We start from the raw sequence: 57,460 nt of genomic DNA, 5'->3' as shown, positions 1-57,460 counted from the left end.
TAGCACTCCGGGCTGTTCTGCGGCCCAGTCCTGCATGAGTTTAAAGAATCGGGCTACGTCATCAATCATGGTAAAGACTCGCTCTCGTTCGCCTTTGGGGGCGTAGTGGGTGCGGGCTAGGGCAAATACGGGGATGGACAGGGGGGAGGCTTCGATCTGGACCACTGTACCGGAGTGGAGGAGGCGAAATTTGATGTGCTCGGTCAGAGCGTCGCTGAGAACCATGCGGCGGGTGGGGGGGAAGTCGTCCTGGGATTTGCTGTGGAGCAGCTTGATCAGGTCGAGGAATTCCAGCAGATCTAACAGGCGGGTGGGGGGGTAGTGGAGGGGCACCTCTGCTTCTACTCGCTGGTGTTCGCTCGGGGTCAGTTCGGGGCGCTGAAGCCTCAGGGTGCCCGGTTCCCAGGGGTAGAGGCTCTGCCACAGGTAGGGGAGGCCGCTGAGGTAGTAGGGTTCTTGATCGCTGAGGGTGGTGAGGGCTCGTCTGTCTACCAGCACTGCTTCTACTTCTTTGATGATGGCCCGCACCCGTTTGGGCTCGACATGGTGCAGGAAGCTGGTTTTGCGAACGTTTTTGCCCTGTTCTAAATAGGACGTGTAGACGGCGAGCTTGGCGGCGGTGGTGGCCGCCTCTAGAAAGGCACCGTAGCGATGGCCCCCTAGCTTCATGGCGCTCACTGCTAAGTAGATTAGGACACGATCGGCTGAACTCACTTCAAGGTGGGCCAGAATATCGTCAAATCCGCCCGTGTTTGGCGCATTATTTGTGGGGGGCTCAGCGGGGGGTGTCACGCTGTTAAAATCGCGTTGCACTTGGCCTTGGTCATGAAACGACAGCTTAGGCACCTGAAACATCACCGCGACCGTGATCTAACGGATTCAGATCGCGGATCAAGATGCTTGGCATTGTAATGCGAATTTATAATCTGATACACAAGAGATCAGCCGTACTGGATCAGTTCTCTAGTAATGTGCCCTTAATGTGCCCTGCGTCAGCCACCAATTTGGGACATGGTACGGCGATAGGTGCCGGTGGTGCCAGAGTCGCGCATTTTGAAATTGATCTCGGGCTTGGCCCAGACAAGGGCGGCGACGCGATCGCGGATTTCCGCTAGGGGCATACCTCCCCGGAGCAGTTCCCGCAAATTGATCTGTCCCGTTTCATTCAATAGACAGGGCCGCAACCAGCCATCCGCTGAGAGTCGCATTCGGTTACAGCGATCGCAAAAGCACTCCGACATTTGACTGATGAACCCCAAGGTTCCCTGAGCCCCTGGAATTTGAAATATATCGGCGGGGCCATTGCCTAGGACATTGCCGGACACTAGCCCCCAGCGATCTCGAATCTGCGATCGCAACACCTCCGACGGCACCCACCCCGTCGCTGCAAAAAGATCCCCATTGCCGATGGGCATGAACTCAATAAAACGTACATGCCATTGCCGATCCAGCGTCAGGGCTGCTAGATCCAACACCTCATGGTCATTCACCCCTGGAATCACCACCACATTCAGCTTGAGGGGATCGAAGCCCACCCGATGGGCGGCTTGAATGCCTGCCCACACCTGGTTCCAGCGGGTCGCCCCTGGTCGCCCGATGATGGTGGCAAAGGTATCAGCATCTAGAGAATCTAAACTAATGTTTAGCCGTCGCAGCCCTGCCTCCCAAAGGGGTTGGGCTAGCTTTGCCAGCAGAAAGCCATTGCTGGTGAGGGAAATATCTTCTGTTTCCGGCAGGGCGACAATGTCAGCAACAATGTCCACAAGATCTGCCCGCAGCAAGGGCTCTCCCCCGGTCAGGCGAAACCGGGTAAATCCTACGGGTACAAACACCTCCCGCAACAGCCTGTTTAGCTCCTGCCGGGTGAGCCAGTTCTGTCGCAGTACATAGGCCAGATCCGCCCCCTCTGGCATACAGTACTGGCACCGAAAGTTGCAGCGATCAATAACGCTGATCCGCAAATAGTCAATGGGGTTCATGGGCCTGGGGGAAGGATACCTCCATACTTTAACAACTTGCATGTTGTCAAAAGTGTAGCCCTAATCTTTCTATCGATTAACACGACTACACTTTTCCGAGGCAGCGGAAACCGCGCCCCTAACCCCATGCCCCAATATCGGTCACCCGGCAACAAGGGCAACCATCCTATGCCCTCTGGGCAGGCTCCGCCCTAGCGTTAGCCTTAGCGTAGCCATGCCGGAGGCTATTGCCCGAAGGGCTATACGGCTTCGTTGCTCCTGCGGAGCCGCTGCGCGAACAGGACAGGCAAGGGATTGCCCCTACGGGATTAACCTCAATCCTGGATTTCCCGGCACTGGGTAGGGCGGGTTTTGAGGGTCCCATCCTGGATTTCCCGGCCAACACGAGCTAAACCCGCCCCTACGGGATACACCTGTCACGTCCTGAAGTGGGCGCGGAAACCGCGTTCCTACCCCCCTATCCCCCTACTCCCCTACTCCCCCAACACCGGATGGGACTTTGTTTTTGTGCAAATCTCTTACCGGGGACGCTGGATGATCTGTTCCCAGACCCGGCGTTTATTGGCGGTATCAATACCAATGAGGCGCACATAATCCTGGGGATGGGTGGTTAAACATTGGGCTAGGGCTAGGACCACCTCGTTGGGATTCGAGGTTTGGACTGAGGGGCAGCTTTGCCAAGCGGTGGTGCGAAACCGCCGTTGATCCACATGCTCGATGCCGATGCGGTGGCCCTGGTGAAGCAGGGTTTGGATCTGGGTGATAATCTCGGGGCTGAGGGGAGTCGAGGTCGGGTTGGGCTGGCCATTTCCGTTGTCCAGGGTCGCGCCCTGAGGGGAGGAACTGGGGTAGGCCGGGGGGGCTCCGTAGGCCCGATAGAAGGACTTGGGGGTGGGGCCGGATGGCTCTAGGTCTGGAGCTGGCTCTGGAGGCGAAGGGGGAGACGGTTCTGGGGTGTGTTGATCTCCTGGGAACGATGTGGCCCCAGGCCCCCTTGGGGCTGGTCTGGGGCCATCATTCTTTTCCCGCAGGGCTCGATTGTACTGATCGCCGAGACGCATCTCCTGGAGCCATTGCTGTTCTATAACCATCTGCTGTCCCACCTCAATCAGGTGGGACAGGGTAAAGGTAGGGCGGGTAAAGGTGGGGGACGTTTCGCTGTTGACCACCCGCTGAGAAACCTTGTCTAGTCCTACGGACTGGATGAAATCTCGCACCTGTTCATCGTAGATGCGGGCGCGGAGGGCTCCGAAGAAATCCACCGCCTGTTGCGAGAAGGTATCCACCAGTTGCTCAATGGCAGCGGTCCCCAATTGATCCGGCTCAAAAATACCCGCCACAATGCCAATGCGATCGCTGCGGTCGGGCATCCAGTAAAACTTCTCCATCCGCCCATCCCGAACAAGGGGTTCGTACAGCGTCGAGAAATCGTTGCCAGTGGCGATGATGGGGACTCGTCGGATGGGTTGATCGTCGTAGCTGCCGGGGAGTTGAACATTGGTGGGATTGTCCGCAATGTTCATTAGGGTGTTATTCACCAACTGGGTATTGACGGTGTACTGGGTGAGGGCATCGAAGCGACCGGCCCCGGCATCTAGGTCGTTGATCATCAGCACCGCCATCACTCCCCGGACCCGCACCAGTTCTGCTGCTTCCCGGTAGCGCAGACGAATGAGGCGGGCTGGATCCCCCGCATCGGGGCTTTCCAATTCTCCCCCGGAGATAGCGACGACTTCGACACCCATGCGCTCGTAAACCAGCTCGCACTGGAAGGTTTTGCCCTCCCCCTTGCGCCCATGAACCCCCAAAATTACTGGCACTCGCACATCGGGCAGAGACAGGTAGTTTTTGGTGATGTGGATGGCGAGTTTGTCGAGGAAGCGGGGGGAAATGTAATAGGCCATGGGTTAAGAGAAGCAGACACGTGATCGGGTGATCGGGAATGGAGGGTTAAGAATGGGTAGGGAATAACAGGCGGGGCCTTCCTTAGCCATTATCTGGCAGTTTGGGGGCGCTATTGGCTATCCCCTGGCAACCCCTGGTGAATTGCTTCCTGCCGACCTTCTCCTTACTGTCGTTGAACCATGGTGAAATTTCTAACCACTGCCCTGAGTCTGGCTGGTCTAGCCACGTTAATTGCTGCCAACCCCGCCGTTGCCGTCCCCACGACGATAACGGTGGAGCAACTTTGTGCCCAGGAGGTACAAACTGCGATCACTACCATCGAAACCGGACGCAGCGCTATCGTTACCTACTGGACCACCTACGAGTTTAATGAAAGTAGCTTTACAGACTATCCCCCCGAAGCTCCCGTTGGCCTCTGGTTACGCATCGATGGCCCCGCCGCCGATAGCGTTATGGTCTCTCCCCAATTCTTGAAGGCCCTCAGTGCTGAGTTGATCCAAACCTGCAATGGCCTCAGTAGTGTCACCTTTAACCGAGATCACACCGGCTGGACGGAGGTGTTTGGTCTGGTCAATGGTGAGGTGCGACAGTTCGACTGTGTGGGGGATGACTACAACTGGGTGGATCCGCTTCCCTGGGGACAGATGATCTGTGGGTTGTAAAGGGATGAGGGGTCAAGGACTGAGGGCTGTTTCGATGCCATCGGAGTTGGAAACATGGCGGGGAATTAGGACACGAAAGGTGCTGCCATCGCCATTGTGAGTCTCGACGGTGATGCTGCCCCCCATGAGGCCGACGAGGGAATCTACGATGGCCAGTCCCAGCCCTGTACCGGTATGGCGGCGGGTGTGGGTTTGGTCAAGTTGCCGAAAGGCTTCAAAAATCGAATCTAGCGCCTCTGGGGCAATGCCGATGCCGGTATCGGTGACCGCAATTTCGACTAGGTCCCGCTGATCTGGGGGCATGGAGGTTTCTGGTGCTGTGGTCGCTCCGGCATGGATACTGACGCGGACACCACCGGTATCGGTGAACTTGATGGCGTTCGAAATCAGGTTGGTGAGGACTTGCCGGAGGCGGATCGGATCGTTGGTGAGATGGGGATTCTCGAGGTTGAGGGTGAGGGTGAGGACTAGGGATTTTTGTTCTGCCAGCGATCGCATTTCTGCTACTGTGGTCGCTGCCAAGGTTGCCAGATCCATGGGTTGGGGGGATAGCTCTAGCCGCTCTGCATCCAGTTTGGAAAAGTCCAGAATTTCATTCAGCAGGGCCAGTAGATTCTTGCCATTGCTATAGATGCGGCTCACCATGTCTGTTTGTTTTTCGGTCCAGGCTTGCTGGCGGCGGCGCAGCAGTAGTTGGGAAAAACCGATGATGGCGTTGAGGGGGGTCCGTAATTCGTGGGATAGGGTGGCTAGAAACTCTGACTTGAGGCGAGAGGCCCGCATGAGTTCCACGTTTTGTTGCTGGATGCGGCGGCGGTGTTGCTCTAGGGCCTGGTTTTTCTGACGTAGTAGGGTATTGGTGGATTGAAGCTGCTGCTGGGCTGCCTGGACTGCTTGTTCTGCTTGATAGATGCGCAGGGCATTGCGGATACATTGGGCTAGGAGTTCGGGGCTGAGGCGAGACTTGACCAGATAGTCGGAGGCTCCTGCCTTCATGAATTCCACGGCAGTTTCTTCGTCTCCCTGGCCTGTCAGCACAATCAGGGGAATGTTAATGCCTTGGTGGCGCAGGTGATGGATCAGCTCTAGGCCATCCATATCTGGCAGTTGGTAGTCTACAAATGCACAGTGAAAGGGTTCGATCTGGAGCTGTGCGATCGCACCACGTCCGTGATCGACTTCTGTGATCGCATCTACCGCTAGTACGGACTTTTTTAAGGCACGAATTACCGCCATGCGGTCCACCGCGTCATCATCCACGATCAGTACGCGCAGGGCCGGGATACTGTTTACCAGCGGCAAGGATATACCTTCAGACACTCGTTTCCAACATCCTTGTGCTAGGGGCTGCGGACAATTAAAGCTAGACTCCTGGCGGCAAGACGGTTACAGCCCCTAGCTCGATTCAATGAAGTGGGCGTGGTTATGCGCGCCCGTTAAGGGTTTCGCCGTTGATTGTCCGCACGCCCTAGGGCAACTCACAGAGGGTCCAGTAGTTAGACAAAGCCACCATGGTGTCGGCGAAGCTGGCAAACTGGACAGGCTTGAGAATATAGCCTGCCACATTGTAACGATAGGCGGCGAGGCGATCGCGATCGGCATTGGAGGTGGTCAATACCACCACTGGGGTTGTACTGAGGTGGGGATCTTGCCGCAGGGCTTCTAGGAATTCAATGCCATTCATACGAGGCATATTGAGATCCAGCAGGATCATGCGGCGATCGCGGGGTAATCCCTCGTCGTTCGGATCTCCTCGGAGCATGGCCAATCCCTCTAGACCATTTTTGGCTACGTAGAGGGGGGTGCTAATGTTATTGCGCCGGAAGGCCCGCTTCACATTCATCACATCTACGTCGTCATCTTCTACTAGTAAAATATTCAAATCCTGTAGAGCCATTGACTTATGCTACTTACGACTACGGGGTGATCACACAGAACAACAGCCCCTTCTACACCCACGCAGACTATGCCTCTGGATCATTTCAGGGAGGAAGGGGTCTGTAACTTCTAATACTAGAAAAAAAGGTTCCCTTTGGCCTCATCCTTCAGTCGGAGTTTGGGTCTGTCAACGGGATGACCTTGGGCCAAGTGAAGTGAAAAGTGGTGCCTGAGCCGACGGTGGACTCCACCGTTACACGTCCTCCCTCGGCTTCTACGACTTTTTTGACAATGGCCAGACCAATGCCGGTGCTCTCAATTTGATCGCGGGCTTGGAGGGTTTGAAACACAGCGAAGATTTTCTCGTGGTAGGAGGATTCAATGCCGGGGCCATTATCGGCCACAGAAAAGCGGTAGGCATCGCCTTGGTCGGCCCATGCGATCGCAATGTGGCCATCGGGCCGATTGACGTACTTAATGGCGTTGCTGATCAGATTGGCAAACACCTGTTGCAGGGGCAGCACCTTGGTCACTAGGACGGGCATGTCGGGGGGCACCACCAGAGTAAAGGTCTTCGGCGGGGCCAGGGAGTCGATCACCTCCGCCACCAAGGTGCCGCTGCTAATGCGGGCCAGGGTCACCTGCCGACGCCCCGCCCGTGAATATTCCAGCAGGCCATTGATCAGGGCCTCCATGCGGTGAACCCGCCCCCGCAATAGGCGCAACTGGTCTTGGTTTTCCTCTGGTAATGTTCCGGTCAGATCCTCTTCTAGCCAAGAAGAGAGATTTGCGATCGCACGGAGAGGAGCCTTGAGATCGTGGGAGGCGACATAGACAAACTGGTCTAGCTCATGGTTGCGCTTCTCTAGTAAGGCCGTGGTATGAAGCAGCACTGCATTGAGGTGGGTGAGTTCTTGGGTACGGGCGGCGACCCGCTGCTCTAGGTCGGCGTTGAGCTGCTGTACCCGTGCCTCTGCTTGATAGCGGCGGGTGATATTGAGACTGGTGCCAATCAGACGGTGAACCCGGTCTTGAGCATCTATCAGGGGAGTGAGGGTGGTCAGCCACCATTCTTCATGGCCTTGAAAGGGCAGATTTTCTTCATAGCCAAAGGGAGCACGGGCAGCAACACAGGCCCGGTAGCGGGCTATCACGGTGGCGGCGAGAGGAGGAGGCAAGATTTCGGTGGGGGTCTTGCCGCGAATCTGCTTGGCCTTTAGCCCTGTAAGGGCCTCGTGGGCCGGATTGATGCTGACGTAGCGAAACGTCTCCCCGTCTGCTCCCTCCTCCACATCCACTACAAAGATGGAGGCTTTGAGGCCGTTGTAAATGCTTCGCAGTAGAGCTTCCCGCTCTCTCAGAGTGTTTGTTGCCCGCCGCAGAGCGGTGATGTCCCGTAGCGTCACCACCGCCCCCAGAATTTCGCCCTCAGCATTCCGAATCGGATCCCCATTTACCAGTACCGTGCAGCGGGGACCGTGGTGGGGCTGGAGATCCAGTTCAAAATCCAGCACCGATTCCCCTTGATGGGCGCGCCAGAGGGGATCTTCTTGGAGCGCGAGGGGGTGACGGTCTTCCGAGAGGGAGCCTGATCCATAGAGGGTGCAGTATTGATCCCAGCGGCACTGCACGGGGGGAACAGGGGGTAAATTGAGTAGACGACGGGCGGCGGCGTTGTACTCCATAAGGTAGCCCTCGGCGTCGCAGGCAACGATGGCCTCCGACAGATTGTTCAGTAAGGCCCGGATGAAGTCTTCTTGGGGGGCGTCTGGTGGCGGACTGGAGCTGGAGTAGGGGACGGCCATGGAGTAAGACGACAGGCAAGGGGGGCAACGGGGGCATTCCCCATTATGGCGAGGTCATTGCCCTGACTCCTCTATCGCTAGGAGGAGCTCGACCTAGGCGGTGAGGTCTGTCCTAGGCCAGATGATCGGCGGAGAAAAACCTGCCATGGTAGGGGGCAATACTTTGTATTTTTTGAGTTTTACCTCACCTAGCGCTATGAGCGAAATCCGCGTCGTTATCATTGAAGACCACGATTTAACCCGTATCGGCCTGAGGGTCGCCCTGAACCAGCAGGAGGGGATTGCAGTGGTGGGGATAGCTGCTGGGGGTCGGGAGGGGCTGGCCCTTTTGCGACGGTTACGCCCCGATGTGGCGATTGTGGATATTGGTCTGCCGGATATGGACGGGATTGAGCTAACGCGCCAGTTTAAGGCGGGGCCAGCGGCGGAAGAGGCCAAGGGTGAAGCCGAGGAGAATCTTGCCCCTACCCGGATCTTGATGCTGACGATGCATGATACCGAGGATGCGGTGATGGCGGCTTTTGCGGCGGGGGCGGATTCTTACAGTGTTAAGGATGTGGAGGTGTCGCCGTTAGTGGAGGCGATTCGCCTTACCCACAGTGGTCAGGTCTGGATTGATCCCGCGATCGCACGTTTGGTTTTGCAGCAGGCCCAGAAGGCGATGCCTTTAGCCGTAGGGGCGGGCAAGGGCGACAATTATGCCCAGGTGCTAGAGATGACGCCCCTCACCGATCGAGAACTAGAGGTGCTGGAATTGATTGTGGGGGGCCATAGCAATGCCGCGATCGCGGAGGAACTTTACATCACGGTCGGCACAGTTAAAACCCACGTCTGCAATATTCTCAACAAGCTCAGCGCCAGCGATCGCACCCAGGCAGCGGTACGGGCTCTACGCACAGGCTTGGTGAAATAGGCCAGATTTGGGATCTGGGGACTTTGCCTCTGGGACTAGAGCATTGCAGGTAAATTTCTGCCTCAATATCACCCTAGGGAAGGATGCACCCACCATTTATTTCCCAGATACTAGTCACATAGTGGGGAGTGCAGTCATCGCCTCCTAAAGTCCCCCTGATGTATCAGCGATACACAACATTAATCTATGGGTACTCGAAAAACCTCCGACACCATTCAAGCCTACCTAAAGTCTATTGGTCGCGTTCCCCTGCTCACCCATGAGCAGGAGATCAACTATGGCAAGCAGGTTAAACAAATGATGGTGGTGCTGGCCCTACGAGAAGATCTGATGGAACCCTTGGGGGCAGAACCCTCTTGGGCGGCGTGGGCCGAGGAGACGGGTTTGGATGTGGAGACGTTGCAGGCCCAGGTCGCCGCTGGGGAAGCTGCTAAGAGCAAGATGATCGAGGCTAATCTACGGCTGGTAGTCTCCATTGCCAAGAAATATACCGATCGCAATCTGGACCTGCTGGATCTCGTGCAGGAGGGGTCTATTGGTCTCAACCGGGCGGTGGAAAAATTTGACCCGGCGAAGGGCTATCGCTTCAGTACCTATGCCTATTGGTGGATTCGGCAGGCCATGACTCGTGCGATCGCGGAAAAAAGTCGCACCGTGCGCTTGCCCATCCATGTAACGGAGACAATTAACAAGGTCAAGCGGGCTCAACGCCAGCTCTCTCAGCAGTTGGGGCGCATGGCGTCGGTGGAAGAGGTGTCTACTTTTCTAGATCTGACCTCTCAACAGGTGCGGGACTCGCTGCGTCATGCCCGCCGCCCGCTGTCTCTGGAGACGCGGGTGGGGGAAAACAATGATACGGAGCTGGCGGATCTGCTAGAGGCAGACACCGCTTCCCCGGAAGACTTTGCCACCCACCATTCTCTCCGCAGCGATTTGGAAGGGCTCCTAGCAGGGCTGACGGCCCAGCAACGGGAGGTGCTGATCTTGCGGTTTGGCCTTCAGGATGGCAATGCTCTGTCTTTGGCTAAGGTGGGTAAACTGCTCAATATTAGTCGGGAGCGAGTGCGCCAGTTGCAGCAGCAAGCGGTGAATAAGCTCCGTCAGCACCGCAATGAGCTGAAGGAATATATTGCAGTGGTTTAGCGGCGGCGGCTGGGATTTTGTAGACCTTAAGGACAAGCATACCCACCCCATTACCCCGCCATCATCCCCAGCCACCCGCCATAAAATAGGGACACTCGTCTTTCTATCCCCCCCTTACCATGTCCGCCCCCCTCTATTGCCATATGCTGATTGGCCCCCCCGGTAGTGGCAAATCTGCTCTGGCCCAACAGATGCAAGGACTGATCCCTCAAAGCTGCATCATCTCCACCGACCAAATCCGCCAAGATCTCTACGGCGACCCCACCCACCAAGGCCCCTGGACCGATATAGAAGCCAAGGTCAAAACCCAGATTTGCCATACTCTGGCCCACGGCCACAGCATTATCTATGACGCGACCAACGCCAAACGGGTTTGGCGCATGGGGCTGCTCCAGAGTCTTGCTCCCAGCACCCCAGCCTGGATCGGCTGGCACCTCACCACCCCCCTGGCCACCTGCCACCAGTGGAACCAGCAGCGATCTCGCACCGTTCCTCCTGCCGTGATTGATAGCCTGTACGCTGCCCTAAAACGGTTTCCTCCCCACCCGGAGGAAGGCTTCGTCGCCGTCTATGCCATTGATCCCCACCTCGTTGATCTCCACCTAGAGCCCAGCGTCATCTCAGCTAAATTGGCGGAACTAAGTCGCAGCCTCACCAATCGAGCCAACCGCACCTATACCAAGTCCAGCTCGAAATCTGGGGTTTCCCCACGGGAAAACTCCACTTCTGGACTTGGACAAGGTTTAGTGCTCAGTTAATTCTCAGTTAATGATTGATTGATGGGTAACCGAAACCTTGGAGTTTAGTTGGGGTTGAATTTTGAGAGTCTTCGACCCGTCAAAATTTTCCTGACGGAACACTAGCACGGAGAGAGTCAATACCTTGGGAGAGGTCGCAACCGTCTTGGGCTAACGGAGTCTGGGGATTGGGAACCCTGGGTACAGATAAGCCGTCAAGCCTGCCTAGGCTATAGGCAACTTTAGGTGTGAGTGGGTGGTTTGATGGGGCTTTGACTTAGCACTTGTGACTTGAGCCCTAAGGGCAACACAGGTTCCTACGGTAACGGTTGCAGTTACCAGCGCTATTGACACGGATAATGCGGGCAAGAGCTATGAGTCCCAGATCTACGAGTTCAACTACGAGTCCCAGATCTACGAGTACAGGATCTATGAATAACACTAGAAAAAACCGTTGGCAAAATCCTATGGCGGGCTCGGTCCCCCTCTCCCTAGCCTGGGTAGCTGGGGTTACCCTAGCGATGGGGCCGGGGCTGGTGGGCCAAGCGGCGGAGGGAGACGCGCCTGCGCCCGACACCACGCCTCGTTTTACCTGCCAACTCGATAATGGCCGCTATACGGTGATGTATTCTCCGGCCAGCGAACCGGGGCAGCGCTATGCCTGGGCGGTCCCTGAGGATATGGGGGCCGCTTGGCCAGCGGAACGCCGTTGCACGACGATTGCATCTCGTCTAGAGTCCTACCGCCCCGATGGGTTGGTAGAACTGCAAACAGGGTTGGAAAATGGCTATAACACCGTTTGCGTCACCACGGAAGCTGTGGCGAGCTGCCGCATTGTCTTTACGGTGCCCCAAGGACAAGACCCGGTAGCCACCCGCGATCGCGTTTTCAACAATCTGGCCCTAGCCGATCAGGGACAACGCACCGACGGCGTCACTACCCTCACGGGCAATGGCAGCACAGTCCTAGATCAACTGGGTCAAGTCTTAGGTAACACGGGTACCCTGGGACAACAGCGTTCCAGCGGGATTAACCTCAAGCCCTTCCTGGATGGAGCCGATGGCGGCACTGGAGTCCGTCTCGGTGGCAGCGCCACTCCCGGACGCCCCTTGAACCCTGACAATTTCCGGTAGACCCCGATTTCTGCCGGATTTCCGGGAGTCCCCTAGTCCTTTAATAGCCTGCTGAATAGCCGTCTTGTCCTAACGGACAAGACGGCTATTCAATTAAAAATGGACTGGGAGTTGGGCTGGGGATAGGGGGGCGAGTCCGTTTTAACGGACTTCTGCCCATCCGCCAGGGCAATTGATTCCTTGGCGGATGGGCAGCGAAGCTTAAGTCGAACTCAGGTTAATGACACTTCGGCGAACAAGGGGCTTCAGCCCCTTGCCCTAACCTGGATGGCCACTGCCCTACAATACGGGAGGCTGTATTGGAGGCGCTATGACCACTACCCTCAAGCCCGCCTGGGCCGGAGATGACTGGCTATCTCGGCTAGTGAATGTCTTGATTGGCACTAAGCCCCTCTATGCCCTGATGAAACGGCAGGCACGGCAGGTATTGATCAAGACCGCCGAGAAAAATGGCATCCCCTGGCGACAGACCCGAACCCATTGGGAAGATTCGGGAGTGTGCGATCGCATTTCGGGGGTGACCAACCCCAAAGTCACCTACCCCGATTACTACAAAATGCCTTTCCACGCCTATGGGGAGGGCAACTTGTGCTGGCAGGCCGCCTTTGAAGCCGAACCCGCCACCTACGCCATGGCCCTGCGGATCTGGCCCCAGGAGCCCCTGACCTGGCAAGCCGCCCAGGATCGGCTCCGCCACAGCTTTCACCAAGCCCTGGTCGATCACGGCCCCACCCAAGTTCAGGACGTGCTGGATATAGGCTGCTCCGTAGGCATTTCCACCCTGAGTCTGCATCGATTCTACTGTCAGCGCCAACTCCAGCATCCCCGCACCATTGGGCTAGATCTCTCCCCCTACATGCTGACGGTGGCCCAGGCACGGGACACAGCCAGGGAAATTGATCAATGGATCCATGCCCAGGCCGAGGCCACCGGGCTGCCCGACGCCAGCTTCGATCTCATCACCCTGCAATTTGTCACCCACGAACTGCCTCGCACTGCCACCCGCGCTATTTTTCAGGAATGCTTGCGGCTCCTGCGTCCAAGTGGCACCCTAGCCATTACGGACAATAATCCCCGGTCAACGGTGATCCAAAACCTGCCCCCGGTACTCTTTACCCTGATGAAAAGCACTGAACCCTGGAGCGACGACTACTACACCTTTGACATCGAAGCCGCCCTCGAAGAAATTGGCTTCCAGCCCCCAGTGACCCTAGCCACTGACCCCCGCCATCGGACTATTTTGGCCCGTTGTGATGACGCAATTTTCGGAACACGAGGATAACAGCAGTACAGTTTTGGGAAAGCTTAACCGTAATAACACGGGGTCTTGCAGAACCTTCGTGAAACGACCTCCCAGGCTATGGGATGCTGAAGCTTAAGAAAGCAACAGTCAAGGGTGAGGCTAGGGATCCGTACAGGGAGAATTTGCAATGGACGGTGAGGCAAAATTAGCGGTTCCTACGGAGAATACCTGGGCACAGCAGGCCGCGATTTTGCTCATTGATGATGATCCCGCTGGCATCCGAGCACTTTCAGCCCTACTGAGCCAACAGGGCTATCGGGTACGGCGATCGCTGCGGAGTCCCCAGGGCTTGCAATCGGCCCTAGCTGACCCGCCGGATTTGGTGTTAGTTGATGTGATGATGCCCGAAATGAATGGCTTTGAGTTGTGTCAGCAGCTCAAAGCATCCCCCCAAACCCAGGGAATTCCCGTCGTTTTTATCACCGCCTTGGGGGATGTGAATGATAAGGCCCGTGCCTTTGCCGTTGGGGGGGCGGACTACATCGTCAAACCCTTTCAGGCGGAGGAGGTGCTGATGCGGGTGCGGAATCAGATCACTCTCTTTCTACAACAGCAGCAACTCCTGGCCCAGAATCAACGCTTACAAGAGGCGGAAGCTAAATTTCGTCATATTTTCGAGAATGCCAGTGAGGGGATTTTTCAAACAAGCCTAGACGGTCAGTATTTAACGGTGAATCCAGCCTTGGCCCGCCTCTATGGCTACGAGTCTCCCCAGGACTTGATGGCAAATCTGACGGATGTGAGATCGCTCTACCTGAGTTCCAGCCGCCGCGAAGAACTACGAGCCTATCTAGATCAGTACGGTCAAATTCAAGCGGCTGAGTCGGAGATCCGCCGCCGGGATGGTTCTATCCTCTGGATCAGTGAAAATATTCGCCTCGTCCGTAATGAAGCGGGCCAACCACTCTTTTATGAAGGCACAGTGCAGGACATTACCGCCCGCCATCGGGCTGAAACAGAGGTGCGGAGCCAACGGTTACGAGCCGAGCGGCTGCTTCACAGCATTCTGCCCCACAAAATTGCCCGCACCCTGCAACAAAAGCCCCGCACCATTGCCGAAAAATTTGACTCGGTGACGGTGCTGTTTGCCGACTTGGTGGACTTTACGGAAATGTCTAGCCAGATGACTCCTGAGGCTTTGGTGAGTATGCTCAACAAAGTATTTTCTCTCTTTGACCAGTTGGTGGAGCGCCATGGGTTAGAGAAGATCAAAACTGTGGGGGATGAGTATATGGCGGCGGCGGGGCTGCCGGAACCCATGGTGGACCATGCCCTGCATGTGGCCCGTCTTGCCCTTGACATGCAGCGAGAAATTACGGGTTTTTGTGGTCCCGATGGCCGTCCCCTAGAACTCCGTATCGGCATGAGCAGTGGGCCGGTGATTGCTGGGGTGATTGGGCAGCACAAATTTGCCTACGATTTGTGGGGAGATACGGTGAATGTGGCGAGCCGCATGGAGTCTACGGGCTTACCGGGGCAAATTCAGGTGAGTGAAATCACCTATGAACTTTTGCAGGACTCCTTCGAGCTAGAGCCTCGGGGTGCGATCGCAGTTAAGGGCAAAGGTACCCTCACCACCTACTGGTTGGTCGGTGAACAGCGACTTGGAGAAGTGGGCAGTTGGTGTGCCTAGGTCTCAGTTGGCTAGCCAGACCTGATGTATGGCGGCTCTCACTCGGGTTAAGTCCGAGTAAGGGGCTTAAGCCCCTTGTTCGCCGAAGTGTCATTAAAAGGCTGTCTTACTCAGCCCAGCGTATTTGGTTGCGCCCCTCTGCCTTGGCGCGGTAGAGGGCTTGATCGGCACGGCAAATGTAGTCACTGATAGTCTCGGGGAAGGGTGCCGTACTACTGACCCCACCGATACTGACCGTCAGGTAAGGACTGATGGGGGAGGCAGTGTGAAGGATCTGGCGCTGGGCAAGCAACTGTTGAATGCGATCGCTGATGCGTTGAGCTCCAATGCGCTTGGTATGGGGCAGCACTAGGGCAAATTCTTCGCCACCGTAGCGAAAAACGCGATCGTGGGGACGCTTTACGGCCTCCCGCAAGACTTGGGCGACAAGACGCAAACACCGATCTCCCTCAGGATGGCCATAGGTGTCGTTATAGAGTTTGAAATGATCAATATCAATGAGTAGTAGAGATAGGACATCCCCACCCTTTTGGTCTTCCAGGGTCCAGGCTTGGTGGAGGTACTCGTCTAAGTAGCGACGGTTGCCCACCTGGGTTAAGGGATCAATACGGGACTGCTGCCGCAGCTCGGTGTTCGCCCTTTGGAGTTGCGCTAGAAGATGCTGCTGACGGGCGGCAATCCCCATCTGGCGGGCGATTTGGCCCAGTAAGATCAGTTCCGTGGGCTGCCATGGACGGGGCTGCTGGCAATGATGGAGCACTAGCAGTCCCAGACAATCCTCTTGATGGCAGATGGGCAGAGTCACATAGGCTTGTACCCCCAGTGCCACTAGGGGCAAGTAGGCAGGGTCATGGCTGGGGAGTTGACTGAGGTGGGTGATGACCCGACAGGCTGGAGCTAGAGCAATGGCGGGATAGGGCCTGGTGGTAAAGGGAGGGTCTACACCTGCGCTAGCCCTGCCCTGCCCCAGGGCCTCCGCCCGCAAACGGTAGGGACCGGAGACGTCTAGGCTGTAGATTAGCACTCGATCCACCTGAAGCTCTGCCTGAATCGCCGTGGCGACCTGCTTAAACAAATGATCCAAGTCCGGGGCCGCGTGGATTTGTTCTGTAATCTGGGCCAAGAACTGTCCTTGGCGCACCTGCCGCTGGAGTTGGGCTTCCACCTGATGGCGGCGGATAATTTCCCCTTGGAGCTGACGGTTGTGCTCCTCCAGCAACCGCTGCTGTCGTCGCAGGGTAATTTGGTGCTGCACTCGGGCCAAGACCTCTGCTCCTTCAAAGGGCTTGGTAATATAGTCAGCCCCGCCCTGGGCAAAGGCGCGGGTTTTGCTCTCAGTCTGGTTCAGGGCGCTGAGGAAAATCACGGGGATGGCGGCGGTGAGGGGGTTGGCTTTGAGGTGGCGACAGACTTGGTAACCATCCATCTCTGGCATGAGGATGTCGAGCAAAACCAGATCCGGAGGCTCAAGGCGGGCAGCCTGAAGTGCGATCGCACCGGAGCGACTTTTGCGGACGCGATAGCCTTCTTGGCTGAGCAATTGGCCCAACAGCCGCAGGTTGTCAGGAATATCGTCCACGACCAGCAGGGTGGCAGTGTCTGTAACGGCATTGACCTGGGGAAGAGAAAGCACAGACAAGGTAGATAGAGACCATGATGGAACGTTGCCGATAACGGCGGAGGGCCGGGGCTGGAGCCACCAGGCCAGCCTTCCAACCTTAAGACGCTTCCATCTCAAGACGCTCCGGAGTCTCACTGCGACAGGCCCAAGGAGCTAAATTCGCAGTCTTGACCAGGACATTTTTGTAGATGGAATACTCATTTGGGACACTTTAGGGACGATCTAGTCGTAGGACCAATCAGGTTGCTTTAGAGTGCCCTAGGGCGATAAAAATAGGCCAGCCCCTCTGTCTCTGGGTTAGCTGCTGTATATACACATCTTTGCCCTCACCCCCAAGCTCTATCGGGCAGGCTAAGCCTTTCTTGAATGCCGCTAGGCTATACAGTTCCCCTCTTCCCTCTTCCCCCTATGCTCTACAGGCAGGCAAAGCTAACGACAAGCTCAGGGACCTGGCAGAGGGGGATAGCCTGACGGCATTCAAGAAAGGGGGATGTAGAGCTACTCTTCGAGAAGCCGCTTCGCGTCTAGTGCTTTTCCGAAAGGGCGGGGCAAGCCCTGTCCGAAAGGGTTTCAGGACTTATGTATACACGATAGCTCTGGGTTAGAGGGCAAGGGTGAGGGGCGCTATCATTCCTGGGAACCATCTAAGCCAGAAAATAGAGCTGGATAACGGTCCAGTAGTGCGACATCCTTAACGCAGGGAATGCTATCTACCCTTTGAGTGCATGAGTCTCTGTATCAATCCGAGTTGCCTCCAGCCTGACCACCCCGAGAATGATCGTAACGACCTCTGCCAGAGTTGTGGCGGTCCGTTGATCTTGCAAGGGCGCTATCGGGTCATGCGGGAGCTGAGCAACACTACAGGCTTTGGTACAGTTTACGAAGCCTATGAGCGCAATATACCCAAAATTCTCAAGGTTCTGCGCCGCGATCGCGCTCGTGATCCCAAGGTTCTAACCCTGTTTCACCACGAGGCGGCGGTGCTCAGCCACATTCGCCATCCCGGTGTACCCTACGTCGCTGAGGATGGGTACTTTACCGTGCTGCCACCGGAGAGTCAGGAGCCTCTCCACTGCATCATCATGGAGAAAATTGACGGCCTCAATCTCCGCCAGTGGATGCAGCAGCAGGGCAACCATCCCATCAGTGAGCAACAGGCCATTCAGTGGCTGACCCAACTCACCGATATCTTGCAGCGTGTCCATCAACAAAATTACTTCCATCGGGATATCAAGCCAGATAATGTGATGCTCCGGGCTAACGGCCAAGTGGTTTTGGTGGATTTTGGGGCCGCGCGGGAGATGACCGCAACCTATCTAGCCCAGGTGAAGAGTCAGGGCGGCATTACCCAAATCAGCTCAGCAGGCTATACGCCCCCAGAACAGGAACAGGGGCAGGCGGTACCCCAGTCCGACTTCTATGCCCTGGGCCGTACCCTGATCTATCTCCTCACCGCTCTCTCCCCGACTGACTCCGCTATTTACGATCCCCTGACCAACCACTTTGACTGGCGGCCCCATGCCCCCCAAGTGTCTGACGACTTGGCCCAATTGCTGAATCGCCTGATTGCTCCCCGCGTCGTCGATCGTCCCCCCACGGCTCAGGCTATTTTAGACACCCTCAATCAACTGGCCATAGGCCGCTGGGCGGCAGCGGGCGACTCTGCCACCGCGATGCCGGACTACACCTTTCTGCCCTCTGATGGCACCTCAGTCATGGGGAAACGGTTGCATCCGTCCCTGGGGCTGGCCTCAGGGGGGCGGCTCCAGCGGAGCTTAGGGACGGCGGCGATACTGGTAACCCTAGGCGCGATCGCAACTACAGGACTCTGGTGGCGCAATCACCTAGCGACAGAATTAGCAATAGAAATTGTGGCCCCAGCCGAGTTGCCCACTGTCACCACCCAACTCCAACGCACCCTCCCCGGCCATACCAGTTCCGTCAATGCCCTAGGGCTCCTATCCGACGGCGGCAGAATCCTGAGCGCCAGCGCCGATAAAAGTGTTCTCCTGTGGGATTTGCGTACAGGGCAAGTGCTCCACGCCTTTAGAGACCAGCCCAGCTTTGTGAATGGGGCACTTCTGAGCCCAGATGAGACCATTCTCTACAGCGGCACCGCCGCCGGAACCCTCCAGGCCATCGACATCGATTCCGGTATCCCCCGCTGGGAATACACTGCCGCCCCCACAGCCTTCAATGTCCTTGCCCGGACCCCCGATGGGCAACAGATTATGATCGGGGGAGCCGATGGCACTATCCACATTGTGCAAGCCCAAACCGGGGAACTCCTGCGGACCATCTCCGCCCACCAAGGCGCAGTCAACACCCTCGCAGCCACAGCCGATGGACAAGCCCTGATCAGTGGTGGCAGCGATCGCCACATCTACATCTGGACCTTAGCCACGGGCGAACTTCAGCAAACCCTCAGGGGTCACGATAGCTTTGTCAATTACCTGTTGGTCAGCCTGGATGGCCGCTACCTGTTCAGCGCCAGCGCTGACAAAACCGTGCGCCAATGGGATCTGACGACAGGACAAGTCCTCAGGACTCTCAAAGGCCACCGCAGCTACGTCAATGTGCTAGCCCTCAGTCGGGATGGCCAAACCCTCAGCAGCGGCAGCGCCGATGAAACCGTCGTGATCTGGGATATTGCCACGGGTAATCCTCTCCAGCGCCTCACCGGATTCGCCATGACCATCGACCACCTTGTCTTAGCCACCGGTAATCAGGTGGTCACCGCCAGCCGGACCACCCCCGCTATTAAGGTTTGGACTGCCGATCAGTAGTACAAGCTATAGAAACATCCCAGGGCAGACTTAGGACCCTGGATCCTTGTAATGGGCAATTTTTAATGGGCAATTTTGGGGTCTAATTCTTGTGGGTTAGGCATCTTGCCTGACCGTGACCAGCCAGGACGGCTATCTCACGTGATTTGATCTCTACAGGATATTTCATCCCCCATGCTGGAATAATGGCTGGAAACTTCGGGCTCCGAATCGCGGTCTAGGGGCTATAGTATCTGTCTTTCTAGCTGAGACCATGGTGCAGTTCCTCGCCGTCTGGCGGCGGCAGCTCTTTCAACCCATCGATATTGCCTCCCTGGTCTACTTCCGCATTGCCTTTGGGGCGATCATGATTTGGGAGGTGTGGCGCTACTTCACTAAGGGCTGGATTAGCCGCTACTGGATCGATCCGGTGATGAACTTCACCTACTACGGCTTTCATTGGGTGCAGCCGTTGCCGGGGATTGGCCTGTACCTTTTATGGGCAGCCATGGGGCTATGGGCCTTGGCGATGATGGTGGGCTGGTACTACCGTCTCTGTGCCATCCTGTTCTTTCTGGGCTTTACCTACAGCTTTTTGCTGGAGCAGGCGCGGTATCTAAATCACTTTTATTTGGTCTGCCTGATTAGCTTCCTGCTGATTTTTATGCCTGCCCATCGGGCCTTTTCGGTGGATGCTTGGCGACGACCTGCGATCGCGGCTTCAGTCGTCCCCGCCTGGACCCTGTGGCTGCTGCGCGCCCAGCTTGGGCTGGTTTACTTCTATGCCGGAGTCGCCAAGCTAAACGAAGACTGGTTTCGAGCCGAACCTCTCCGCAGTTGGTTGGCCCGCCGCACCGACTTCCCCCTCATTGGTCATTTGTTTACCGAGGAGTGGATGGTCTATTTCCTCAGCTACAGTGGCCTGCTGCTGGATTTGTTTATCACCCCCTTTCTGATTTGGCGACGGACCCGGTGGGCCGCCATCGCCCTTGCCACCAGCTTTCACTTGATCAATGCGCGACTCTTTTCCATCGGCATCTTTCCCTGGTTTATGATCGCCGCCACCCTGCTGTTTCTAGCCCCTGGCTGGCCTCGTCAGTTGGGGCACTGGGTCACCTCTAGGGGCAGAAGCACCGAGCCCTTGCCCTCTCGGCCCCGAGGCCGGATTTCCCGAGTTGCGCCCATCCACCTACGCCGATCGGCCATCCTTGGTTTTCTGGGCTTGTATTTGGCTTGGCAGGTTCTGTTTCCTCTCCGCCATTTTCTCTACCCCGGCAATGTCAACTGGACCTACGAAGGGCATCAGTATGCTTGGCACATGAAGCTGCTCAGCAAGCAAGCCCAGGTGGAATACATTGTCATTGATCGTGCCACCAACCAAACCTGGTTTGTGAATCCTGAAGCCTATCTACAACGCTGGCAGGCCCGTAAAATTGGCAGTCGTCCGGATTTGATTCTGCAATTCGCCCACTTTCTGGCATCGGAGGCTGCCGAGGCAGGTTATCCCGATGTGGAGGTGCGGGCTGATGTCACCCTAGCGCTGAATGGTCGCCCCTATGCCCGCTTTGTGGACCCAGAGGTGGATCTGGTCCATGAACGGCGGACCTTAGCCCCTAAGGCTTGGGTCTTGCCTATGGGAGCGGAAATCGCCACTGAGCCCTACCCTGTTGGCCCTGATACTACGGAATCCTTAACCGAATCGGCAGAAGAATAGGCTATGGAATTTGGGGCAGATCCCATGGCGGATGACAGTTCTGGGGGGTGAGAGGTCTCTTTGCAAAGGGGGGCGACCCTGCTACTGTCCATGGCAGTTATCAATAAAATAAATCACAAATACTCCTGTCGGGATTTGTCGTTTACCGCTTCCCCGTGTTATTAGGAAGACTGAGGTTTCTGTGAGCTATTTGCTGAGCGTGCCTACCGCAGTCGAGTCCATTACCGTCGAGCCCGGTCAGCTTCGCATCGTCACCAGCGCCATTGAAGCTCGTCCCATGAGCTTTGTTGATGGCGGTGAGTGGATGGGCTATGAGCCCGCTGTGGCTCGGGCCGTATGTAAACGCCTCAACCTAGAACCGGTCTGGTGTGCCTTGCCCTTACAAAAGCTCTATCTAGAGCTGAGTAAGGGTCAGCATGACGTGGTCTGGTTCAATCAAGCGATTACCCAAGAGCGGCGAGCTTGGGCCGACTTTACTCGGCCCTATGGCCGCTTTGACACAGCAGTGTTGGTCCGGGAAGAAAGCCCCATTACCCGCAAGGAAGACCTCAGCGGTCGGCAGTTGGGCATTTTGAGCGGCAGCACCAGCCATACTCTGGCGGAGGTTTTTCCGCCTGATGTGGTGATGGTGCCCTTTAGCTGCGATGACCCGATCCCTGAAACCCTCCTGAATGCCCTCCGCCAGGGACGCATCGACGCCATTATGGAGGATGAGCTGGTGCTAATGGCGGCGGAGGCCCAGGATACAAGCTTGCGGGTGGCGTTTCAGATTCCCACTCAGCGGCCTTTTGGGGTGGGGGTGTTGCCGGGAAACCGGGAACTGCTGGAGGCGTTAAATGATACCCTCAATGGTCTAATTGCTGATGGCACTCTGGCAAAGCTCTGGGCGCAGTGGATTCCCTACAGGAGCTATCCCTTTTAGGGTTTTCTTTTAGGGGGGTATGGGTAGTCGCTATCTCCATGACAAATGATCTCTACCGCATCCATTACCCTACGGCCTACGATTGAGGCGGATCTGGCCTTTGTGCGGGCAGCGGAGCAGGCGGCGGAGAATGCCTGCTTTATTCGCCAATGGACCAGGGAGCGCCATTGGCAGGCTTGTACTCATCCTGACGAGCGCCATTGGATTGTGATGAATGCCGAAGCGGAGTCCGTGGGCTATGTCATCTTGGTAGGGGTGAAAAACCCAGACCAAAGTCTGCTGATCCAGCGCTTAGTGATTACGGCAAAGGAACAGGGCTATGGACGGGCCACCCTGATTCAGGTGCTATGTCGTGCGTTCCATGAGTTCAAGGCTCACCGAGTGTGGCTGGATGTGGTCACAACTAACGATCGCGCCCGCCACTTGTATCAAACCCTGGGGTTTGTTACGGAGGGTTGTCTGCGGGAGTCGATCAAAACTTCTGAGGGGTTTGCCTCGGCGGAAATTATGTCGATCCTGCGGCCTGAGTTTTTACGTTTGAGTTCTCAAGGACGGGGAGACGGCTGATAGGCTAATCCTGCCCCGTTTGCCTAGGTGAGGTTTGTGGGCTGATGAAAACCCTCAATGTTGTGGTGATCGGGGGCGGCGCGGCGGGCTTCTTTGGTGCGATCGCAACTGCCGAGGCCCATCCCCAGGCGCGGGTGGTGCTGCTAGAGGCGGCGACGGATCCCCTAGCCAAAGTCCGTATTTCCGGGGGTGGGCGCTGCAACGTCACCCACCATTGCTTTGACCCGGCCCTCTTGGTGCCCCACTATCCTCGGGGTGGAAAAGCCCTGCGGGGAGCCTTCAGCCGCTTTCAGCCTCGGGATACGGTGGCCTGGTTCGAGACACGGGGGGTCAAGCTGAAGGTGGAAGCTGATGGGCGCATGTTCCCGGTCACGGACGACTCGGAAACCATCATCAACTGTTTAGAGGGGGAGGCGCGACGGTTAGGGGTACGGGTGCGATCGCGGGCTGCCGTTCAATCGGTCCAGCGCCAAGGGGTCGGCTTCACGGTGCATCTGCGGGCTGGGGAAGTCCTGGAGTGCGATCGCATTCTCCTAGCGACGGGCAGCAGTCTCCAGGGCCATCGCATTGCCGCTGCCCTAGGCCACACTATTGAGTCCCCTGTTCCCTCCCTGTTTACCTTTACAGTGCCCGATGGTGCCTTACGTGCCTTGGCGGGGGTGGCGGTGGAGCCCGTAGATCTGAAATTGACGGTGGTTGGCGGTAAACCCCTGATCCAGTCGGGGCCGCTGCTGATCACCCATTGGGGTCTGAGTGGGCCAGCGGTGCTCAAACTCTCCGCCTGGGGCGCACGGCTGCTGCACGACCAGCGCTATCGAGGGGAACTAACGATCAACTGGCTGCCCGATATGTCCCTAGAGGCATTGCGTGAAGCACTACAACTTATGCGGCAGCAGACTCCCAAACGTGCGATCGCAACTTCCAGTCCGGTAGACCTGCCCCGGCGACTCTGGCGCTATCTGGTGGCACGGGCAGACCTGGCGGAAACCCTGACCTGGGCCAATCTACCCAAAGCTGGGCTCAATCGTCTGGTGACGGAATTGCATCAGGGGCATTATGCCCTACAGGGCAAAGGGGCTTTTAAGGATGAATTTGTCACCTGTGGCGGGGTCAAACTGGAGGAGGTGGACTTCAAGACGCTCCAGAGCCGCCGCTGCCCCGGCCTCTTTTTGGCCGGGGAAATCCTAGACATCGACGGGGTGACGGGGGGGTTTAACTTTCAGAGCGCCTGGACAACAGGGTGGCTAGCGGGGCAATCTCTGGGGACGTAAGGGATTTGCACACAAATAAAGTCCCATCCGTAAGGGGTGGGACAGTGGGGTGACATCCCCGTAGGGGCAGGTTTGGCCGATCGCTGGCAATACCTGGGGATAAGGGTACGCTCAAAACCTGCCCCGGCCACCACCGGGAAGGGACCGGATTGCCGATGATCAAGATCGGAATGGTGGTGGTCATGGGTAGGGCGGGTTTTGATGGCGGGATGTGGGTCGAATGATATCCCCGTAGGGGCAGGTTTGACCGATCGTTGTCGATACCTGGGGGCAAGGGTACGCTCAAAACCTGCCCCGGCCATCACCGGGATGGGGCCGGATTGCGTCAAAAGCCCTGTACCGTAGGCATTGAGTGCTCTTGTCACCCGTTAAATTCAACAGGACACCCGAAACCCAACGGTGTGAAATCGTTGGGTATATACGTAGGTAACTCGACAAGCTGAACGACAGGTACTTGGAGCGTCAAGCCATGCTCCACCGCGTAAAACCCTTCTGTTACTGTGGTTTTGTCCCTCTATCCAAGCACTCCCATCTGTGGGTGCTCCCTCATAATTGTTATGCCATGGATCTTGACACCACTCTAAAATATTGCCATGTGTATCGTAGAGACCAAAAGCATTAGGAGGAAACTGTCCTACGGATAGCGTTCGCTCACGATAGGTTCCTTTTGGGCCGGGGCCATAGGATCCGCTAATAATGCTATTACCCTGTATCTCATCGGTCCCACAGTAGTTGGCAAGTTCTGTAGTGATCGTTAGCCCGTAGTGAAACGGTGTCTCTGTGCCTGCACGGCAGGCATATTCCCACTCAGCCTCACTGGGTAGGCGAAATATTTGTCCTGTCACTGTCGAGAGTTTTTCGCAGAAAGCGATAGCATCATGCCATGAAACACCTTCCATCGGATTGTCTTGCCCAGGGAAATAGGTTGGGTTGCGACCCATCACCGCCTCGTACTGGGCTTGGGTGACGGCAAACTTACCCAGCCAAAACTCCGGCACCGTCACCCGGTGGCGGGGCTGTTCATCGCTGTAGCTACCCTCTTCCTCTGGATCTGAGCCCATCCAAAACTCCCCAGGGGGGATTTGCACCAGATCTAGGGTCACCCCACCGGGCAGATCTACCGTGTGGCTGGGGGGTGGCGGCACCAGGGCAATGGTTTGGTGGTGGGCATCGGTCACCGTCACCACCAGCAAATCGCTCAGGTGGCCCAGCTTCCGCAGCCCTTCCCCCGCCTGTACCCGCACCACCCCCACCTCCGTCTCGTCGCCAAACACCTGCTCCAGGAGGAGCACACAACCGGGATCTGTCCCTACTGGCGTTTCTATCTGCGTTTTTATCTGCGTCCCTAGGGTGGCATTCTGGGCTGGCCGTAGGGCCAACTGCACCAGGTTTTGCATCGCCGCCACCCGCACCTCTGGCACGTCGCGGCGATGGCCAAGGCACTGGCGCAACCGGGTCTCCAGGGCCGAGATATCCCCCTGCACCGCCATCAGGGCGGTCATGGCGGCAACGCGCACCGGGGTTTCCTGCTGGGGAGAGGTCAGCACCTTCACCAGATCAGGAATGGCCTTGGCAGCATAGATGCCCTCCTGGCGCAGGTTATCAATGGCCTGGGTCAGGTAGCGGTCATCGTTGTCGTAGAGGTCATCGATCAGCTTGCTGATGCGCTGCCGTCGCCGTGCCTGCTCCAGGGCCACCTCGTCCAGCTCCGCCCGTTGGTTGAGCCCCTCCAGCACCTCTGCGGGTAACTGCTTGCGGTGGGGTTCACAGCAGTTCCGCACCGCCAGCAAAAAGCCCTGCATGGCGGCAATATTTTCGGGTTCGGCATCCACGGTTTCTAAAAACAATTGCCAACCGGAGTCCAGATCGGTGCCTTGGCAATAGTCCACCACCTGCAAGGCCGCCAGGTATTCCGCCACCGGATCGAGGACGATGCGCACCGTGGTTTCCCCTAGAGAGGTTTGCACCAAGCCCAGGGGTGCTTGCAGATAGGCAAGACGTTCGGCAGCGGTACCGGGGTCAGCGGCGGTGAGGGCCGCTAGGACGGCGGTACGGGGGGCGGCGGCAGGGCGGTAGGTGGCCCGCAGGCATTCCCAGGCCACAAGCTGAGCATCCCGCCGCAGGGTATCGTTGTCGCAGCGGCGGGGGGCGGCTATCTGTTCCGGGCGATTGAGCCAGCACAGGTAGCGCAACATTAGCTCCGGGATGTTGTCTGGCAGTTGGGCGGTTTTCAGGCCGCCGACATCGATAATTTGATCCACATAGAGGCGCACCAGCAGGGCGGTGGCCTTTTGCAGCGTGGCGGCCATCATCCGCGACAGGCGGGTGCAGGCGCTAAAAAATTCGCCGTCGTCTTCAAACAGATTGCGTTTGTCCTGGGCCTCTAGGTAGGGCTGGATAAAGCTGGAGAGGTGTTCTCCCTCGATCTTGCGGGGTTCCAAGACATGGGGGGCGGCGCGGCCCAGGGCTTTTTCCGGCAGGCGAGAGGTGATGATTAGGGCATTGATGGGGGTCGCGTCGAGGGCAGCTTGCAGGGCGCGATAGCCCTCGTCGCTCAGCTCTGAGACATGGTCCAAAATCACCAAAATGCGTCGCTGGCGCAGTAGGGCGATCAGCAGTTCCTCGGCAATGAAGCTGCCGTCGGCGGTGCGGGGCAGTTGGGTTTGCAGGATGGTGAGCAGGGGGGTATCGCCCAATTCCTGCTCGATCAGCATTGGCACCATCCGGTAGGGAGCCAGGGCGGGGGAATGGTCTTGGCGCTGGCGCTGGCGCTGGCGCTGGCGCTGGCCGGAGGTCTTTTCTGGCCCTAGCCCCCAGCGGGCAATCTGGCAGGCGAGGCTGGTTTTACCCACGCCTCCCTCTCCCACCAACAGTAGGCAAGGGGCAGAGTGCTGGAACCGGGGCCGCAGATCCGCCGGGGTGAGGTGATCCACAGGCTGGCCATCCAGCCAGATCTGGATCGGGATGTGGATGGTGCGAGCCTCGACGGTGGGCATCCGGAGAAAGGTGGCCCGCACTTCGGGCAGCACATCCGCCACCCAGCAATCCAAGACGCGGGGTCGGTATTTCAGCCACAGCAGGAGGCCGATGGGCAGGTCAATAGGGGTATTGGGGATTTTGAGTTGGCCGGGGAGCCACAGTAGGCAACGGGGCGTGAACCCCAGCGCCAGCAGGTAGACCAGGGCGAAGCCGCCGACAGTGGCCAGTGCTTTGGTCAGGGTGGGGTGGGCCTGTAGCCAAGGCGGGGGATTGGGGGGCAACTGGGCCAGGGGGCGGCGACTAGCCCCCCAGGCAATGGGACTGGGCTCCACTTGGAGGGGCATGGCCAAGGATGGCGGGGTCAGTGCGATCGCCTCTACGGGCGCAATCAACCAGAGCAGCATCAACCAAACTTGCGCCATAGACCCATGCCGGGAGAAATAGTAATGTTCCGAAATGTTCGGAATTATGCCCAGAGTATACCCACCCCCTCAGCCCCGAGGCTAATCCCATCACGGTGCATCGCTTCGTGGCTGCACCCGAGGATTTTGTCTTGGGGCTGTTGTTATGGCATTGGCATTGGATACCGCAACGAACTGAATACAATAAAACTATGTTCCTCGAAACGCCCTGACTTGCCATGGCCACCACCACCGATGACATTTGGCGGATTCTGAATGAACTGGCAATTTCTCAGAAAGAGCTGTCCGACTCTCAGAAAGAGCTGTCCGACTCTCAAAAAGAGTTGTCCGACGCGCAAAAAGAGCTGTCCGACGCTCAAAAAGAAACCGATCGCCAGTTCCATCTTCAAGTAGAAGAGAACGATCGCAAGTTCCGCCTGCAAGTAGAAGAGAACGATCGCAAGTTCCGCCTGCAAGTAGAAGAGAACGATCGCCGCATGAAACAACTGCAACAGGAACTCGGCAAACTGGGCAACCGCTTGGGGGAATTCGTGGAGTGGCAAGTGCGGCCTGCGGTGTTGCGCCTATTTCAACAGCGGGGTATTGAAGTTCATGAAATCCTGCCGGAGGTGTCGATCCAGCGGGGTGACGCGGGGTTTGAGATCGACCTCCTAGTGGTCAACACCACCGAAGCTATCCTCGTGGAAGTGAAAAGCAAGCTGTCTCAAGGGGATGTGGATGAGCACCTAGAGCGACTCGCGAAGTTCAAGCAATTGATGCCCCGCTACAGCGATGTGCAGGCTATGGGTGCAGTGGCGGGGATGGTGGTGCCGCAGGAGGTGGCCCGCTATGCCTATCGCAAGGGGTTGTTTGTCTTGGCCCAGTCGGGGGAGACGGTGGAGATTTTGAACGATGATCGGTTCCAGCCGAGAACTTGGTGAGGGTGGGGGAGTGTTGGGGTGATGGGGTGTTGGGGTGATGGGGTGTTGGGGTGATAGGTGGCAGAAAGTTTTGAGTTTTGAGTTTTGAATTGATCCCGTAGGGGGGCGGTTTCCGCGCCCAATGCAGGGGGTGACAGATAGATTTCGTAGGGGCAATCCCTTGTGGTTGCCCTTGTTGCTGGATGACCGGTATTGGGGTGGGTAGGGGCGAGCGGCGCTCGCTCTTGCAGGGGTGTTGGGGTTATTTCCGTAGGGGCCATCCCTTGGCTGTGCTCAAGGAACCTCTTCCTACCATCCCCTCTTGGGAGGGGTGCCCGAAGGGCGGGGTGGGTCAGGGATGACCGGTATTGGGGTGGGTAGGGGCGAGCGGCGCTCGCTCTTGCAGGGGTGTTGGGGTTATTTCCGTAGGGGCCATCCCTTGGCTGTGCTCAAGGAACCTCTTCCTACCATCCCCTCTTGGGAGGGGTGCCCGAAGGGCGGGGTGGGTCAGGGGTGACCGATATTGGGGCGTGGGGGTAGGGGCGCGGTTTCCGCGCCCAATGCAGAATGTCGCCGTAGGGGCGGGTTTGGCTCGTATTGACTGGGGAATTCAGCATGGGAGGCTCAAAACCCGCCCTGCCCAGTTTCCGGGTGACTGGAGCGTCTGGGGAGATGTCCCCACGCTCCAGCGTGGGGACATTTTTCAAGACACCGAAAATTTCGTTCCCCAGACTCCAAAGGTTTCAGTCCAGGGCTGAAAACTTATGTAATGCTGGGAAATGCGCTTTTTGTTGACGATTACCCCTAGGCACGCCGATGGATGACAAATTTATGCTGATGATTCCGGGACCGACCCCGGTGCCTGAAAGCGTTTTGCTGGCCCAGGCCAAGCACCTCATTGGCCACCGCAGTGGTGAGTTCAGCCAAATCATGGCGGATATCACCGAAAACCTGAAGTGGCTACACCAAACCCAAAATGACGTGTTGATGGTGACCGCCAGCGGCACTGGGGCCATGGAAGCGGGCATTATCAATGTTCTCAGTAGCGGCGATCGCGTTTTGGTGGGCAGCAATGGCAAATTTGGTGATCGCTGGGCCAAGCTTTGCCGCGCCTATGGACTACAGGTGGACACCGTTGAAGCGGAGTGGGGCAAACCCCTAGAGCCCGCTGCCTTCCAATCCGCCCTAGAGGCAGATGCGGCAAAGTCCATCAAAGCCGTCATTGTTACCCACAGCGAAACCTCCGCTGGCGTGATCAACGACCTGGAAGCCATTGCCCAACTCGTGAAAGCCCATGGGGAAGCGCTGATGGTGGTGGATGCGGTCACCAGTTTGGGGGCCTGTAGTGTTCCTATGGATGCCTGGGGGCTCGACGTGGTGGCTTCTGGTTCCCAAAAGGGCTATATGGTGCCGCCCGGATTGGGCTTTGTGGCCATGAGCGATCGCGCTTGGGCTGCCCAGAAAACCTCAAATTTGCCCAAGTTTTACTTTGACCTTGCCGCCTATCGCAAGGATGGGGCCAAAAACACCACTCCCTTTACGCCGCCCGTGAGCCTCTTTTTTGCGCTCCAGGTGGCCTTGAAGATGATGCGGGAGGAGGGGCTAGAGGCCATCTTTGCCCGCCATGCGCGACTGCAACAGGCTACCCGCGCCGCGATGACCGCCCTGAACCTACCGCTGTTTGCCGCAGATGACTGTGCCAGTCCAGCGGTCACTGCCGTCATGCCCCAGGGGGTTGAGGCGGAGCAGATTCGCTCCACTATGCGGAAGCGGTTTGACATTGCTCTGGCCGGGGGCCAAGACCATCTGAAGGGAAAAATCTTTCGGGTGGGGCACCTGGGTTTTGTGTGCGATCGCGATATCCTGACCGCCGTTAGTGCCCTAGAGGCTACGCTGGCCAGTCTCGGAGCCGAGGGCTTTAGTCCCGGTGCAGGCTTGACCGCCGCTCAGAAAGTGTTGTCTGCCTAACCCTCTGGATATCCTCGCTGTTCTTGATACCTCTCCTTAATCGGGTATCAGCTCAAAGCGGGACAAATCTCTTGGGGAGGAGTTAGAAGTTAGGAGCCAGAATCTAGGAGAGTACTGGATTCTGACTCCTGATTCCTGAATTCCTCGGAACCAATATTGTCTCGGCTTACGTTGATGCCCCCTTAATCCAAGGAGAGGTTTTGCGAAACTCTGAATTTTTTCTGAATTTTTATAGATGCCCCCAGTTCTCCAGTCCATTCCCGATATGACCGAGTCCCCGGTCCCCAGTGCCCTGACCCCTGGGGTCTACATCGTCGGGGCAGGGCCAGGGGATCCGGATCTGCTGACGCTGCGGGGGCTGCGGCTGTTGCAGCAGGCCGATGTGATTCTCTATGCCAATTCCCTCGTGCCTCAGCAGGTGCTGGACTGGACCCGCCCCGAGGCAGAGCGAATCGCCACCGCCAGCCTGACGCTGGAGAGCATTGTGCCTCTGATGGTGGAGCGGGTGCAGTCGGGTAAGTCGGTGGTGCGGCTCCAGTCTGGGGATCCCAGCCTTTACAGTGCTATCCACGAACAGATGGATCTGCTGGCGACAGCGGCGGTACCTTTTGAAGTGGTTCCCGGTATCAGCGCCTTCCAGGCTGCTGCTGCCAAGCTGAAGGTGGAGTTGACGGTGCCGGGGCTGGTGCAGTCTATTATCCTCACCCGCATCAGTGGCCGCACTCAGGTACCGGAGGCGGAGGAACTGACTTCCCTAGCTGCCCATCAAGCCAGCCTCTGCCTCTATCTCAGTGCTCGCCATGTAGAGGCATCCCAGGCTAAGCTACTGGCCCATTACCCTGCCGATACCCCGGTGGCTATTTGCTATCGTTTGGGGTGGCCGGACGAGGTGATTGCCCTGACGACCCTGGCGGAAATGGCGGTTGTGACGCGGCAGCGGGATCTAATTCGCACGACGCTGTATGTGATTAGCCCTGCGCTGCGGGCTGCTCCAGCGCGATCGCGACTTTACAATCCTGAACACACCCATCTATTTCGTCCTCGGCCCCTAACGTCCAAACCCTAGAATTTCGAGCCTTCAGATATCCCCTGCCCCTGCCATGGCCCCCTCCTCCACTGGTGCTCAGCCTCCCCTAGAATTTCTACCCCCCGCCTTTGATGCCAAGGTCCATTGGCTGGTTAAGACCCTACTGCCCCTATGGATGCGCTGGCGCAGTAGCGTCAAAACCGTCCACATCGAGGGCACCGAGACCTTGGTGCGGCTGTTTCAAGACTTCCAAAACCAGCAGGTGCGGTTTCTGATTGCCTTTCGCCATCCCAGCCCCGAAGACGCCTATTGTCTGGGTCACCTGATCTGGTGTGAAATGCCCCGAGTGGCCAAGCAACTGGGCATTCCCCTAACCGCCATTCCCCATGTCCATTTCATTTACGATCGCGGCATTCCCCTCTGGGCCGGTCGGGGGGTGGGCTGGCTCTACCGTAAACTGGGGGGCACCCCCATCCAGCGGGGTAAGGTGGATCGTCAGGGCCTCAAGTCCGTTCGCCAGCTCTTTGCCCAGGGACAATTTCCCCTGGCGGCGGCCCCTGAAGGCGGCAACAATGGCCACACCGAGATCATTAGCCCCCTAGAGCCGGGAATTGCCCAGTTTGGCTTTTGGTGTGCCGAAGATTTGCAAAAGTGCGATCGCACCGAGACCGTAGTAATTGTTCCCCTGGGGATTCGCTATCTGTACCAGACACCCCCCTGGACCGCTCTCGGGGAGTTACTCACCACCCTAGAGCGAGACTGCGGCCTGACCCCGACGGCGGCTCCACTATCCCCGACCCCAGCCACGGCGGCGGTAGAGGTGCGTGCCCTTTATCCCCGCTTGATTGCCCTAGGAAACCATTTGCTCACGCTGATGGAGGGGTACTACCGCGACTTTTACCACGCCCCCATTGCCCAGGGAACCGAGGACTCGGCAGGGGCAGATCTGGCCCAACGGCTGCAAACCCTACTAGACACCGCCTTGGGGGTAGCGGAAGCCTTTTTTCAGCTTCCGGGTAAGGGCAGCGTCATCGATCGCTGCCGTCGTATTGAGCAGGCGGGGTGGGACTGGATCTATCGGGAGGAACTCCGCGATCACCGGCACCTCTCGACGGTAGAACGGGGCCTCGCCGACCGTATTGCCGAAGAAGCCTCCCTCCGTATGTGGCACATGCGATTGGTGGAAAGTTTTGTGGCGGTCACGGGTCAGTATGTACGGGAAAAACCCACCGTTGAACGCTTTGCAGAAACTCTGCTGCTGCTGAGGGACACCCTGACCCTGATCAAGGGGGAAAATCCTTTTCCCCGCCCCTATCTCGGGCTTCAAGTAGCCCAGCTCACGGTCGGGACGCCCCTATCCGTGAGCGATCGCATTCCGGCCTACCGCCAAAGTCGTCGTCAAGCCGTCGCCGACCTCACCCAGGATCTACAAACCGCCCTAGAGGGGCTGATTGGGGCAGCCTAAAGGGGCGATTAACTGGCCAGATAGGCCCGCACATTGGCCTTGCGGCGGCGCAGGTGCTTGAGGGCCTGCTGTTCGAGCTGGCGCACCCGTTCTCGGCTGATATTGAGGCGGTTGCCCACCTTCGCTAGAGACAGCTCGTTACCGTCGTTGAGGCCGTAGCGCAGGGTGATGACTTCCTGCTGTTGGGGGGTCAACTCCGCCAACAGGGTTTGGATATCCTGCTTCAAGGACTCTCGCACGGTAAAGTCTTCGGGGGAGGCGGTGTCATCCTCTAACAGCTCTTGCAGCTCCGTATCTTGGTTGTCGCCGATGCGGACATCTAGGGAAATGGGCTGACGGGCCATGGTTAGGTACTCTCGTACCTGGGTCACCTCTAGCTCTAGGGCTTCAGCGATTTCCCCCACCGTGGCGCTGCGCCCCAGGGTTTGGGAGAGTTCCCGCTGAACCCGCTTGATTTTGTTGAGCTTTTCGGTGATGTGGATGGGTAGGCGAATGGTGCGGGCCTGCTGGGCGATGGCTCGGGTGATGGCCTGCCGAATCCACCAGTAGGCATAGGTGGAGAATTTATAGCCCTTCATGGGGTCAAATTTTTCCACGCCTCGCTCTAGTCCCAGGGTGCCTTCCTGAATCAGGTCGAGGAACTCTAGGTTGCGCTTTTGGTACTTTTTCGCGATCGCAACCACGAGGCGCAGATTGGCCTCAATCATCTGACGCTTAGCCTGCTCCCCCTCGTGCAGTTGCTGAGTGAGGGTGGCTGTATCCAAATGTGCCGCCCCGGCCCATTCCTGATCGCTGGGGTCTTGGCCGAGGGACTCCTTCATTTGCGTCTTCAGATCTAGCAGGGTCATGAACTGCTGAACCTGCTTGCCCAATACAATTTCCTGTTCGTGGGTCAACAAAGGTACCCGCCCGATCTCGTGGAGATAGGTGCGCACAGCGTCGGCGGTGAAGAGGGGCTTGGCTTTGGAGTTACGGGCTTTGGCTTTGGGCATCGGATATGGCCTCCACTGACGATGCGGTCCCCATGGGTAACCGATGGGGCGGTGAAAACTCGGAATCGTTATGAGTTTGCTTACTATAGTAAAGCAACTCTGCTGTTGCGTAAAGTGCTACCAATGTAGCTTGTGTAGTACGTCTCAGGAAACCTTTTACCCAGAGAGGTCGGAGATGGCTGGAGGATCTCTAGATGAGGAACTCTATTTAGAATGCGATCTCCGCTCAATGGACATGGGTAGGTCATCCCCCCCGGAAAACCGAATGTTTGTTCTAGTCTGTATTTACTGATTATTCCCTCTTTTTTTGGTGTAAGTAATAGGGTAAGTCCCAAATTTTCGATTGATTACAGATTGCCTGTAGCACTGATCCCCGAGGGCTGATCGGTGTCACCTTGAATCTCTAGAAACTGCCAACCTCGATCATGGTCGGGCTAGGTGAAGCTCCCGTGATAGGGGGATGAAAATTTCATGACAACGCTGGGACAGGGTCAGGATAAAGCTAGGATGTTGGCCGATGTGTGACCCCGGTGACAGGATGACTCCGGTGATAATATTTCCCCCAATTCTTGGGTTCTTGGGCTTTTTGGCCTTTCTCTGGGGAGGGACTACCCTGCGGCTCCTTCAGCCTATGTCTTGGCCTGAGGGGGTGACGATGGTGGAGTGGCGGGCTCCCTGGATTGCTCAGATGATGGCCCCAGATCCTGTGGTGGAGGCCATTGTAGATCAGTATCTCGCGAATTTAGAGGGTCTGGGATTCGCCCCAGAAACCCAAGGGGTCTGGATTCAAACTGGAATAACTGCGATCGCGAGTAACCAGGGCACCGTACCCCTCTCCGCCGCCTCCCTGACCAAACTAGCGACGACCTTGGCAGCCCTAGGAGCGTGGCCCATTGACCATCGCTTCGAGACACGGTTAGGACGACGCGGCACCGTGGTAGACGGCGTTCTCCAGGGGGATTTGGTCGTGCTGGGGGGCAGCGACCCCTACTTTGTCTGGGAGGAGGCGATCGCCTTGGGCCATGCCCTCCAGCAGGCGGGCATTCAACGGGTGACGGGAAATTTGGTGATTCTGGGGGATTTCACCATGAACTTTGAGGTCGATCCCCAGCGATCGGGGGAGATGCTGCGGCAGGGGATCAATGCCGATCTCTGGCCCTGGGAGGCACGGCAGCAGTACGACACCTTACCCCCCGGCATTCCCCAGCCCCAGGTTGAGGTTGAGGGCACTGTCGTCGTGGGCAATCCCCAGGCAATAAATGAAGTTTCTGGCTGGGTGCTGCGCCACCAGTCCCTACCCCTGGTAGCCCTGCTGAAGGCCATGAATATCTACAGTAACAACGCTATGGCGGAGGGTATTGCCCAAACCGTGGGGGGTGTTAACACGGTTACCGCGATAGCTGCGGAGCAAGCCCAGCTTTCAGTGGCGGAAATTCGCCTCATCAACGGCTCCGGGTTGGGGGTCGAAAATCGTATCTCCCCTCGGGCGGTGGTGGCGATGCTGATGGCCACCCAGCGTAAACTCGCTCCCCATGGTCTCTCCATTGCCGATGTCATGCCGGTATTTGGGCAGGACGTAGGCACCTTACAAGGCCGAGATCTGCCCCCCCAATCGGCCTTGAAAACGGGAAGTTTGGCCGCAGTGAGTTCCTTGGCAGGATTTTTCCCCACCCGCGATCGCGGTCCGGTGTGGTTTGCAATCTTGAACGAGGGCTATAACCTGGAGGGCTTTCGAGCGCGACAGGATGTGCTCCTTGCCGCCCTCCAGGACCACTGGGGCGCAGCCCCCGCCCCCGAGACGTTTCAGCCCCAGGTAAAGTTGGGCCAGCCCCCCTATCAACTGGGAGATCCGGCCCGAAACCAGCCCTATTGAATCTTGCCGATCTCCCGCCCCACCGCCTCAATTTGGTCGTAGTTGCTGTTCTCGGTTTCGATGAAGCTTTCGGCCCCAAAGAGGTCCAGAATTTCCTGATGTTCGGGGATGCTGGGATCCAGTTTGAGCAGGGCGGCTTGGACCTTCTGGATAAAGTTGGCCCCGTAGCGCTCCTCAACCACGGGACTAATCACCCAGTGGTAGTCGTAGTAAGCAGGGGTGCGCCAGATTACCTGTACCTGGGTCTCATCCACATCCCCCGCCGCAATCCGCGATTCCCACACCTGCTCATTCAGCACGCCGATTTCATAGGTGCCCGCCTCCACCAACTTGATGGTGGCGTCGTGGTTGCCCGAGAATCCCGGCTCCCCTTGGAAGTCCGCTAGCTCAACCCCCCCCTCTTGGAGAAAGTACTGGGGCATCAATCGACCTGAGGTGGAAGACTCGCTACCAAAGGTGAGGGAATGGCCCTTGAGGGCGGTAAGGCCGCTGATGTCGCTGATTTCCGTCAGACCGCTACGACTGTTGGCAATGAAGACACTGTGAAAGTTAGCATCAATATCTCGCTGGGCGATGGCCTGGGCTCCTTCAACTTGGAGACGGGCTTGGACCCCCGTGAGTCCCCCAAACCACACCAGATCCAGATCCCCTACCCGAAAGGCGGTCACCGCCGCTGCATAGTCAGTGACGGGGCGGTATTCCACCGGAACACCCAGCTCCGTAGACAGGTAATCTGCGAGGATTTCGTAAAGGCGCTGAACTTTTTCTGGATCCTGATCGGGGATGGCTCCGACTTGGAGGGGCGGCAGGGTCTCCTCCAGGCCGGAGGGGGTTCCCCCGCCACAGGCGACAATCGCACCTGCGATCGCGAGTCCTAGACAGCCGGAAAGTACAGTTCTGCGTAGTATTCTGATCATGGAAATGCTTTGTTCTTATAGCGACTTGGACTGATCTTGAGCCCAGGCGCGGGCCTGTTGAAGTCCCCAGAAGGGGATCTCAGAATCGTGATACAGAACGAGATTCAATCCCGTTAGAGCGATGCTCTGGGGAGACGCTGCAAGGGCATCCCCAGGGATTGGGACAGGATGGCCTAGCCTGGAGTGAATCAAATCATAGATTATCCCCCCGTCTCCCCCGGTAAAGACGACGGAACTCTGGGGGAAATCTGTGGCCCAGGCGGTGAGGTAGTCCTCCACGGTGGCGGCAATGCTGTGGAGAATGCCGCTGCGAATGGCGCTGGGGGTATCGGTGGCCCAGCGGTAGCGTCGATCCACCAACGCCCGATCCGGCGGGGCTACCGCTACAGTGGGCAGGGCAGCGGTGTGTTGCCCCAGGGCACGGAACTGCATCCCCACACCGGGCAGAATGGCTCCCCCCAGGAGGACGGGAGGGTCTGCGCCCGGTTTTTGGCCATTGCCCCCAGCGGTGAAGGTCAGGGCTGTGCCCCCATCCACCACTAGGACCGGCCAGCCGTAGCGGGCTCCCGCCCCCAGCAGATTTAGAGCGCGATCGATGCCTAGGGTGGGGTACAGGTTGCCCAGGGGTAGGTTCTCCAGGGTGATTTCCCGCCAGCCGAAATACTCCTGCCACAGGACAGTTTGATGGGGGACAACGGAGGCGCTGTAGAGGGGCACGGCACCCCAGTCTGGGGGCAGGGATACATCCTGCTCCAGAAGGGCAGCCGTTTGTTCACCTCCCTCCAGCGCGTCTTGAACTGTTGCGGTTGCCAATATTCGGCCCCACTGAGATGAGGCAAACCCAGACTGGTAAAGGGCAATAGCCTCCTCTGGTTGCAGATGGCGGCTATGCCACTGCATCAACAAATCCCCCCCCGCAAAGGCTCCCCAGTGCAGGCGAGTATTGCCTACGATCAGAGCTAACCAGCGGTGCTCCGGTGCGGCGAATATTGCTGCCATACAGCCCCGGCCCTCACGGCTCAATCAAGATGGCTCGGAAGTCGTTCACATTCGTCAGGGTCGGTCCTGTGTCCACTAGGGCATCCAGGGCGGCAAAGAAGCTGTAGCTGTCGTGGCGGGCTAGGTAGTCGGCGGCGTTGAGATCGCGATCGCCGCCCCGTTGCAGAATGTCAGGGGTGAGGATTGCTCCGGCATTGGTTTCACTACCATCAATACCATCGGTGTCCCCCGCGATCGCCCACACCTTTTCTAGGCCGTTCAGTGCTACCGCCAGAGACAGCAAAAATTCCCCATTACGCCCCCCTCGACCGCCGCTACCCGTCACCGTCACCGTGGTTTCACCTCCCGAAAGAATCACACAGGGAGGCGTGATCGGCTGACCATACTGCACTACCTGATGGGCAATACCGCTGTGGACGATACCCACCTGTTTCGCTTCCCCCTCAATGGCACTGCCGAGGATCAGTGGTGTATAGCCTAAAGCTTGAGCCTTCGCTGCTGCGGCCTCCAGGGATTGCTGGGGGGTGGCAATCAGATGGTTCGTGGTCGTCGCCAGACGGGGATCGCTAGGGGCAATGACAGGATTGGGATCCCGCTGAAGGTAGTCCAGCACCACTGGCGGCACATCAATGGCGTAGTGGATCAGAATCCCTAGGGTGTCTTGGGCGGTAACGGTATCACCAACAGTTGGACCAGAGGCGATCGCCCGCAAATTGTCCCCCGGCACATCGGAAATCAGCAGCGACACCACCTGGGCTGGGTAGGCCGCCGCCGCCAGCCGTCCCCCCGAGGAGCGGGACAGGGTCTTGCGGACCGTATTCATGGCCACGATATCGGCCCCGGAGCGCAGCAATTGGCGATTGATATCCGCCAGTATTGCCAGGGAAATGTCCTCCGGCGGCAGGGTCAGCAGGGCCGATCCGCCACCGGAAATCAGGCAGAGAACCAAATCCTCTGGTCCCAGGGGAGCCACAGTTTGCCAGATCTGTTCTGCTGCTGCCCTACCCTTCTCATCGGGGACGGGGTGGGCTGCCTCCAAGACTTGAATCCGCTCTGTGGGAACGCCGTGGCCATAGCGGGTGACTACAACGCCCTCTAGGGGACCGGGCCACACCTGCTCCACCGCTCGGGCCATGGCGGCGGCGGATTTACCCGCCCCCACCACCACCGTTCTACCCGCTGGGGGGGCGGGCAAAAACTGGGGGATGCGTAGCTCGGGCTGGGCCGCTGCTATGGCGGTATCAAACAGCGATCGCAACGTTTCCAAAGGCGTCATGGATTCACCCTTAACCAGCCAAACACCTGCTCCGCCGTCAATGCCAAATCGATTCCCGGCAACACGGGCAGCGGATCTGTCCCCAGCATCTCATCGGGAAGACGATCTGGGTAGAACACAAACACTATCCGAGTCAAAGGATCCACCAGCCAACCTAACTGGCTGCCATGGCGCAGACAGTGCAGCAAATTGCGCGTGACCCGTGTCTCTTGCTGCTGGGGAGACAGAATTTCAATGACCCAGTCTGGGGCAAACTCAATGCCCGTGGCAACAATTTCACCGGATACCGACACCGGCACCCGAGCCAAGGGCAGGATAGCAATATCAGGCACGATAGACCGATCGCCAAAGGTACACCGCAATTCCGGTAAAGCTTCTAGCCCACCATTAGCATTTTCAATCGCTTGGACAAGGCGCTTTTGCAAACGACTATGTTGACCTCCTGGCATCGGCTTTTGGACCGCCTCTCCGTTGACGAACTCCCAGGCAGGGGAGTCTTCAATACTAGAGCACTGCAAAAAATCCTTTAGCAGCAATGATGGAGCTGGGGCGATCGTCATTCTGCCTCGACCCTCCTACAACTTATACAGCCAACCCCACAGGACAAGCGACGCCGACGCCGCCGAGACCACAGTAGCCGCCGGGATTCTTGGCTAGATACTGCTGGTGATACTCCTCAGCGTAGTAAAACTCAGGAGCCGCCAGAATTTCCGTGGTGATGTCCCCTCCGTGGCCCGCTTGCTTGAGCGCCGCCTGGTAGGAATCACGGGATGCCTCCGCCTGTTGCTGCTGAACCTCGGAATAGGTGTAGATGCCAGAACGGTATTGGGTGCCTGTGTCATTGCCCTGGCGCATGCCCTGAGTGGGGTTATGGTTTTCCCAAAACACCTTCAGCAGGGTCTCGTAGCTGACTTGGCTGGGGTCAAACACCACACGCACCACCTCATTATGGCCCGTCATCCCCGAGCAGACCTCCCGATAGGTGGGGTTAGGGGTGTGGCCAGCGGCATAGCCCACTGCCGTGGAGTAAACGCCCTCGGTTTGCCAGAATTTGCGCTCAGCGCCCCAAAAGCAACCCATCCCAAAGAGGGCGAGTTCCATCCCGGCAGGAAAGGGAGGCGTAATGTCGTGACCATTCACGTAATGAGCCTTGGGTACAGCAAGGGCTTCACTACGGCCCGGAAGGGCTTCGCTGGGGTCAGGAATAGAGAGCTTTTTGCCAAAGCCAAATAACACCATGGGGGAAACCAAAATTTAGAAACGCCGTTGACTTCCACTATAGCGATGGTGCTGGGGAGGGGGCGAAATGTTCAAGGGCAGCGATTGGGGTGGGTAAAACCGTATTAGAATTCGCCCCATTCCGTCCCTCTTGATATCCGATTACCTTGATAGATGCATGAACAATTCCGAATCTCCTGAAAAATCACCGGCACCCTCTGGCATGGTGACCGCGATGGCCCCTGTGGGCCGGTCTCTGACCATCGCGGGTTTTTTCGACTTTGAGGGATTGCAAACCAACCTCCGCACCGAAATCGTAGCGGGCATCACCACCTTTATCACCATGGCCTACATCCTGGTGGTGAACCCCGACATCCTCTCCAACGCCATTTTCCTGACCGAAACTGGCGACTTGTTTGGAGAACTGGTGGTAGCCACAGGGATTTCGGCGGCAATTGCCACCGCCATTATGGGGATTCTGGCCAAATACCCCATCGCCCTTGCCCCCGGCATGGGGCTCAATGCCTTCTTCGCCTTTTCCGTGGTGCTGGGCCTAGGAATTGAATGGCGGGTGGCCCTAGCGGCAGTCTTAATCGAGGGCATTCTCTTTATCATCCTCACCTTGACCAACCTGCGGGCAGCCATTATCAAAGCCATTCCCGAAGGGTTAAAGCGGGCCACCGCTGCGGGCATCGGCCTGTTTATCGCCTATATAGCCTTGTCAGGGGATCCGGACTTTGGCGGGGCGGGCATCATCGTCGCCTACGGCCCCACCAAAACCGCCCTAGGGGATCTGGGGCGACCGGAAACCCTGATGGCGATCGCGGGAATTCTGATTGCCTCCGCCTTCCTGGCCCGCCGCATCAAGGGCGCACTGCTGTGGGGAATTCTGGCCACAGCAGCCCTGGGGTGGATTTTGGGCATTTCCCCCTGGCCCCAGGGAGTTGTGGGATTGCCCCTCTGGCCTACTGATTTGTTTGGCCAAGCCTTTGTCGGGCTGGGGCAAATTGGCAGCGTGGGCATCACCAATTTCCTCGTGGTCATGTTCGTGTTTCTGTTTGTGGACCTGTTTGACACCATTGGCACCCTCTCGGGCATCGGCATTCAAGCGGGCTATGTGAATGAACAGGGGGAACTGCCCCGCGCCAATCAGGCATTGTTGGCGGATGCGGTGGGGACGACAGCGGGAGCCATTCTCGGTACCTCCACCGTCACCAGCTATATTGAGTCCGCCTCGGGCATTGCCGAGGGCGGACGGTCGGGCTTTGCTGCGGTGGTGACGGCCCTGTGTTTTCTGGGGGCCATCTTTTTTATTCCCCTACTGTCGGCGATTCCGGGCTATGCGACGGCCTCAGCCCTGCTACTGGTGGGGGTGTTGATGATGGGCAGTGCCGCCAGTATTCGCTGGTCTGACCCAGCGGAGGCCATTCCCTGTTTCCTCACCATCCTGCTCATGCCCTTGACCTATTCCATCGCCGAGGGTCTGGCGGTAGGCTTTATTGCCTATCCGCTGATCAAGACCTTCCAGGGGAAGTTTCAGGAAATTGGATGGGTGGTCTGGCTGTTAGCAGCCATCTTCCTGTTGCGTTTTGTGTTGATGGGGTTGGGGATTGCCTGAGATGAGGCTTCTCCCTTGTCCCCACTGCGGCCCTGTGTGAGCATAATCAAGGCAACTCACTTCACAGGCAGTCAACGTGGTACAGGTGGCACCAAAGGGCCGCAATTTCCCCTGGGCAGAGGATTTTGCTCCCCGTCTCCAGACTGGTTTGAGCCAGATGGGCCAAATCAATCCTCCCTATTCCCGCCTTTCTCGCCGCTATGGCCGCTGGTTTGCTCTAGCCCTGATGGCAGCTTTGGTGGACGGCAAACTTCTCCTAGCGGTGGCGGTGGGGCTGGGGGTATATCGCTACGCGATCGCGCCCTCCTTCTCCTCGCGATCGCTGGGGATCTCCCTGGGGCAGCATCTCAGGCGGATGTGCCAGGGCTTCGGCCAGCGCAGTGGAGCCTTGCCCTGGGTGGTGGGCACTGGAGCGTTTGGCGCAACTTACCTGACGGCAGCGTTGTGGGCCGAGGTGGGGGGGTGGCCGACCCTAGCCTTTGTTAGTCTTGGGGGGCTGAATGTCCTAACGCTGTTGCTGTTGTGGCAGAACCGCAATGGTCAGGGACCAGCCCCCAGGGACCATCGCGGTGCCCTGTCCCCTTCTGAGGGATTTGGATTTGCCCCCCAGCGCCAGCCTCCCCTGCAAAGGCACTCTGCGACTCAGGCTGTGGTTGCCGCCCCCGGTCAGCGAGACCTGTCCCATCTCGATCTATCCCATCTTGAACAGCGCTGGCAGCACCTCTATGATGCCGATCCCCTAAAGCGATTAATCGCAGTGCGCTGGCTGGCCCAATGGGGGCTCCAGGATGCCCAAGGTGAAGCAGCCTACCTACCGGGGACTGAGATTTCAGTGCGATCGCACCTTGCTGATTGCTATCACCTCATGCTCACCCAGGAGCCTGAACCCGCTGTGCGGGCAGCCCTTCGGGATGCCCTGGGCCTACTGAAACCCAAACCCCAACTTAGCCCCGGCCAACCCCCCATGCCGCCCCTGAGGGCTCCTGTAGTCCCTGCCACCTGCCACCGTCCAGTGGAATACCTAGAACCCTAGTCCTTCTCTGGCGACTCAGGCTCAGGCCACGGGGGAGAGGACTCCGCTGCTAGGGGCGTAGACCGATCCCCTGTCCCATAGGGCAGCAGTTCCAACTGCCCGGTCCCGCGCCGGGGGGAGGGCGTGCGACGACGACGGGAGGTGGCTTCCTCACTGGTTTCCTCCGCAATCACTTCGTACAGAATCGCCCGCTTGGATCCTGATCCCTTCCTCAAAATTCGCCCCAAGCGCTGGATATACTCCCGCGTCGAGCCCGTCCCCGACAGGAGAATGGCAACCCGTGCATCCGGCACATCCACCCCCTCATTCAACACATGGGATACCACCAGGGTTGGATAGACTCCAGAACGAAACCGTTCCAGCACCACCTGCCGCTCCTTCACCGGGGTTTGGTGGGTGATGGCGGGGATCAGAAAATCCTGGGAAATGCGATACACCGTCTGATTGTCATTGGTAAAAATCAGCACTCGTTCAGGGTGGTGCTGCGCCAGCAGATCCGTCAAAATTCGCAGCTTACCCTCCGTACCCAGGGCGATGGTCTTAGCCTCCCGGTGGGCCAGCATCGCCCGCCGTCCCGCTTGGGACTGGGCGCTAGCCTGGACAAACCGTTGCCAGCCCTCTACGCTCCCCAGCCAGATATTGGCCCCCTGGAGAAAGGTGTTGCGCTGTTGAATTAAGCGGTCGTAGCGGACCCGTTCCAGATCACTCAGAGGGACTTTGATTGGCACAATGTCGTAGGGAGCCAGGGCCGTGCCCGCCAGATCCTCCGGCTGCTGCTCATAGACAATAGGGCCAATCAGGGTATCTAAATCCCCATGGCGACCGTCGCTGCGGTCGGGGGTGGCGGTGAGCCCCAGACGATAGGGTGCGATCGCATATTCCGCAATCACCCGATTAAAGCTACTGGGCAAGTGATGACATTCATCACAGATCAGCAGTCCATAGCGATTACCCAGAGTTTCCGCATGAATGGCAGCACTGTCATAGGTCGCCACCAAAATAGCAGTGCAATTGCCAGAATCAGAACCCAGACCATCGCGGGATCCGCCCCCCAGCAGTCCCACCGCCGTCCCCGGAAATGCCTGGAGCAACTGGTCATACCACTGGTGCATCAGGTCCAAAGTAGGCACCGTAATCAAGGTGCTGCGAGGGGTGGCCGCCACAGCCATTTGAGCCAGATAGGTCTTCCCCGCCGCCGTAGGCAAAACCACAACCCCCCGGCGTCCCGCCACCTTCCAGGCCCGCAGCGCCTCCGCCTGGTGAGGATAGGGGGTGCGCTGCAACTGGGGCGTTAACGCCAGGGGAGTAAACCCTTTGGCATCGTCAGTAAAGGACACTCCGTCCCGCTGAAGCGTTTCCACCAGAGCCCGATATTGGCAGGCAGGGACGCGAAATTTTTCAACTCGATCATCCCAGGTGGCAAATTCAACCCAGGCTTTGCCCCCAGGCGGGGGATGGAGAATCAGAGTACCGCGATCAAAAGTCAGCCTGGGTATCCGGGCCATCATCTAGGACAGAATACTCCTGCCAGTTTACGGTATCTTCCCCCGAATCATCTGGGGCCGACACGTCTGGTATCTGTAAAAGAGCTTGAAAGACCCCCGTGCTTAGAACCTCGCTAAAGCTAGGATCAGTTTTAACCGTGGTGCGACTAAGAGCAGGGTTCAACACCATAGCCTCCTGGAGATACCAGGCAGCCTGCTCCGCATCACCCTGGAGAGCATAGGACACTGCCTTACCGTAGGTCGCATTGGGATTAGGCGTTTTGAAACGGATTGATCGGTCAAAGCTAGCCTGAGCCTCGGCGAACCGGTGCAGCTTGTTGAGCATCAGCCCCCGATAGGTCCAGGCATAGTAACAGTCCCGCTTAATCGCCACCGCCGTATCTAAGCTGCTGAGGGCATCGGCATAGCGGCGGAGATTAGCCATAGCAACGGCACGGTTGTACCAGGCTCGATGACTCTGGGGCTGGCGGTCAATCATGGCATCAAAGCTTTCAATTGCCTCCGAGTAGCGTTGCAGGCGCATTAGAGTTTTACCCCGGTTATACCAGGCTTTACTGTCTTCAGGATCCAGGGCCAAGGCACGATCCAAACTTTCAAGAGCAGCGTCATACTGTCGCTGTTTCGCTTGTACTACTCCTCGCCCATGCCAAGCCAAGGCATACCTAGCATTCAAGGCTAGCGATCGTTGAAAGCTTTCCAGAGCCTCGTCATAGCGTTTTAACTCATAGAGGGCATAGCCTCGGTAAGCCCAGGCTTCTGTGTAGCGCGGAGTCAAAGCCAGAACCCGATCAAACTTATCAATGGCGGCACTATAGCGGCCCAGACTATACAGGGCGCTAGCTTGGCCGTACCAAACCTGAGACTCTTGGGAGGAAGGGCTAGACAAAGTAGACACAAACCAAGGGGGACGATAGTGCTAGACAATCTGGAGCCCGTCTGGAGCCCGCCGGCAGGCATTAGGGCTACTTTCAGCGCCCCATCTGGCGTTTTAGATCCTCTAATTCTGCTTCGGTCTCCCAACGCTGGAAGGTTTCCTCCAGAGGATCCCCGAAGGATTGGCTGCTGCGGTAGGGACTTTCGTTCCAACCTGCCGTACCCCAGGGCTCCGCAGCGGGGGACGTCTGCTGGGCTTTTTGGGTGGCGCGGTCAGCTTCCGCCTGCACGATTTTCGCCTTCAACTCTCGACGCTTGGTGTGGATTTGTTGTTGAAGAGTACGAGTTTTTTCGACTTGATCTTGGATGCCCTTCATCTGGCCCCAGAAATGATTTCCCTGGCGCAGTAGAGCTGCTTCCCGCTCCTGAGCGGATTGTACTAAATCCAGGCGATTAGCGGATTGGGCCTTTCGCACCCGTTGATGCCAGCGCTGCACCTCTTGGGCAGTATCAAGAATACTGTCCTCTAGCTGTTTTTGGCGTCGCTTTAGATCCCCCAGGAGGGCAATAGCATCCTGCTCTTGGCCCCGAAGTTGTTCTTCAAGGGCCATCAGTTCTAGATGGGGATGAGCCTGGAGAAACTGATCGAGACGACTTTCTAAAAAACGACTGAGATCTTCAAAAATGCCCATTGGGGCTGCTCCAGAGACGGCACTGGGGTCTTTCCGACCCAGTATCTAAGGTATTCCAGGGCTAGGGTGTGTGGACAATTAACGGAAAAAACCTTGCGGGGTAGGCATGACCACGCCCTACTGAAATCAAGCTAGGGGCTGTAACCGCCCCATAACCACGGATCTGGCTTGGATTGTCCACAGCCCCTAGAACTGCTGGCCAATATAAATAGAGCGCACCTCTCCATTCCGGCGCACTACCGCTTCACCATCAGATACCGACACCAAAGACCAACCGCTACTACCAATGCGCTCGCCGATGTATACGCGCTGGGGCACGCCGCTAATTTCAAACAATGCGGCTGAACGATCTCCCAATTCCAGAATTCCCACCAGAGTATGGACAGCAACAGGGGTCGCCGAGGGGACGGGGAGTCCTGAACTACTGGGAGCCGCTGGGGCTGTACCGCTGGCAACGGGTGCTGGCCCGGTTTGGTAGGGAATGTAAACCCGTTCAATCACATTAATCTGGGCTGGGCCACCGGGAAGGGCGACCCCAGGGGGGAGCGTACCGCCTAGGGGGGGGAGCCCTAGAGGAGAGCCATTGAAGGCTATGGGTACCTCGGGAATGCCAAGGCCCGGACCCGCTGTCGAAGCTGTCGCATCCTGGGAAATCACCTCTAGGGATCGGCGCAAATATTCCAAAAACTCTACATCAGGACTCGTGGCGACCGTTGCCGGGGCTGGAGCCGTCACCACCGCTGGGGTGGTCATCTGGCGCTGGTAGGACCACCACAGGCCCAAGGTCGCTGCCAAGGACAACCCTGCTGCCCCTAGCAAAAGGCGATTGCCACTCCAGCGGTGCCACCAGCGCCGCTGATCTGGCATCGCCTCAGCGGGGACATTCGCTGTGGCAAGGGCGTAGGGTAAGGTCATGTCGTTGAGGGCTTCCCCAGTGCTCAAGGGAGCGGCAGTGGGGAGAAGCACAGAGGACATTCCCCCAGCACCAAAGGCCATCGCCGAAAATTCAGGAGTGGAAAATCCAGGGACAGAACCAGCCTCCTCCGTCAAAGGATTCTGGAGACTTTTCAAGGCGTCGGCGTCTCCTTCCAAGGCCCGATCCACCCCATCAAAGATCTCGTCCATGAGGCGATCGGCATACAGATCTACCAATTGCCTTGGATCGCCCTCCGCTATGGCCGGATCGAGTAGGGAAGTTTGGGTGTCAGTCATAGGGTCTTCTCAGCGTAGATCTGTAGGAACTCAGTGCGGCTATGGTAACGCTGGTTTAGGTTCAAGGATTGCCTAGAGGGTAGCAATTTCCCCGTTGATGCACTCACTTTGCAATGATTTGCAATGAATTGTTAAGTGAGTGCGCCAGACTATACCAAGTTCCCGCCTGAACTCGTCACCCCCCATAGATATTGTGGGCGTAGGGGCGAACGACTGTTCGCCCTCCGTAGGATGTTGGGCAATGAAACGGCTGTTCGCCCTCCGTGGAATGGTGGGCAATGAATCGAACACCCGATTAGGGGCGGTGCCAACGCACCGCCCCATGCGGTTGATCCACCACCACAACGCCCACCCCAGCCAAGCGATCACGGATCCGATCCGCCGTGGCAAAATCCCGCTGTTGACGGGCCTGTTGGCGCTGTTGGATTAACTCAGCGATCGCTGAATCATCCACTAGCGGGGGGGCCTCAACCGGGCGATCCCCCTTTTCCTTGGCCTCCAACCCTAACACCTGCCCCAACCCCACTAGGGTCTGCCACTGATGCCAGAGATGATCTGGCTCCACCTGGGTCTTGCCCTCGTGAAGGAGGCGATTCCCCTCCCGCTGCAACCCCTTGGCTAGGTCAAACAGTACCGCCAGCCCCTCCGAGGTATTCAGGTCATGATCCAAAGCCCGCTGAAATGCCTGCACCCAGGTATTCTCCTCAGTGGGAGACAGGGTCACGGGGGGCTGGAGAGATGCCCAGCCTAGGGTTTTGCCATGGCGATCGCCAAACTGTAATCCCGCCTTCAACGTATGCCAGCCCTGAACCGCCGTAGCGATCGCTGTCGCCGTAAAATCCAATGGCTTGCGGTAGTGCCCTTGTAGCACAAACAACCGTACGGCCATCGGCTCCACCGGCTGCGGGTAGGGTGCCCACCGCCCCCCCAGCAAATCCCGAAGGGTGGTGAAATTGCCCAGGGACTTAGACATTTTCTCCCCCCCCACAGTCACCATGCCGTTGTGGAGCCAATAACGGGCTAGGGGTTGGCCATGGGCCGCTTGGGATTGGGCAATTTCATTGTCATGGTGGGGAAACACCAAATCCCCGCCGCCGCCATGGATATCAATGGTGAGGCCCAACTGCGATCGAATCATGGCCGAGCATTCAATATGCCAGCCTGGTCGCCCCGGCCCCCACGGGGAATCCCAAGCCGGTTCCCCTGGCTTTGCCCCCTTCCACAAGACAAAATCCGCCGGGTTGGCCTTGGCAGTAGCCACCAAAGCCCGACCACTGGCCCCCACCTGCATCCCCTCCAGGGAGCGCCCCGACAACTGCCCATACTCCGCAAACTGGGCCACTCGGTAATACACATCCCCCCCTGCTGCGTAGGCATAGCCCTTGGCCTCCAACTGCCGAATCAGGGCATGAATGTCTTCAATGTGTTCCGTGACCCGAGGATAGACTTGGGCATCCAGTATGTTGAGCCGACGCATATCCTCAAAATAGTGCTGGATATAGCGATCGGATACCGCTGCCATGGTCGTTCCTTCGGCCTGGGCGCGGTGCAGAATTTTGTCATCGATATCAGTGAAATTCTGCACATACCGGACACCATAGCCCTGCCACTGCAAATAGCGCCGCAGGACATCCCAGGTCAAGTAGGAACGCCCATGGCCCAAGTGGCAATCATCATAGACCGTCACCCCGCAGCAATAGATGCTCACTTGCCCCGGCAGGATAGGAATAAAGGGTTGTGGTTGCTTTGTGAGGGTGTTGTACAGGGTGAGGGCCATGGTATCTATATTGCTGTGCTGTTATGAGCCGTTTAGGATTCCTTCGCGAGCCAATCGGTGAATCTTGAGGGAATATTTGAGGAAATATTTGAGGGAAAAATGGAAGATCTGGGAACTTACCCCACCCATACTCTCCCCTCCCCCTATCACGGTAGACTAATCACGGTAGACTAAAAATGATAATCAATCTCATTTTACATTTTAGCCTGCCATGGTCAGCCAATTGAGCCACCAGCCCGCCATTGATGCCCTGTCTCCCAGGGATCCCCAGCGGTTGCTGCGCATTCGCCACACCTGCGCCCACGTGCTAGCCATGGCCGTCCAGCGGCTCTTCCCTGAGGCCAAGGTCACCATTGGCCCCTGGACTGAAACCGGCTTCTACTACGACTTTGATCGTCCCGCTCCCTTCACTCCCGAAGACCTGACCCTGATCACCCAGGAGATGGGGCGCATCATCCGCGCCAACCTGCCGATCATTCGTGAAACCGTAGAGCGGGAGGCGCTCCGGGCTACCATCACCCAACTCAACGAACCCTATAAACTGGAAATTCTTGATAGAATCCCCCCAGCAGAGCCCATCACCCGCTACTACATCGGCTGCCCCGATGGGGGTGTGCCCCTGGGGACAACGGATCCTTCCCTATTCGATGCCCCTTCGGCCCCGATTCCCTCCCCCATGCCCTGCTGGTGGGATCTCTGTGCGGGCCCCCACCTCAACAACACCGGGGAAATTGACCCCGCCGCCTTTGCCCTAGAAAGTGTGGCCGGAGCCTACTGGCGCGGGGATGAAACCCAGCCCCAACTCCAGCGCATCTATGGTACCGCTTGGGAAACCCCCGAGCAGCTACAAGCCTATCTCACCCAAAAGGAAGAGGCCAAGCGCCGCGACCATCGTCGCCTGGGTCAAGACCTAGACCTGTTCAGCATTCAGGAAGCGGCAGGGGGCGGCTTAGTGTTCTGGCACCCCAAGGGGGCGCGAATGCGGTTATTGATCGAAGACTACTGGCGCAATGCCCATCTGGCGGCCAGCTATGACCTGCTTTACACTCCCCACATTGCCAACCTCGACTTATGGAAGACCTCGGGCCACTTTGAGTTCTACCGAGACAACATGTTTGACTCGATGGCGATTGAATCGCAGCAGTACCAGCTCAAACCGATGAACTGCCCCTTTCATGTTTTGACCTATCAAAATCGGCTGCACTCCTATCGGGAACTGCCCCTGCGCTGGGCCGAGTTGGGCACGGTCTACCGCTACGAGCGCTCGGGGGTGCTGCACGGCCTGATGCGGGTGCGGGGCTTTACCCAAGATGACGCCCATGTGTTTTGCCTGCCGGAGCAGGTGAGCGATGAAATCTTGGCGGTGCTGGATCTAACCGAGCAGATTTTGTCAGACTTTGGCTTTACCGAGTACGAGGTTAATTTATCCACCCGTCCAGATAAATCGGTGGGGGCCGATGCCATCTGGGACTTGGCCACCGATGCCCTGCGACAGGCCCTCGCTCGCAAGGGCTGGGACTATGTCACCGACGAGGGCGGCGGTGCTTTCTATGGCCCCAAAATCGATATCAAAATTCGCGATGCTATCGGTCGCCTGTGGCAGTGCTCCACCATTCAGGTGGACTTTAACCTGCCGGAGCGGTTTGACCTGCACTATGTTGCTGCCGACGGCTCACGGCAGCGCCCAATCATGATTCACCGGGCCATTTTTGGCTCGTTAGAGCGGTTCTTTGGCATTTTGGTGGAGAACTACGCCGGAGATTTCCCCCTGTGGCTGGCCCCGGTGCAGCTGCGGTTGCTGCCGGTGAGCGATGGCCAGCGTGACTATGCCAATGGGGTGGCCCAGACCCTGAAACAGCAGGGCTACCGGGTGGAGGTCGATGCCAGCGGCGATCGCCTCGGCAAGCAAATTCGCACCGCCGAGCTGGCAAAAATTCCAGTGGTGGCGGTGGTGGGTAAGCGAGAGGTAGAACAGCAGACCCTGAGTGTGCGGACTCGTCATAGTGGGGATCTAGGAGCATTGACGGTAGTCGAGGTGCAGGGGCGGATGGAGGGGGCGATCGCGGATCGGGGGAGGGTTTAAGGTCTTTTTTGACGACCACTGCTTTGTCTTACGCCAGGGTGACCCTATCGGTGAAAGGTTGGCAGTAGTAGCCAAAGAGCAAAATATTGTGCTGATGATGTGTGACATGTGTGCTCTGGAGCGGAATTTAGCTGGGGACGGACCCTGTTGGGGTACGCCTACCGGAACCGGGCGCAAAGAACCAGGACATTGTGCCGTCAGATATGTGGTGGAGAGGGTGACGGTGGGTTGTTTCCCCGATCTCTACCCTGCCCTCAGCGGCAACATACCCGACCAAGTGATTACCCTATAGCCCAGTGTCAACCTCTACCATGGACTTATTTTCTCAACCCAAATCCACTGTTGATCCGGCGGTTTTACAGCGGCTTAAGGCTCAGATTGCGGAACTGCTCAAGTTAGATGCAGAAACGACTATTTCTATCAATCAGCTTCAGTGTCGAGAACCTGGCTGCCCGCCGGTAGAAACGGCTATCATCATCCTCACCCAGCCGACGCAGCAGTACAAAATCCACAAAGCTATTGGCGATATCAGTACGGCAGATGTAATCAAAGCAGTTCAAGGGAGCTAAACCATGGCCCACCATGCCCTATTTGTTTGCACCTCCTGCGCCTTTTCAGCAACCCAGCGAGAGCACCTGGGCTACCGAGGGGGATACCATCTCTGCCAACAGTTGCAGCAATTACAGCAGCAGGGGCACCTACCGCCCGACTTTACCCTTGAGGCGGTGGAATGCCTCAGCGCCTGCCATCGGTTTTGTGCGATCGCCCTGGCTGCCCCTCAAAAAACCACGCTGATGTTTGGCGATTTGCCACCGCTGGAGAGTGCTGGCGCGATCGCGAAATTGGCCATCCAATACGCTGCCAGCCCTAACGGCTTGGTGCCGCGCCAATTACGTCCTGAGCCCCTGCAAAAAGGCATCTTGGCAAGAATTCCGCCCTGGCCTCAACCCTAACCAAAGACAAGATATTACCATAGTCAATCTAGTCGGAAATTAATGACGATGACAACCATTCAGCACTATGCAACGAACTACATTGAAAACGCCAAAGTAACTTTGGTGACTTCATCACAAGCAATTGAGGCGAAATCGGTAGAATATTGTATTGCCAGTGGGTATGTCAAAGTAATCACTCAAGATGACAAGACGTTGATTACCCACATCAGTAATGTCGTGATTGAAGTGACCTGATGTGACAGGCGTAACGTCCTTTGAGTTTGAGACGGTTTATCTCAACGGATTGGGTCAAGTCAGCGACTCTGCTCGCCATACTGGAATCTGTTTCACGGAAAAACTGGCACTGGGAGTCAATCTAGAATTAATTTGGATTCCAGGTGGATCGTTTTTAATGGGGGCTACTCCTGATGAAATAGAGCATTCCCCAGATGAAATACCTCAACATCCTGTGGCCGTGAATGGTTTTTGGATGGGTAAGTTTTTGGTGACACAGGCTCAGTGGAGAGCGATCGCTGATCTCCCTTTAATTCATGATGAACTAGAGCCAATTTCCGCCTGCCACCGGGGAGCTGATTATCCAGTTGAGCAAATCTCCTGGTTTGAAGCGATCGAATTTTGTGAAAGACTAGTAGCCAAAACAGGTCGTTCTTATCGATTCCCCAGCGAAGCAGAATGGGAATACGCCTGTCGTGCTGGAACTTCTACCCCATTTCATTTTGGAGATGTCCTCAATCGATCGGCGGCAAATTACAACAGTCAAGCGAGAGGCAGTAAGATCCAAAAATATGGGAAGCAGACAACCCCCGTCGGCAGCTTTGGGATCGCCAATGCGTTTGGGTTGTACGATATGCATGGCAATGTTTACGAATGGTGTGTAGATCATTGGCATGTCAACTACTATGGCGCTCCAACCGATGGTACAGCCTGGATTTGGGATGGAGATTCAACTCGACGAGTGATTCGTGGTGGCTCCTGGCATGATGTTGTCGCAAATTGTCGATCGGCGTTTCGGGCTCCAGATGATGCAGAGGATGGGCATGATGACTTGGGATTTCGAGTTGTTTGTCAAGATCTAGGCATTCCGGAGCAGCCTGACATTGGGGCATCGTTCCGGCGCTATGTTGACTAAAATCGATACTATTTCCTTCATCGATCTAGAGCTTGACTATGGTGTTACAACAGCCTGCTCGTTTCATTCCGATTCCACCCTTGGAGAGTGGCGATCGCCTGACTGGCGCTGAGGCAGAATACCTATCGCTGCAATGGGGTACAGGAATATTTGGTATGGCAAACCTTTGAGAATCGCTTCAGAGGGTGTTTGAATAGGATAATGGAGGTGCTGAATGAGCTGCAAACTGGAATTGCTGACCCAATTCATCAAGCATTTGTGCGGGACTTGGCAGAGCGTGCTGCTTTGCAGTATCTGCAAGGGTCATGCAATCTTGAATGAGCTTGTCAATCAGATGCCGTATGATAGCTACTTCAAGGCATCTAGCACTTTTTGATAGGTCATGGCTTTTTCGGCAGCCAAAAACTGAAAAAACTTCCGTAGTGCTACCCGTAAATCACTTTCCCTTGCCGAATCCATCACCTTCCGCTTGTACCAACTGCGAAAGTGACTATTCACCATTCCTTTGGTGATGTCTTCAAGCTGCTCGGCATCGGTGTAGCCACAAATAAAGTGGATAAACAAATCCACGATACCCGTATGCTTCCGAACCGTTTTACGAACGTATTTGGTGGCTAAATACTCACCAAATTCCTGATTCAACTGCTCCAAGGATTCACGAAACGGTGCCCTGGCAGCCTCTGCTTTTTGCAGTGCCTCAAAGTACTCGTTGATTTTGTCGCCTGGAATCACGACCCGACCGGTGAAAACCCTTGCCACAATGTCTCTGCTCCATCACTTGACGTTAAGTTTAACATCTGAATCTGTTCGGGAATCAGGTGATCGGCTCTGAATAGCAATCGCTGAATTTCCTTTCCAGCCAAGAGTCAGGAAAAGCGCTAACAATTCTCAGTCCCCATGCTTTATTGTGATAATGATTATCATTCTAGTCACCCTTGAGCCTCATGGAAAAGCCGGAAGCGTTTGCGTCATCTTGCAACAGTAATAAACACCATGCTGCACCCCGCCATCGACTACCCCGCCTTTGGCCCAGAGATTCGGTGCCCCCACTGCCACCGCACCATTCCGGCCCTGTTTCTCACCGATACCTACCTGTGCCCCAGGCATGGTGCCTTTGCGGTCAGCACCACCGGTGAGTTGATTCATGTCGTGTCGGGCCGCTGCTGGCACCAGTGGGAGAGCCTCTGGTATCGCCAGCACATTCACGTCGATGGCCTGCGGTTTGAGATCGGCGAAGCCCTCGACCAACTGCATCGCCAGGGCCGCAGGGCTACCCAAATCACCATTGCCCAGCGCTATCAAACCCTATTCGATGGCGGCATGGGCCGAGAGTCGCCCTCCCTTAAGCGGCTATATCCCCTGGGACATAAGCTGTTTGGCATTCCCCTATTGTTTAGCCCTCTGCCCCAGGTAGCCCCCCGCTGGACGAGCGTGAACTTTGAGCTCACCACCGTCGCAGACTCGGTTGCTCAACTCAGCTATCCCCGATTTAGAACCCGCTAATTGCCCAGCTATGGCCCTTTCTCGAAAACCCCTAGTAGAGCTCAGTGCCCAGCACGCCCTGGCAGATTATGTCACTGCGCTGGCCTGGTCACCTGTGGGCAATACCCTGGCGATCGCCAGTGGCGGCGGCGAGGTGTCGCTACTGCAAAACTTCCTGGCAGTGCCACTGCAACCGGGCAGTGGTCTCTCGATCGATGCCCTTGACTTCTCTGGCGATGGCCAATGGCTGGCCGCAGCGGGGCAAGCGGGCAATGTCACCCTTTGGCAGATGCACAACGAGTTGCCCCACGAGATAGATAGTCTGGAATGCGGTTCTGCCTGGGTTGACCGACTTCAGTGGCATCCCCAGGAAAATTGGCTGGCTTTCAACCGGGGAAAGACCGTCCAAATTTGGGATGCTGATCGCGCGGAGATCCTCACCAGCTTAGTGCTGCCTGCTCATGTCCAAGATTTAGGCTGGTCTCCCAATGGGGACCATTTTGCAGTCTCGGCCCAGCAGCAGGTTTATATTTGGGCGGTACCCCAGTGGCAAAAGCCCCGCTACCAATGGGAGCTACTGTCTGCCAGTCGGCGCTTGCAATGGTCGCCAGAGGGGGCGTACTTAGCCTCAGCCAATCAAGACAATAGCGTGGGCGTGCTGACCTGGGCTCAGGTGCATTGTTTGCAGCAGACGCCGGTTGCCCCGACAGACTTACCGACGTTGCTTCAGGGGTTTCCGGGCAAGGTGCGCCAGCTGGCTTGGGCCGACATTCCCGATGCGGATAAGTCACCGATTTTAGCGGCGGCTACCCGCGAACTGGTGGTGATGGGGGTGCTGGTGCCAGGAGAAGATTGGGAAAGCTGGCTGCTGGATCTGCACAGCGGCACTGTACTAGATGTGGCCTTTCAGCCCAAGACGGGCCTGCTGGCTTCCCTCTCGGAGGATGGCTGGATTATTTTGTGGCAAGCCGCTGTGAATGCGGCCCAAATTTTAGAGGGGGCTCAAGAGGGATTCTCTGCCCTGGCCTGGCATCCTGGGGGGCAGCATTTGGCGGCTGGAGGGCAGCAAGGGGAGGTGCTGGTGTGGTCAGCAGTGTAAAGACATTGAAAAGCCGGGGTGTGCAAACGCACCCCGGCTAAAGAAATCTGAGACTGGGCTCGGCAGCTTACATGAGGCCAATTTGAGACAAAATGCCTTGGCCGGTCAAAATCTCGGTGGCAACCCCGATCACAAAACCCAGCATGGCTAGGCGACCGTTCCAGGTTTCTGCAAAGTTAACAAACCCAAACTTACTTTCGTTGTTTTCCATGACCGTTAATCTCCCATTTGTTAAGGGCTTCACTTTTCAAATCTTCTTTGCAAGAATTAACACAATAATCTCGGTCTGGCTAGGGCGGTTGAACCATTAGCGATCGCGCCACCGTTTCGGTACTTGGGCAGATTTCTCGATGGCGCGACTCAGAGGCATCGTGTCCACCGTCCAGAACACCTCTGGCACGGGGTCATAGCCGCCGGGGTGGAAGGGGTGGCACCGCAAAATGCGGCGAATCGCCAGCCAGCTTCCTTTTAGGGCTCCGTAGCGAGCGATCGCCTCCAGAGCATATTGCGAGCAGGTGGGGGTAAACCGACAGGTGGGCGGCAACAGCGGCGATAAAACCATCCGATAGCCTTGAATCAGCCAAGTCAGCAGGGTTTGGAGCATGGCTTTAGAGGAGCGGGAACGATCCTGTCGTGGGGAGATTGGACAAAACTATGATAATGATTATCATTCTATTAATCAAATCCGCAGCATTGATCAGCACTCTGTCCGGGTATCAGCGTAAGCCGAGACAATATGGGTTCCGAGGAATTCAGGAGTCAGGAGTCAGAATCCAGTACTCTCCTAGGTTCTGGCTCCTAACTCCTCCCCCAGAGATTTGTCCCGCTTTGAGTTGATACCCCTCTGTCCTAGACCGGAGACTATCGCCATGGCCCTATGCCCGATATTGCCGCCCCTGCTGGCCCACCTGGAAGCAGTCAGCCAGCTGACCCAGCTTTTAGGCGCTCAGCCTAGACCAGGGGCGATCGCCCTGGGCATGGCGATCGCCTTTGGCTTTGGTGCCGTTCACGCCCTGTCTCCCGGCCACGGCAAAACCCTGGTGGGGGCTTATTTGGTGGGCAGTCGCGGTACCCCAGGGGCGGCACTGTGGTTGGGCATTACCACCACGGTGACCCACATGGCGACGGTGTTTGCGCTGGGGGTGGCAACGCTGTTGGCCTCGCAGTATATCGTTCTTGATCGGGTGTATCCCATTTTGGGGGCGCTTAGCGGGGTGGTGATTTGTCTGGTCGGCCTCAAGCTGCTGGCCGTGCGCCTGAGGTCTGATCACCACCACAGCCATGGCCCCCCCGATCATCATCACGATTCTGATCACCATCACCATAATCACGACCACCACCACCATGATCACAACCACCATCACCCAGAAGACTGGCGATCGCTGGTGGCAGTTGGCATCTCAGGTGGCCTAGTGCCCTGCCCTTCGGCCCTGGTGCTGCTGCTGACTGCCATCGCGCTCCACCAAATCACCTATGGCCTGGTGCTGGTGGGCTGGTTTAGCCTGGGTCTGGCCTCAATGCTGACGGCGTTGGGGCTGGTTGCCGTCTACGCTCGGCAGTGGTTAGAAGAAACATCCATCGCTGCTGGTCTGATGAAGCGGTTGTCTGTGGTCAGCGCGATCGTCACAGTCTGTGTGGGAGTAGGGGTGGCCACAGCAGCGATATCGGGATAGAGGCACCCGATCACCCCAATTTTCCAATCGCGTAAAATTCCTACAGAGCGATAAACACTGTCTCCACCCAAGGTCGTCACTTTATGCCATTCTCCCCCCGGATTATCTCCCTCATCCCCAGTGCCACTGAAATTGTCTATGGTCTTGGGCTGGGGGAGTTCTTGGTGGGCCGTAGCCACGAGTGCGACTATCCCTGCGCCGTTCAAGCCCTGCCGGTCTGTACGGCCCCTAAATTCAACCCCGCTGGCGATAGTGCCACCATTCATCAGCGGGTTACCGACCTCCTCACCTCTGCTCTCAGCGTCTATTGGGTCAACCTGGAGGTTCTAGAGGCCCTAAAAC

Annotated in this window: 50 protein-coding genes (2 of these 50 only partly in view); 28 read left to right on the top strand and 22 right to left on the bottom strand. The window is 57.3% G+C overall.

The window, feature by feature from the left end; translation table 11 throughout:
• The 3 genes from hetR to LEP6406_RS0220960 form a co-directional block, all read right to left on the bottom strand.
• Nucleotides 1-855 carry the 5' portion of a Peptidase family S48 gene (gene hetR / locus LEP6406_RS0220975; RefSeq protein WP_008317408.1) on the bottom strand. It extends 162 nt beyond the left edge of the window, so 855 of the gene's 1,017 nt are visible here — the first part of the coding sequence; it begins with the start codon at nt 853-855; its stop codon lies off the left edge, out of view.
• 137 nt (nt 856-992) lie between these two features.
• Nucleotides 993-1,979 (bottom strand): GTP 3',8-cyclase MoaA, encoded by a 987-nt coding sequence (gene moaA, locus LEP6406_RS0220970; RefSeq protein ID WP_008317405.1) that lies wholly within the window; start codon nt 1,977-1,979, stop codon nt 993-995.
• A 518-nt stretch (nt 1,980-2,497) separates the two neighbouring features.
• A complete protein-coding gene (locus LEP6406_RS0220960; RefSeq protein ID WP_008312283.1) occupies nt 2,498-3,883 on the bottom strand; it encodes a RuBisCO small subunit-like domain-containing protein in 1,386 nt (461 codons plus the stop codon).
• A 180-nt stretch (nt 3,884-4,063) separates the two neighbouring features.
• Between LEP6406_RS0220960 and LEP6406_RS30615 the strand changes: the two genes are divergently transcribed.
• Nucleotides 4,064-4,546 (top strand): hypothetical protein, encoded by a 483-nt coding sequence (locus tag LEP6406_RS30615; protein ID WP_008312285.1) that lies wholly within the window; start codon nt 4,064-4,066, stop codon nt 4,544-4,546.
• Between the two features lie 12 nt (nt 4,547-4,558).
• Here the strand turns inward: LEP6406_RS30615 and LEP6406_RS0220950 are convergent, their stop codons facing one another.
• From LEP6406_RS0220950 to LEP6406_RS30610, 3 genes are all read right to left on the bottom strand, one after another.
• A complete protein-coding gene (locus LEP6406_RS0220950; protein WP_008312286.1) occupies nt 4,559-5,866 on the bottom strand; it encodes a hybrid sensor histidine kinase/response regulator in 1,308 nt (435 codons plus the stop codon).
• 148 nt (nt 5,867-6,014) lie between these two features.
• Nucleotides 6,015-6,443 carry a response regulator gene (locus LEP6406_RS0220945; protein ID WP_008312287.1) on the bottom strand — a complete coding sequence of 143 codons (429 nt, stop codon included), beginning with the start codon at nt 6,441-6,443 and terminating at the stop codon, nt 6,015-6,017.
• Between the two features lie 148 nt (nt 6,444-6,591).
• Entirely contained in the window at nt 6,592-8,229 is a 1,638-nt protein-coding gene (locus tag LEP6406_RS30610) for a PAS domain-containing protein (RefSeq protein WP_008312288.1), read from the bottom strand.
• 196 nt (nt 8,230-8,425) lie between these two features.
• Here LEP6406_RS30610 and LEP6406_RS0220935 point away from each other — a divergent pair, with 196 nt between their 5' ends.
• From LEP6406_RS0220935 to LEP6406_RS0220910, 6 genes are all read left to right on the top strand, one after another.
• Complete coding sequence (locus LEP6406_RS0220935) at nt 8,426-9,142, top strand: response regulator (protein ID WP_008312289.1); 717 nt, start codon at nt 8,426-8,428, stop codon at nt 9,140-9,142.
• A 186-nt stretch (nt 9,143-9,328) separates the two neighbouring features.
• Entirely contained in the window at nt 9,329-10,285 is a 957-nt protein-coding gene (locus LEP6406_RS0220930; protein ID WP_008312290.1) for an RpoD/SigA family RNA polymerase sigma factor, read from the top strand.
• Between the two features lie 143 nt (nt 10,286-10,428).
• Nucleotides 10,429-11,043 carry an ATP-binding protein gene (locus LEP6406_RS29130; protein ID WP_225886593.1) on the top strand — a complete coding sequence of 205 codons (615 nt, stop codon included), beginning with the start codon at nt 10,429-10,431 and terminating at the stop codon, nt 11,041-11,043.
• Nucleotides 11,044-11,453: 410 nt separating this feature from the next.
• On the top strand, nt 11,454-12,155 hold the full coding sequence (locus LEP6406_RS0220920; protein WP_008312292.1) for a COP23 domain-containing protein: 702 nt from the start codon (nt 11,454-11,456) through the stop codon (nt 12,153-12,155).
• A 310-nt stretch (nt 12,156-12,465) separates the two neighbouring features.
• Nucleotides 12,466-13,437, top strand: coding sequence for a class I SAM-dependent methyltransferase (locus LEP6406_RS0220915; protein ID WP_008312293.1), 972 nt, complete (start codon nt 12,466-12,468; stop codon nt 13,435-13,437).
• A gap of 148 nt (nt 13,438-13,585) precedes the next feature.
• Nucleotides 13,586-15,091, top strand: a complete 1,506-nt coding sequence (locus tag LEP6406_RS0220910; protein WP_008312294.1) for an adenylate/guanylate cyclase domain-containing protein — start codon at nt 13,586-13,588, stop codon at nt 15,089-15,091.
• 106 nt (nt 15,092-15,197) lie between these two features.
• Here LEP6406_RS0220910 and LEP6406_RS30605 read toward each other — a convergent pair whose 3' ends face one another.
• Nucleotides 15,198-16,724, bottom strand: a complete 1,527-nt coding sequence (locus LEP6406_RS30605; RefSeq protein ID WP_008312295.1) for a diguanylate cyclase domain-containing protein — start codon at nt 16,722-16,724, stop codon at nt 15,198-15,200.
• A 713-nt stretch (nt 16,725-17,437) separates the two neighbouring features.
• Between LEP6406_RS30605 and LEP6406_RS0220900 the strand changes: the two genes are divergently transcribed.
• The 5 genes from LEP6406_RS0220900 to LEP6406_RS0220880 all read left to right on the top strand — a co-directional run bounded on the left by LEP6406_RS0220900 (nt 17,438) and on the right by LEP6406_RS0220880 (nt 23,951).
• Nucleotides 17,438-19,498, top strand: a complete 2,061-nt coding sequence (locus tag LEP6406_RS0220900; protein WP_008312296.1) for a serine/threonine-protein kinase — start codon at nt 17,438-17,440, stop codon at nt 19,496-19,498.
• A 253-nt stretch (nt 19,499-19,751) separates the two neighbouring features.
• Nucleotides 19,752-21,191 carry an HTTM domain-containing protein gene (locus tag LEP6406_RS0220895; protein WP_008312297.1) on the top strand — a complete coding sequence of 480 codons (1,440 nt, stop codon included), beginning with the start codon at nt 19,752-19,754 and terminating at the stop codon, nt 21,189-21,191.
• Nucleotides 21,192-21,372: 181 nt separating this feature from the next.
• The gene (locus tag LEP6406_RS0220890; RefSeq protein ID WP_008312298.1) at nt 21,373-22,113 is read left to right on the top strand and encodes a substrate-binding periplasmic protein; all 741 of its coding nucleotides are present in this window, start codon (nt 21,373-21,375) and stop codon (nt 22,111-22,113) included.
• A gap of 45 nt (nt 22,114-22,158) precedes the next feature.
• Nucleotides 22,159-22,680 carry a GNAT family N-acetyltransferase gene (locus LEP6406_RS0220885; protein ID WP_008312299.1) on the top strand — a complete coding sequence of 174 codons (522 nt, stop codon included), beginning with the start codon at nt 22,159-22,161 and terminating at the stop codon, nt 22,678-22,680.
• Nucleotides 22,681-22,724: 44 nt separating this feature from the next.
• Nucleotides 22,725-23,951, top strand: coding sequence for a BaiN/RdsA family NAD(P)/FAD-dependent oxidoreductase (locus tag LEP6406_RS0220880; RefSeq protein WP_008312300.1), 1,227 nt, complete (start codon nt 22,725-22,727; stop codon nt 23,949-23,951).
• A 374-nt stretch (nt 23,952-24,325) separates the two neighbouring features.
• Here LEP6406_RS0220880 and LEP6406_RS34485 read toward each other — a convergent pair whose 3' ends face one another.
• Entirely contained in the window at nt 24,326-27,352 is a 3,027-nt protein-coding gene (locus LEP6406_RS34485) for an SUMF1/EgtB/PvdO family nonheme iron enzyme (protein ID WP_008312301.1), read from the bottom strand.
• 218 nt (nt 27,353-27,570) lie between these two features.
• Here LEP6406_RS34485 and LEP6406_RS0220865 point away from each other — a divergent pair, with 218 nt between their 5' ends.
• From LEP6406_RS0220865 to LEP6406_RS0220845, 4 genes are all read left to right on the top strand, one after another.
• Nucleotides 27,571-28,272, top strand: a complete 702-nt coding sequence (locus LEP6406_RS0220865) for a DUF1626 domain-containing protein (RefSeq protein ID WP_008312302.1) — start codon at nt 27,571-27,573, stop codon at nt 28,270-28,272.
• Nucleotides 28,273-29,067: 795 nt separating this feature from the next.
• Nucleotides 29,068-30,219 (top strand): pyridoxal-phosphate-dependent aminotransferase family protein, encoded by a 1,152-nt coding sequence (locus LEP6406_RS0220855; RefSeq protein WP_008314123.1) that lies wholly within the window; start codon nt 29,068-29,070, stop codon nt 30,217-30,219.
• 235 nt (nt 30,220-30,454) lie between these two features.
• A complete protein-coding gene (cobM, locus tag LEP6406_RS0220850) occupies nt 30,455-31,285 on the top strand; it encodes a precorrin-4 C(11)-methyltransferase (RefSeq protein ID WP_008314121.1) in 831 nt (276 codons plus the stop codon).
• A 34-nt stretch (nt 31,286-31,319) separates the two neighbouring features.
• Nucleotides 31,320-32,711 (top strand): 1-acyl-sn-glycerol-3-phosphate acyltransferase, encoded by a 1,392-nt coding sequence (locus LEP6406_RS0220845; RefSeq protein WP_008314119.1) that lies wholly within the window; start codon nt 31,320-31,322, stop codon nt 32,709-32,711.
• Between the two features lie 8 nt (nt 32,712-32,719).
• Here the strand turns inward: LEP6406_RS0220845 and LEP6406_RS0220840 are convergent, their stop codons facing one another.
• Nucleotides 32,720-33,703, bottom strand: a complete 984-nt coding sequence (locus LEP6406_RS0220840; RefSeq protein WP_008314117.1) for an RNA polymerase sigma factor, RpoD/SigA family — start codon at nt 33,701-33,703, stop codon at nt 32,720-32,722.
• Nucleotides 33,704-34,334: 631 nt separating this feature from the next.
• Here LEP6406_RS0220840 and LEP6406_RS0220835 point away from each other — a divergent pair.
• Entirely contained in the window at nt 34,335-35,576 is a 1,242-nt protein-coding gene (locus LEP6406_RS0220835; protein ID WP_051463966.1) for a D-alanyl-D-alanine carboxypeptidase, read from the top strand.
• Here LEP6406_RS0220835 and LEP6406_RS0220830 read toward each other — a convergent pair.
• Genes LEP6406_RS0220830 through msrA form a run of 5 tightly spaced genes read right to left on the bottom strand, consistent with a single transcriptional unit; the run spans nt 35,570 to nt 40,007 of the window.
• Entirely contained in the window at nt 35,570-36,493 is a 924-nt protein-coding gene (locus LEP6406_RS0220830) for a putative selenate ABC transporter substrate-binding protein (protein WP_008314113.1), read from the bottom strand. The two genes, LEP6406_RS0220835 and LEP6406_RS0220830, sit on opposite strands and share 7 nt — an antisense overlap.
• A 15-nt stretch (nt 36,494-36,508) precedes the next feature.
• A complete protein-coding gene (locus tag LEP6406_RS29115) occupies nt 36,509-37,492 on the bottom strand; it encodes a type III pantothenate kinase (RefSeq protein ID WP_008314111.1) in 984 nt (327 codons plus the stop codon).
• 13 nt (nt 37,493-37,505) lie between these two features.
• A complete protein-coding gene (locus LEP6406_RS0220820) occupies nt 37,506-38,768 on the bottom strand; it encodes a glycerate kinase type-2 family protein (protein ID WP_008314108.1) in 1,263 nt (420 codons plus the stop codon).
• The gene (locus tag LEP6406_RS0220815; RefSeq protein WP_008314106.1) at nt 38,765-39,328 is read right to left on the bottom strand and encodes a Uma2 family endonuclease; all 564 of its coding nucleotides are present in this window, start codon (nt 39,326-39,328) and stop codon (nt 38,765-38,767) included. The genes LEP6406_RS0220820 and LEP6406_RS0220815 overlap by 4 nt, the downstream gene beginning before the upstream one ends.
• Before the next feature lie 22 nt (nt 39,329-39,350).
• Complete coding sequence (gene msrA / locus LEP6406_RS0220810) at nt 39,351-40,007, bottom strand: peptide-methionine (S)-S-oxide reductase MsrA (RefSeq protein WP_008314103.1); 657 nt, start codon at nt 40,005-40,007, stop codon at nt 39,351-39,353.
• 202 nt (nt 40,008-40,209) lie between these two features.
• Between msrA and LEP6406_RS0220805 the strand changes: the two genes are divergently transcribed.
• On the top strand, nt 40,210-41,604 hold the full coding sequence (locus LEP6406_RS0220805) for an NCS2 family permease (RefSeq protein ID WP_008314101.1): 1,395 nt from the start codon (nt 40,210-40,212) through the stop codon (nt 41,602-41,604).
• Nucleotides 41,605-41,761: 157 nt separating this feature from the next.
• Entirely contained in the window at nt 41,762-42,637 is an 876-nt protein-coding gene (locus LEP6406_RS0220800) for a hypothetical protein (RefSeq protein ID WP_225886591.1), read from the top strand.
• Here the strand turns inward: LEP6406_RS0220800 and LEP6406_RS0220795 are convergent.
• The 5 genes from LEP6406_RS0220795 to cysS all read right to left on the bottom strand — a co-directional run bounded on the left by LEP6406_RS0220795 (nt 42,634) and on the right by cysS (nt 48,696).
• A complete protein-coding gene (locus LEP6406_RS0220795; protein ID WP_008314098.1) occupies nt 42,634-44,145 on the bottom strand; it encodes a DEAD/DEAH box helicase family protein in 1,512 nt (503 codons plus the stop codon). The two genes, LEP6406_RS0220800 and LEP6406_RS0220795, sit on opposite strands and share 4 nt — an antisense overlap.
• Nucleotides 44,114-45,037, bottom strand: a complete 924-nt coding sequence (locus LEP6406_RS30600; protein ID WP_008314096.1) for a tetratricopeptide repeat protein — start codon at nt 45,035-45,037, stop codon at nt 44,114-44,116. The genes LEP6406_RS0220795 and LEP6406_RS30600 overlap by 32 nt, the downstream gene beginning before the upstream one ends.
• A gap of 73 nt (nt 45,038-45,110) precedes the next feature.
• Nucleotides 45,111-45,707 (bottom strand): TIGR04376 family protein, encoded by a 597-nt coding sequence (locus LEP6406_RS0220785; RefSeq protein ID WP_008314094.1) that lies wholly within the window; start codon nt 45,705-45,707, stop codon nt 45,111-45,113.
• 186 nt (nt 45,708-45,893) lie between these two features.
• Nucleotides 45,894-46,919: a hypothetical protein gene (locus LEP6406_RS0220780; protein ID WP_008314092.1), complete on the bottom strand. Its 1,026-nt coding sequence runs from the start codon at nt 46,917-46,919 to the stop codon at nt 45,894-45,896.
• 295 nt (nt 46,920-47,214) lie between these two features.
• The gene (gene cysS, locus LEP6406_RS0220775; RefSeq protein WP_008314089.1) at nt 47,215-48,696 is read right to left on the bottom strand and encodes a cysteine--tRNA ligase; all 1,482 of its coding nucleotides are present in this window, start codon (nt 48,694-48,696) and stop codon (nt 47,215-47,217) included.
• Between the two features lie 211 nt (nt 48,697-48,907).
• Between cysS and thrS the strand changes: the two genes are divergently transcribed.
• The 5 genes from thrS (at nt 48,908) to LEP6406_RS0220750 (ending at nt 52,864) form a co-directional block, all read left to right on the top strand.
• Nucleotides 48,908-50,779, top strand: a complete 1,872-nt coding sequence (thrS, locus tag LEP6406_RS0220770; RefSeq protein WP_008314086.1) for a threonine--tRNA ligase — start codon at nt 48,908-48,910, stop codon at nt 50,777-50,779.
• A gap of 311 nt (nt 50,780-51,090) precedes the next feature.
• A complete protein-coding gene (locus LEP6406_RS0220765) occupies nt 51,091-51,348 on the top strand; it encodes a hypothetical protein (protein WP_008314084.1) in 258 nt (85 codons plus the stop codon).
• A gap of 3 nt (nt 51,349-51,351) precedes the next feature.
• On the top strand, nt 51,352-51,732 hold the full coding sequence (locus LEP6406_RS0220760) for a DUF1636 family protein (RefSeq protein ID WP_008314082.1): 381 nt from the start codon (nt 51,352-51,354) through the stop codon (nt 51,730-51,732).
• A gap of 42 nt (nt 51,733-51,774) precedes the next feature.
• Nucleotides 51,775-51,969, top strand: coding sequence for a hypothetical protein (locus LEP6406_RS0220755; protein WP_008314080.1), 195 nt, complete (start codon nt 51,775-51,777; stop codon nt 51,967-51,969).
• A 1-nt stretch (nt 51,970) separates the two neighbouring features.
• Entirely contained in the window at nt 51,971-52,864 is an 894-nt protein-coding gene (locus tag LEP6406_RS0220750; RefSeq protein ID WP_008314078.1) for a formylglycine-generating enzyme family protein, read from the top strand.
• Nucleotides 52,865-53,212: 348 nt separating this feature from the next.
• Here the strand turns inward: LEP6406_RS0220750 and LEP6406_RS0220740 are convergent, their stop codons facing one another.
• A complete protein-coding gene (locus LEP6406_RS0220740; protein ID WP_008314076.1) occupies nt 53,213-53,623 on the bottom strand; it encodes a site-specific integrase in 411 nt (136 codons plus the stop codon).
• Between the two features lie 234 nt (nt 53,624-53,857).
• Between LEP6406_RS0220740 and LEP6406_RS0220735 the strand changes: the two genes are divergently transcribed.
• Both LEP6406_RS0220735 and LEP6406_RS0220730 read left to right on the top strand, forming a co-directional pair.
• Nucleotides 53,858-54,367, top strand: coding sequence for a TIGR02652 family protein (locus LEP6406_RS0220735; RefSeq protein WP_008314074.1), 510 nt, complete (start codon nt 53,858-53,860; stop codon nt 54,365-54,367).
• A 10-nt stretch (nt 54,368-54,377) separates the two neighbouring features.
• Nucleotides 54,378-55,445 (top strand): WD40 repeat domain-containing protein, encoded by a 1,068-nt coding sequence (locus LEP6406_RS0220730; protein ID WP_008314072.1) that lies wholly within the window; start codon nt 54,378-54,380, stop codon nt 55,443-55,445.
• A 67-nt stretch (nt 55,446-55,512) separates the two neighbouring features.
• Here the strand turns inward: LEP6406_RS0220730 and LEP6406_RS0220725 are convergent, their stop codons facing one another.
• Nucleotides 55,513-55,656, bottom strand: a complete 144-nt coding sequence (locus LEP6406_RS0220725; protein ID WP_008314069.1) for a chlorophyll a/b-binding protein — start codon at nt 55,654-55,656, stop codon at nt 55,513-55,515.
• A gap of 96 nt (nt 55,657-55,752) precedes the next feature.
• Nucleotides 55,753-56,049 carry a membrane protein insertion efficiency factor YidD gene (yidD, locus tag LEP6406_RS29105; RefSeq protein ID WP_008314068.1) on the bottom strand — a complete coding sequence of 99 codons (297 nt, stop codon included), beginning with the start codon at nt 56,047-56,049 and terminating at the stop codon, nt 55,753-55,755.
• Nucleotides 56,050-56,314: 265 nt separating this feature from the next.
• Between yidD and LEP6406_RS0220710 the strand changes: the two genes are divergently transcribed.
• Together LEP6406_RS0220710 and LEP6406_RS0220705 are read left to right on the top strand one after the other, a co-directional pair.
• Nucleotides 56,315-57,118 (top strand): nickel/cobalt transporter, encoded by an 804-nt coding sequence (locus tag LEP6406_RS0220710; RefSeq protein WP_008314066.1) that lies wholly within the window; start codon nt 56,315-56,317, stop codon nt 57,116-57,118.
• Nucleotides 57,119-57,201: 83 nt separating this feature from the next.
• Nucleotides 57,202-57,460 carry the beginning of a cobalamin-binding protein gene (locus LEP6406_RS0220705; RefSeq protein WP_008314064.1) on the top strand. It continues 680 nt past the right edge of the window, so only the first 259 of its 939 coding nucleotides appear in the window; it begins with the start codon at nt 57,202-57,204; the stop codon falls past the right edge of the window.

It is taken from the genome of Leptolyngbya sp. PCC 6406, assembly GCF_000332095.2.
Taxonomy (GTDB): Bacteria; Cyanobacteriota; Cyanobacteriia; order Phormidesmidales; family Phormidesmidaceae; genus PCC-6406.
This window is presented reverse-complemented; position numbering and strand designations above follow the sequence as displayed.

Excerpts from the sequence above, each read along its gene's own strand:
- moaA (WP_008317405.1), bottom strand. The coding sequence starts at position 1,979 with ATGAACCCCATTGACTATTTGCGGATCAGCGTTATTGATCGCTGCAAC.
- LEP6406_RS0220960 (WP_008312283.1), bottom strand. The coding sequence starts at position 3,883 with ATGGCCTATTACATTTCCCCCCGCTTCCTCGACAAACTCGCCATCCAC.
- LEP6406_RS30615 (WP_008312285.1), top strand. The coding sequence starts at position 4,064 with ATGGTGAAATTTCTAACCACTGCCCTGAGTCTGGCTGGTCTAGCCACG.
- LEP6406_RS0220945 (WP_008312287.1), bottom strand. The coding sequence starts at position 6,443 with ATGGCTCTACAGGATTTGAATATTTTACTAGTAGAAGATGACGACGTA.
- LEP6406_RS30610 (WP_008312288.1), bottom strand. The coding sequence starts at position 8,229 with ATGGCCGTCCCCTACTCCAGCTCCAGTCCGCCACCAGACGCCCCCCAA.
- LEP6406_RS0220935 (WP_008312289.1), top strand. The coding sequence starts at position 8,426 with ATGAGCGAAATCCGCGTCGTTATCATTGAAGACCACGATTTAACCCGT.
- LEP6406_RS0220930 (WP_008312290.1), top strand. The coding sequence starts at position 9,329 with ATGGGTACTCGAAAAACCTCCGACACCATTCAAGCCTACCTAAAGTCT.
- LEP6406_RS29130 (WP_225886593.1), top strand. The coding sequence starts at position 10,429 with ATGCTGATTGGCCCCCCCGGTAGTGGCAAATCTGCTCTGGCCCAACAG.
- LEP6406_RS0220920 (WP_008312292.1), top strand. The coding sequence starts at position 11,454 with ATGAATAACACTAGAAAAAACCGTTGGCAAAATCCTATGGCGGGCTCG.
- LEP6406_RS0220915 (WP_008312293.1), top strand. The coding sequence starts at position 12,466 with ATGACCACTACCCTCAAGCCCGCCTGGGCCGGAGATGACTGGCTATCT.
- LEP6406_RS0220910 (WP_008312294.1), top strand. The coding sequence starts at position 13,586 with ATGGACGGTGAGGCAAAATTAGCGGTTCCTACGGAGAATACCTGGGCA.
- LEP6406_RS0220900 (WP_008312296.1), top strand. The coding sequence starts at position 17,438 with ATGAGTCTCTGTATCAATCCGAGTTGCCTCCAGCCTGACCACCCCGAG.
- LEP6406_RS0220895 (WP_008312297.1), top strand. The coding sequence starts at position 19,752 with ATGGTGCAGTTCCTCGCCGTCTGGCGGCGGCAGCTCTTTCAACCCATC.
- LEP6406_RS0220885 (WP_008312299.1), top strand. The coding sequence starts at position 22,159 with ATGATCTCTACCGCATCCATTACCCTACGGCCTACGATTGAGGCGGAT.
- LEP6406_RS0220880 (WP_008312300.1), top strand. The coding sequence starts at position 22,725 with ATGAAAACCCTCAATGTTGTGGTGATCGGGGGCGGCGCGGCGGGCTTC.
- LEP6406_RS34485 (WP_008312301.1), bottom strand. The coding sequence starts at position 27,352 with ATGGCGCAAGTTTGGTTGATGCTGCTCTGGTTGATTGCGCCCGTAGAG.
- LEP6406_RS0220865 (WP_008312302.1), top strand. The coding sequence starts at position 27,571 with ATGGCCACCACCACCGATGACATTTGGCGGATTCTGAATGAACTGGCA.
- LEP6406_RS0220855 (WP_008314123.1), top strand. The coding sequence starts at position 29,068 with ATGGATGACAAATTTATGCTGATGATTCCGGGACCGACCCCGGTGCCT.
- cobM (WP_008314121.1), top strand. The coding sequence starts at position 30,455 with ATGCCCCCAGTTCTCCAGTCCATTCCCGATATGACCGAGTCCCCGGTC.
- LEP6406_RS0220845 (WP_008314119.1), top strand. The coding sequence starts at position 31,320 with ATGGCCCCCTCCTCCACTGGTGCTCAGCCTCCCCTAGAATTTCTACCC.
- LEP6406_RS0220840 (WP_008314117.1), bottom strand. The coding sequence starts at position 33,703 with ATGCCCAAAGCCAAAGCCCGTAACTCCAAAGCCAAGCCCCTCTTCACC.
- LEP6406_RS0220835 (WP_051463966.1), top strand. The coding sequence starts at position 34,335 with ATGTCTTGGCCTGAGGGGGTGACGATGGTGGAGTGGCGGGCTCCCTGG.
- LEP6406_RS0220830 (WP_008314113.1), bottom strand. The coding sequence starts at position 36,493 with ATGATCAGAATACTACGCAGAACTGTACTTTCCGGCTGTCTAGGACTC.
- LEP6406_RS29115 (WP_008314111.1), bottom strand. The coding sequence starts at position 37,492 with ATGGCAGCAATATTCGCCGCACCGGAGCACCGCTGGTTAGCTCTGATC.
- LEP6406_RS0220820 (WP_008314108.1), bottom strand. The coding sequence starts at position 38,768 with ATGACGCCTTTGGAAACGTTGCGATCGCTGTTTGATACCGCCATAGCA.
- LEP6406_RS0220815 (WP_008314106.1), bottom strand. The coding sequence starts at position 39,328 with ATGACGATCGCCCCAGCTCCATCATTGCTGCTAAAGGATTTTTTGCAG.
- msrA (WP_008314103.1), bottom strand. The coding sequence starts at position 40,007 with ATGGTGTTATTTGGCTTTGGCAAAAAGCTCTCTATTCCTGACCCCAGC.
- LEP6406_RS0220805 (WP_008314101.1), top strand. The coding sequence starts at position 40,210 with ATGGTGACCGCGATGGCCCCTGTGGGCCGGTCTCTGACCATCGCGGGT.
- LEP6406_RS0220800 (WP_225886591.1), top strand. The coding sequence starts at position 41,762 with ATGGGCCAAATCAATCCTCCCTATTCCCGCCTTTCTCGCCGCTATGGC.
- LEP6406_RS0220795 (WP_008314098.1), bottom strand. The coding sequence starts at position 44,145 with ATGATGGCCCGGATACCCAGGCTGACTTTTGATCGCGGTACTCTGATT.
- LEP6406_RS0220785 (WP_008314094.1), bottom strand. The coding sequence starts at position 45,707 with ATGGGCATTTTTGAAGATCTCAGTCGTTTTTTAGAAAGTCGTCTCGAT.
- LEP6406_RS0220780 (WP_008314092.1), bottom strand. The coding sequence starts at position 46,919 with ATGACTGACACCCAAACTTCCCTACTCGATCCGGCCATAGCGGAGGGC.
- cysS (WP_008314089.1), bottom strand. The coding sequence starts at position 48,696 with ATGGCCCTCACCCTGTACAACACCCTCACAAAGCAACCACAACCCTTT.
- thrS (WP_008314086.1), top strand. The coding sequence starts at position 48,908 with ATGGTCAGCCAATTGAGCCACCAGCCCGCCATTGATGCCCTGTCTCCC.
- LEP6406_RS0220765 (WP_008314084.1), top strand. The coding sequence starts at position 51,091 with ATGGACTTATTTTCTCAACCCAAATCCACTGTTGATCCGGCGGTTTTA.
- LEP6406_RS0220760 (WP_008314082.1), top strand. The coding sequence starts at position 51,352 with ATGGCCCACCATGCCCTATTTGTTTGCACCTCCTGCGCCTTTTCAGCA.
- LEP6406_RS0220755 (WP_008314080.1), top strand. The coding sequence starts at position 51,775 with ATGACGATGACAACCATTCAGCACTATGCAACGAACTACATTGAAAAC.
- LEP6406_RS0220735 (WP_008314074.1), top strand. The coding sequence starts at position 53,858 with ATGCTGCACCCCGCCATCGACTACCCCGCCTTTGGCCCAGAGATTCGG.
- LEP6406_RS0220730 (WP_008314072.1), top strand. The coding sequence starts at position 54,378 with ATGGCCCTTTCTCGAAAACCCCTAGTAGAGCTCAGTGCCCAGCACGCC.
- LEP6406_RS0220725 (WP_008314069.1), bottom strand. The coding sequence starts at position 55,656 with ATGGAAAACAACGAAAGTAAGTTTGGGTTTGTTAACTTTGCAGAAACC.
- yidD (WP_008314068.1), bottom strand. The coding sequence starts at position 56,049 with ATGCTCCAAACCCTGCTGACTTGGCTGATTCAAGGCTATCGGATGGTT.
- LEP6406_RS0220710 (WP_008314066.1), top strand. The coding sequence starts at position 56,315 with ATGGCCCTATGCCCGATATTGCCGCCCCTGCTGGCCCACCTGGAAGCA.